The organism is Pseudomonas sp. ACN8 (genome assembly GCF_002303925.1).
In the GTDB taxonomy this organism is placed as follows: Bacteria; Pseudomonadota; Gammaproteobacteria; order Pseudomonadales; family Pseudomonadaceae; genus Aquipseudomonas.
In genome coordinates this window covers 57672-101571 of sequence record NZ_MRCS01000021.1, presented here as the reverse complement: position 1 = coordinate 101571, position 43900 = coordinate 57672, and the positions used below count along the sequence as shown (strand labels likewise).

Here is a 43900-nt window from a genome sequence, read left to right as displayed (position 1 = left end):
TGCTGTGCCAGCGCCCGAACGCGCTGGAGGCCTGTGGCGAATGCAAATCATGCCTGCTGCTCAAGGCTGGCAGCCACCCCGACAACTACATCCTGGAGCCGGAAGAAGCCGACAAGGCGATCAAGGTCGACCAGGTGCGCGACCTGGTCGGTTTCGTGGTGCAGACCGCGCAGTTGGGCGGGCGTAAAGTGGTGCTGATCGAGCCGGTCGAGTCGATGAACATCAACGCCGCCAATGCCCTGCTCAAAAGTCTTGAAGAGCCGTCCGGCGATACCGTTCTATTGCTGGTCAGCCATCAGCCGAGCCGCTTGTTGCCAACCATCAAGAGTCGCTGCGTGCAGCAGGCCTGTCCACTGCCGGGCGAGGCCATGAGCTTGAAGTGGCTGGCCCAGGCGTTGCCGGAGTGCTCCGAAGACGAACGCGTCGAACTGCTGACCCTGGCCGCCGGTTCGCCGCTGGCGGCGGTCAACCTCCAGGGCCAGGGCGTACGTGAACAGCGCGCGCAAGTGGTGGAAGGGGTGAAAAAACTCCTCAAGCAACAGCAGTCGCCAACGCAACTGGCCGAGGAATGGAAAAACATTCCGATGTTGCGCCTGTTCGACTGGTTCTGCGATTGGTCGAGCCTGATCCTGCGCTACCAGTTGACCCAGGACGAAGCCGGCCTTGGCCTGACCGACATGCGCAAGGTCGTGCAATACCTTGCGCAGAAGAGCGCCCAGGGCAAAGTCCTCGATATCCAGGACTGGATCCTCGCCCAGCGACAGAAAGTCCTGAGCAAGGCCAACCTCAACCCGGCCTTGCTGCTGGAGGCATTGCTGGTGCAATGGGCGTCGTTGCCTGCCCAACGATGACCGTCTGCACCTAAACTCTGAGTATTGGTACATCCGACCGTCCCACCCATTCGATACAAGTTGCAGCCCTTTATGCTCGTAGATTCCCATTGTCACCTTGATCGCCTCGACCTGACCGCTCACGACGGCTCCCTGGATGCTGCCCTGGATGCGGCCCGGCAACGTGGGGTAGGGCACTTTCTGTGTATCGGTGTCAGCGCGGACAATGCGGCCGACGTCAAAGCCCTGGCCGAACGTTATGACGACGTCGACTGCTCGGTGGGCGTGCACCCTCTGGATGTGCAGCCAGGTGCCGCACCGGCGCTGGACTGGCTGTTGCACGAACTCAATCACCCGCGTGTGGTGGCCATCGGCGAAACAGGTCTGGACTATCACTACGAGCCGGAAGCGGCAGAGTTGCAGCAGGAGTCGTTCCGCCTGCACCTGCAGGCAGCGCAACAGACCGGCAAACCGGTGATCATCCATACCCGCGGCGCCCGCGCCGATACCTTGGGCTTGCTGCGTGAGGCGGCGTTGCCCCAGGCGGGCGTATTGCATTGCTTTACCGAAGACTGGGAGATGGCGAAGGCTGCGCTGGACATGGGCTATTACATTTCCCTGTCCGGGATTGTCACTTTTCGCAATGCCGATGCGTTGCGCGATGTGGCCAGCAAGGTGCCGGCCGACCGGTTGCTGGTGGAAACCGACTCGCCGTACCTGGCACCGATTCCCTATCGCGGCAAGCCAAACCTGCCGCAGTACGTGCGTGAAGTTGCGGAATTTCTGGCAATGTTGCGTGGTGAGCCCTACGAGCGGTTTGCCGAGCAAACCACGGCGAATTTCAAGCGCCTGTTCCCGCTGGCGCATGTGAAATCAGTTTAGGGTTCGAAGCCGCTTTCGCGAGCAGGCTCGTTCCCACAAGGTTAAATCGCAGGCAAAAAAAACCCGGGTTCTGGGGGGTGAATCCGGGTTAAGACCATTAGGAGTAAAACAATGGCACGCGGTCCGTTGGTACCAATATCGGCGTGACACTTGGGGGAGATGCCCCGCCGACAGTTCAAGTATTGATCAGGATTGCGCCTCGTCCAGTTTAGCGGCCCGGGTTTTTAAACAAATTTGGAATACGTGCGCTTCGGAAGAGTTCTCATCACCCTGTAAACGTACGCGGAATGACCAGAAAGCGCAGATATGGTCGGATGATCCGTGCATTTTTGCGTAAGTTAGGCATAATACGCGGCTTCGAATTTTGACCCCTGCAGACCTTTTCTTATGCATAAAGAACCTCGTAAGGTCCGTGAATTCCGTCGCCGCGAGCAGGAAATTCTCGATACCGCGCTCAAGCTGTTCCTCGAACAAGGTGAAGACAGTGTCACCGTCGAGATGATTGCTGATGCCGTCGGTATCGGTAAAGGCACGATCTACAAGCACTTCAAATCCAAGGCGGAAATCTATTTGCGCCTGATGCTCGACTACGAGCGCGATTTGAACGAGCTGTTGCATTCGGCCGATGTCGACAAGGACAAGGAAGCTCTGTCCCGGGCCTACTTCGAATTCCGCATGCGCGATCCACAGCGCTACCGCCTGTTCGACCGCCTTGAAGAAAAAGTGGTCAAGGGCAACCAGGTGCCGGAGATGATCGAGGAACTGCACAAGATCCGTGCCTCGAACTTCGAACGCCTGACCCTGCTGATCAAGGGCCGGATCAGCGAAGGCAAGCTGGAAGACGTGCCACCTTACTTCCACTACTGCGCATCCTGGGCCCTGGTGCACGGTGCCGTCGCGCTGTATCACTCGCCGTTCTGGAGCAATGTGCTGGAAGACCAGGAAGGTTTCTTCCAGTTCCTGATGGACATCGGCGTGCGCATGGGCAACAAGCGCAAACGCGACACCGACACTTCCGGCAGCTGAGCCATTCAGTTGCCTTATTGCGCCATGATTTTGCTACTTGGCGCAGTACCGCAGGAATATACTCAGGTAGAGGACTTGCTAAAACTTGATTTCTGAGTCAAGTTTTAGCGGCCCGATATTCTTCCGCCGGAGTGACCATGATCGTTGACCGTCAAGGCAGGCGTTTTCGCAACTTGCGAATCAGTCTGACCTCAGCCTGCAATTACGCTTGTACCTACTGCGTGCCCAACGGCAAGCGGCTGGTGGCTGCGCAGGATGAATTGTCGGCCGAAGCCATGGCGCGTGGCGTGGCTTACCTGATTGAAGCGGCGGGTATCGAGCGTCTGCGCATTACCGGCGGCGAGCCGCTGGTCAGCCCGAAACTCGAAGCGTTCATGACGGCGGTCGGGCGGATGGGCCTGGAAGACATCAGCCTGACCACCAATGGTCAGTTGCTGGCGAAGAAACTGCCACTTCTGGTGAACGCCGGCATTCGGCGCCTCAACGTTTCCCTCGATACCCTCGACGCCAGTGCGTTCCGCGGCATTGCCCGGGGTGGCGACCTGGCCACCGTGCTCGACGGCATGAGCGAGGCCAGTGCGGCCGGCATGAAGATCAAGGTCAACATGGTGCCGTTGCGCGGACAGAACCTCGATCAAGTGATGCCGCTGCTCGATTACTGCCTGGAACGTGGATATGAACTGCGCTTCATCGAGCTGATGCGCATGGGCCACCTGGCAAACGACTCCAATGCCTTTCTGCAGCAGTTCGTCAGCCTTCAGCAATTGCTGAGCCTGATCGGCGAGCGCTACGAATATCTGCAAGCCGATGCACCTGTCGATGCGACGGCGGTGCGTTATGAAATTCCGGGGCAAGGCCATTTCGGCGTGATCGCCAATGAAAGTGTGCCGTTCTGCCGGACCTGCTCGCGACTTCGTTTGTCTTCCACCGGATGGCTGCATGGCTGCCTGTCGTCGAGCAATCGCCATTACATCGGCGACCTGCTGGACAAGCCGCGCCATCAGGCGCTGCCGGCCTTGCAACGCCTTCTGGTGAAAGCCCTGGGTGACAAGCAGGAAGTGGCGTTCTCTGGTGGCGCGACCGTGATGAAAATCATCGGTGGCTGATCATTCCTCATCGCGAGCAGGCTCGCTCCCACATTGAAATGCAACCCTCTGTGGGAGCGAGCCTGCTCGCGATGCGATCTGAGTGTTGGTGAGCGGGAGCTGGCGCAAAAGCTGCATCCTACGGCCATTCGCCGGTTTTCCGACACCGGCCTCTGGAGGATAGGATGCGTAGCCTGGTTTTGCTGCTGGCCGTATTGGCAATTGGTGGCTGCATGAACGTCAGCGATATGGCCGAAGGGACTCGTTACCATATGAGCGATGCGGGGTTGCTCGACCACAGTGAGAGCCGTCGCGTAAACAACCTGCGCATTCAGCCGGACTCGTTCGTCTACATCGCCCAAGGCGCTTTCATGCCGCCGGGCAGCGCCGTTTACCCACGGCCCAACGTGATTGCCGAAGTCGCGTTCGATGGCTTCATCGAATACTTCCCGATGGTCCGCCGTGCCCGTACGCCGGAAGGCCTCGACCAGGCCATGGGCGAAGCCCGTGCCGCCGGTGCGCACTATCTGCTCTATACCCGGTTTGCCAAGTCTGACGACCGTATCGGCAACTCGGACGAGTGGCTGGACCAGGAAGCCCTGGATCGTCTCGGTATCGACAGCGGTATGATTCAGATCATGTTGATCGAGACCAGCACCCAGTATTTGATTGATACTGCAACCATCAAGAGTCGTGGCGGTTTACTGACGTTCCACGATAAAAAACCCGAAGACCTGATGGGCCCGCCGCTGCAACAATATGCGCGCAGCCTGCTGGGGCTCAGCGACCAGTAATCCGGAGGAGAACGCCATGAGTGGCCCGCAAAAAGCCAACGACCTGCTGGGGCAAATCCCCAAGACCAAAGGCTTGCCGCCGGTGCACCTGTGGAATCCCGATTTCTGCGGCGACATCGATATGCGCATCGCCCGGGACGGTACCTGGTATTACCTGGGCACGCCGATCGGGCGCAAGCCGATGGTCAAACTGTTCTCCACCATCATCCGCCGCGATGGCGATGATTATTTCCTGATCACTCCGGTGGAAAAGGTCGGCATCAAGGTCGACGATGCGCCGTTCGTGGCGATTGCCGTCGATGTGGAAGGCGAGGGCGAGGCGCAGGTGTTGCGCTTTACCACCAACGTCGATGAAACCACCGAGGCCGGCGCCGATCATCCCATGCGTGTGGTCATCGACCCGGTAACGCAAGAGCCGGCCCCTTACGTGCATGTGCGCAGCAATCTTGAAGCCTTGATCCATCGCAACGTGTTCTATCAGTTGGTGGAGCTGGCGGTGAGTCGCGAGATCGACGGCCAGCGCTGGCTCGGTGTATGGAGTGGCGGCGAGTTCTTCCCCATCGGTCTCGAACCCTGACGCATAAACCCTGTAGGAGCGAGCCTGCTCGCGATGACGGAGTGTCAGTCGACGACATCTGTGCCTGAACCGCAATCGCGAGCAGGCTCGCTCCTACAGTGGTTTCGGAAATTCTCGAAAGAACCAGATTGACATCCAATCGTATGATGATTAGCGTGGGCCTCCATTGCTAACGGCTTTGAGGTGTCCATGTCCAGCAGCTTTCATGCATCGACGGTTGACTGGCTGGGCTGTTGGCTCGCCACGGGGCAGGTCAAGCCGGGTGAGTCACTCAAGGTCGAAGCCGACCTCGGCGAACAACTCGGCGTGAGCCGCACGGTCATCCGTGAAGCCATCAAGACCCTGGTGGCCAAAGGCATGCTCGAGGTCGGGCCGAAAGTCGGCACGCGGGTGTTGCCGGTACGGCGCTGGAATCTCTTCGATCCACAAGTCGTCGGCTGGTTGTCGCGCAGCGGCTTGCCGGAAAACTTCGTCGACGATCTGCTCGACCTGCGCCGCACCATCGAGCCGATGGCCGTGCGCTGGGCCTGCGAGCGCGCAACCGGCGAACAGGTGAACGCGATCCTGTTGGCCTGTAACGCGCTGGAACGGGCGGTGGACAGCGGCATCGATTACAACCGCGCCGACCAGCTCTTCCACGAATGCATCCTCGCCGCCAGCCACAACCAATTCATCGAACAAATGGTTCCCGCCCTCGGCGCTTTGCTGGCGGTGGCCTTTGAAGTGTCCGCCGCCGACCCGGATGAACTGCGTCGCACCCTGCCGATTCACCGGGACCTGGCTGAGGCGATCGCGGCCCGTGATACCGCCCGGGGTGTCTGGGCCTGCATGACTCTGATCGATAACGCGGACCTGGCGATCAAGCGCTACTACCCGCAAGTCATGGCCGATAAAAAGGCCAGCTGACAACGAAAATCCCCATATAAAAACAAGAACAATGCAGGAGGTTTCATGGCGTGGACTGCGGTGACCGAACATCGGGCTCAACTGGGCGAAGGCCCGTTCTGGGATGCGCCCACCCAAGCCCTGTACTGGGTGGATATCGCCGGTAAACAGGCGCTGCGATTGATCGGCGCCAACGTGCAAATCTGGCAGATGCCGGAGCACGTATCGGCGTTCATTCCATGCGAAAGCGGCGATGCCCTGGTGACATTGAGCAGCGGCGTGTATCGCCTCGATCTTGATTCACCCGGCCTGGAACCGCGCCTGACGTTGTTCTGCGTGGCCGATCCGCAACCGGGCAACCGCCCCAACGAAGCCCGCTGCGACACCCAGGGCCGGCTTTGGCTCGGCACCATGCAAAACAACATCGGAGAACAGGGCGAAGACCTGCCCCTCGTCCGTCGTTGCGGTGGGCTGTTTCGCATCGATCGCGCCGGGCGGGTTGCGCCGTTGCTGCGTAACCTGGGCATTCCCAACACGCTGCTGTGGAGCGATGACGCCACCACGGTGTACTTCGGCGACAGCCTCGACGGCACCTTGTATCGACATTTCATCCGTACCGACGGAGCCCTCGATGCGCCACAGGTCTGGTTTGGTCCGCACGGGCGTGGCGGCCCGGACGGCTCGGCGATGGATACCGAAGGTTTTATCTGGAATGCCCGTTGGGACGGCAGCTGCCTGCTCAGGTTGAGCCCGGACGGCAAAGTCGATCGGATCATCGAGCTGCCGGTCAGTCGTCCCACCAGCTGTGTGTTTGGCGGTGCAGACCTGAAAACCCTGTACATCACCAGCGCGGCAAGTCCGCTGGGCCATCCATTGGATGGTGCTGTGTTGTCGATTGCAGTGGATGTGCCTGGAAAGCATTGCACGCGTTTTGCTGGGTGAATCCCAAAATATGGGATGTAAATATATATATTGAGATTTGCCGCGAGCCGGGTTTATAGTCGGCCTCACGAGTTACATGCACTCACACTTAAAAAAACAAAACAGGTGAAGTGATGCAGCGAAGTTCCCCCGTGCTCCCTTGCGGAGCCAGTGCCTCAGAGCGTTTCCGAGCTGAAACGTTTTCGCACTCACTTGTTTCCTACCCAGCGCCTTTTGACCGGACATCGACAGATGCCCGGTTTTCGTCGTGTCTTCGAACAGGAGTCTTGATCCATGGCTGAACCACTGTCATTGCCACCGGTGCCCGAACCGCCCAAGGGCGAACGCCTGAAAAACAAGGTCGTATTGCTGACCGGTGCCGCCCAGGGGATTGGTGAAGCGATTGTGGCGACCTTCGCGTCCCAGCAGGCCAGGCTGATCATCAGCGACATTCAGGCCGAGAAAGTCGAGAAGGTCGCGGCGCACTGGCGGGACCAGGGCGCCGATGTGGTGGCGATCAAGGCCGACGTGTCGCGTCAACAGGATCTGCACGCCATGGCCCGGCTGGCGATCGACCTGCACGGCCGGATCGATGTGCTGGTCAACTGCGCCGGGGTCAACGTATTCCGCGATCCGCTGGAAATGACCGAGGAAGACTGGCGTCGCTGCTTTGCCATCGACCTCGATGGCGCCTGGTACGGTTGCAAGGCGGTGCTGCCGCAGATGATCGAGCAGGGCATCGGCAGCATCATCAACATTGCCTCCACCCATTCCTCCCACATCATTCCCGGCTGCTTTCCATACCCGGTGGCCAAGCATGGCTTGCTCGGTCTGACCCGTGCCCTGGGCATCGAATATGCGTCCAAGGGAATCCGCGTCAATGCCATCGCGCCGGGCTACATCGAAACCCAGATCAACATCGATTACTGGAACGGTTTCGCCGACCCCCACGCCGAACGGCAGCGCGCGTTTGACCTGCACCCGCCGCGTCGCATCGGGCAGCCGATCGAAGTGGCGATGACCGCCGTGTTCCTGGCCAGTGATGAAGCGCCGTTCATCAATGCCTCGTGCATCACTATCGATGGCGGGCGCTCGGTGATGTACCACGACTGAGTGATCGGGCTTTCAGGCGTGTTGCTACGTCTGAAATACAATCATCATATGATATGACTATTGGCAGTATGTTTCACCGCGTCATGGCTTCAACGAACGCTCAAGAAAAATAACAAGGAGTCAGCTTATGAATCGTCGTCATGCTATTCGTTCCCTGTGCTGTGCCGCGTTGGCGGTCTCGGCGTTCAGCCTGAGCAACACGCTGCTGGCAGCCGAGGAAGTGAAGATCGGTTTCCTGGTCAAGCAGGCTGAAGAGCCCTGGTTTCAGACCGAGTGGGCCTTTGCCGAAAAGGCCGGGAAAGAGAAGGGCTTCACCCTGATCAAGATTGCCGTGCCTGATGGTGAGAAAACCCTTTCTGCCATCGACAGCCTTGCGGCCAACGGCGCCAAGGGGTTCGTGATCTGCCCGCCGGACGTCTCCCTGGGACCGGCGATCATGGCCAAGGCCAAACTCAACGGGTTGAAAGTGATTGCTGTCGATGACCGCTTCGTCGATGCCAGCGGCAAGTTCATGGAAGACGTACCGTACCTTGGTATGGCTGCATTCGAAGTCGGCCAGAAACAAGGCAATGCCATGGCGACCGAAGCGAAGAAACGCGGTTGGGACTGGAAAGACACCTACGCGGTGATCAACACCTACAACGAACTCGACACCGGTAAGAAGCGCACCGATGGCTCAGTCAAAGCGCTGGAAGATGCCGGCATGCCGAAAGACCATATCCTGTTCGCGGCCCTCAAGACCCTCGACGTGCCGGGCAGCATGGATGCCACCAACTCGGCCCTGGTGAAACTGCCGGGGGCGGCGAAGAACCTGATCATTGGCGGCATGAACGACAACACCGTGCTTGGCGGTGTGCGCGCCACCGAGAGCGCCGGTTTCGCGGCGGCCAACGTGATCGGCATCGGCATCAACGGTACCGACGCCATCGGCGAGCTGAAGAAACCCGACAGCGGCTTCTACGGTTCGATGCTGCCGAGCCCGCACATCGAGGGCTACAACACCGCCAGCATGATGTACGAGTGGGTCACCACCGGCAAAGAACCGGCGAAGTACACTGCCATGGACGACGTGACGCTGATCACCCGCGACAACTTCAAGCAAGAGCTGGAAAAGATCGGCCTGTGGAACTGACGGCCGTTTGATTTCAGCGGCGGCCTCGGTGGCGGGGCTGCCTGATCGGTGTGAAGAGGTGGTTATGCACGCGCAAACAATCCAACACGAACACAGCCTCACCGGCAGCTTGCGCTTCAACGGGATCGGCAAGACCTTTCCCGGGGTAAAGGCGCTGGACAACATCAGCTTCGTCGCCCATCCGGGGCAGGTTCACGCCTTGATGGGCGAGAACGGGGCCGGCAAGTCGACGCTGCTGAAAATCCTCGGCGGGGCCTACACGCCTTGCAGTGGCGCCTTGCAGATCGGCGAGCGGACGATGGACTTCAAGTCCACCGCCGACAGCATCGGCAGTGGCGTCGCGGTGATCCACCAGGAGCTGCATCTGGTGCCGGAAATGACCGTGGCCGAGAACCTGTTTCTCGGGCATCTGCCCGCCAGTTTCGGCCTGATCAACCGCGGTGCCCTGCGTCAGCAGGCACTGGCCTGTCTCAAAGGCCTGGCCGATGAAATCGACCCGCAGGAGAAAGTCGGGCGCCTGTCCCTCGGCCAGCGGCAACTGGTGGAAATCGCCAAGGCGTTGTCCCGTGGCGCCCATGTGATTGCCTTCGACGAACCCACCAGCAGCCTTTCGGCGCGGGAGATCGACCGCTTGATGGCGATTATCGGCCGGCTGCGGGACGAGGGCAGAGTGGTGCTCTATGTCTCCCACCGCATGGAAGAAGTGTTCCGCATCTGCAACGCGGTGACGGTGTTCAAGGACGGGCGTTACGTGCGCACCTTCGACGACATGAGCCAGTTGACCCACGATCAACTGGTCACCTGCATGGTCGGGCGCGACATCCAGGACATCTACGATTACCGCCCGCGCCAGCGTGGCGCGGTGGCGCTCAAGGTCGACGGCCTGCTCGGGCCGGGGTTGCGCGAGCCGGTGAGCTTCGAGGTGCACAAAGGCGAAATCCTCGGGCTGTTCGGACTGGTCGGTGCCGGTCGCACCGAGCTGTTGCGCCTGCTCAGCGGCCTGGCGCGTAACAGTGCCGGACAGCTGAAACTTCGTGGCCATGAACTGAAGCTGCGCTCACCCCGGGACGCGATTGCCGCCGGGATCCTGTTGTGCCCCGAGGACCGCAAGAAGGAAGGCATCCTGCCGCTGGCCAGCGTTGCCGAGAATATCAACATCAGTGCGCGCGGCGCCCACTCCACCTTCGGTTGCCTGTTGCGCGGCCTGTGGGAGAAGGACAACGCCGAGCAGCAGATCAAGACGCTGAAAGTGAAGACGCCCAACGCGGCGCAGAAAATCATGTACCTGTCCGGCGGCAATCAGCAGAAGGCCATTCTCGGCCGCTGGCTGTCGATGCCGATGAAAGTGCTGCTGCTCGACGAGCCCACCCGCGGCATCGACATCGGTGCCAAGGCCGAGATCTACCAGATCATCCATAACCTGGCCGCCGAGGGGATCGCGGTGATTGTGGTGTCCAGCGACTTGATGGAAGTCATGGGCATTTCCGACCGCATCCTGGTGCTGTGCGAAGGCGCCCTGCGTGGCGAGCTGAGCCGCGAACAGGCCAACGAATCCAACCTGCTGCAACTGGCTTTGCCGCGCCAACGCGCCGACGGCGTGGCGAACTGAGAGGTGACTATGATGACAACCCAAAACAACACCCTGCCAACCACACGCAAACCGCTGGACCTGCGACGCTTCCTCGATGACTGGGTGATGCTGCTGGCGGCGGTCGGCATCTTTGTCGCCTGCACCTTGCTGATCGATAACTTCCTGTCACCGCTGAACATGCGTGGCCTGGGCCTGGCGATTTCCACCACCGGGATCGCGGCGTGCACCATGTTGTATTGCCTGGCGTCGGGGCATTTCGACTTGTCGGTGGGCTCGGTGATTGCCTGCGCCGGGGTAGTCGCGGCGGTGGTGATGCGCGACACCGACAGCGTGTTCCTCGGAGTCTGTGCGGCGCTGGTAATGGGCCTGATCGTCGGGCTGATCAACGGGATAGTGATCGCCAAGCTGCGGGTCAATGCACTGATCACCACGCTGGCGACCATGCAGATCGTGCGCGGCCTGGCCTACATCTTCGCCAACGGTAAAGCGGTGGGAGTGTCCCAGGAATCGTTCTTCGTGTTCGGTAACGGCCAGCTGTTTGGTGTGCCGGTGCCGATCCTGATCACCATCGTCTGCTTCCTGTTCTTCGGCTGGCTGCTGAATTACACCACCTACGGGCGCAACACCATGGCCATCGGCGGCAACCAGGAAGCGGCACTGCTGGCTGGTGTGAATGTCGATCGGACCAAGATCATCATCTTCGCCGTGCACGGTGTGATCGGTGCATTGGCCGGGGTGATCCTGGCATCACGCATGACCTCCGGCCAGCCCATGATCGGCCAGGGTTTCGAGCTGACCGTGATCTCGGCCTGTGTGTTGGGCGGGGTATCGTTGAGCGGCGGGATTGGCATGATCCGGCATGTGATCGCCGGGGTGTTGATTCTGGCGATCATCGAGAATGCGATGAACCTGAAGAACATCGATACGTTTTATCAGTATGTGATCCGGGGTTCGATTCTGCTTCTGGCCGTCGTGATTGACCGTCTGAAGCAGCGCTGACACCCATTACACTTGTGGAAGCGAGCAAGCTCGCTCCCACAATTGACCGGGTTGGTCAGGCGAACGCGGTCCCCTGTGGGAGCGAGCCTGCTCGTGATTGGGCCTCAACGTTCAATACATAAGCAGGCCCTAGCTCGCCTTGCGCAACGCCTCGATCAGCTCTTGCTTGCGCATCGAGGACCGCCCGGGAATATCCTTTGCCCTGGCTTCCTTCCTCAAGCTATCGACTGTTTGAGTCTCTCGCGAAGCCTTGCTGCTACGTGAGTTTCCTTTACGGCTTGCCACCGCCCGACGCGCCGATTCCTTGCGATCTGCCGATTTTGCACTGGCGGGTTTCTTGCGCCCCGAACCGCCGGCCCGTTCGCCGCCACCGGACTGTTTGTTCACCGTCGCCCAGGCGCGGGCTTCGGCTTCGTCCTTTGAGACGCCTTTGTTTTCGTAACTGTCTTCGATGTGTTGCGCCTTGCGCTTTTGCTCGGCGGTGTATTTGGTTTTGCTTCCACGAGGCATGGGATTTCTCCTGGCTTCATTATTGGCTCATGTTGCTTTCCTCGTCCTCGGTGGTGCTTGAACCGACGCCGCCACTGCCGGGCGTTTTTTTGTCCGGCAGGTTCGTCCCATCCTGACGTCCCGCGTCATTGCCTTTAACCCGTGGGTCGGTGCCGGTGGCGGGCGGCAGGTTATGGTCGATCGTCGTGCCATCGGTGTTCATACCGGGGGCACTCTGGATGGCGGGGGCCCTGGGTTTTTCCACCGGATTGGTCGGGCCGGTGCTCGAACCGATGGTCCCGGCGAAGGAGGCTGCGGACAAAAGCCCAGTGAGAACGAGGGCGGTCAACCTGGACAGAATCATGGGGTGTCTCCAACGAGTAGAGTCCTTACCTGATTAGTCCGCCCTCGATCCGTATGGGTGCAGTGTTGGCGACGAACGGCTCAGGCCTGCTCCAGTGCCCTGATCGCCGTGGCTCTACGCCAGATCAACCGGCCCACGGTGATCAGCCAGTTGAGCGAGGCAACTACCAGCACCGTGAGCAACAGCGTGGCCATGCCTTGCTCGACGATGATTTTCCCGGCCAGCAATGGAAAGCCGAATACGCCGATGAAGTACGACAGACTGAACAGCAGCAAGGATTGTGCGGTAGTGCCGTTCGGCGCTTCATTGGCGGCCAGGCCGTTGATCACCGAGTACGTCAGGCCGTAACCGATCCCGAGCACCGCCGCCGCGAGCACGTAGCTGAAGCTGCTGTCGACGACAAAACCGAACATCACGATCGACGCCAGCATCAGCCCCGAAAGCAGGCACGACGCACGGAACGGATCGCGCTTGACCACGAAACCGGCAACCAGCATGCGGCCGCTGATCGCCGCGCCCATGAAACCGAGGAAGAACAGCGAATAGTCGAGTGAGTGCGCCGCCGCGTAACTGGTTTGAAAACTCGACAGGCCACCGAATACGCAGCCGCCGAGACCGACCATGATGATCGGGAACACCGCCCTGGACGACAGCACCTGACCCGCTGCACGCCAGGAAATCCGCGACACACTGCCGGATTGCGCGGGCGCTTGTTTCAGTTGTCGATCCAGGCGCCAGAACAGCAATACGCCGATCAGGCTGGCCAGCGCCGCCAGGTAAAGCGCCGCCGTCACCGGATAACCGAGCGCACTCGCCGCGCGGCCGAGCAACGGGCCGCTGCCGATCCCGGTCATCATGCTGCCCGACAGCAAGGCGAAGTATTTGGCGCGCTGCGCGGGTGTCACAAGACTTGCCACGATGATCGGCCCCAGGGTGTAGAACACGCCCCAGCCCAGGCCCAGCAGCAGCCCGAAAAACAATAGCAGGTGACCGAAGCCCGGGGTCAGGGCGAAGCCCAGGCTGGCCACCACCAGCAATACACCGAACAGCGCCACCGAGCGGGCGGCACCGAGCAGGTCGGACAAATGACCGGAAACAATCACCGCCGCAAAGGTGCTGAGCATCGCCGCCGAAATCACACTACCGGCATCGTGTTCGTTACCGCCGCGCGAGCCGATCAGTAATGAGAGCAAAAACGTCGAACCGTAGGACAACGACAACAGGTAACTGGCGAGGCAAAACAGGCCGAACAGCTTGCTTGAAACTGGAGGTGTTGCGGTAGACATGACGCAGTTCCTTGACCGGCTAAATGAGCTGTGCGGCTATCTAACCACGCAGTGACCGAATGTCAGGTCCGAGGTTATCGATTCCAGGGTTAGTGTTGGCCGGAGTAAAGCTCCCTCGCCACAGGCTACGCGCCGACTTAGTATGGTGTTTTCAACTTTTGACAAGGCACGTCCATGACGATCGAAATCCGCCCGGCGACCCCCAGTGACGCACCGCAAATCCTCGCGTTCATCACTGAACTGGCCGACTACGAACGTGCCCGCCATGAAGTCATCGCCAGTGTTGCCGATATCGAGCGCAGCCTGTTCAGCGAAGGTGCCACCGCCCATGGCCTGATCTGCCTGCGCGACGGTGCGCCCATCGGTTTCGCGGTGTTCTTCTTCAGCTATTCCACCTGGCTTGGCAGCAACTGCCTGTACCTCGAAGACCTCTACATCACCCCGCAACAGCGCGGCGGCGGTGCGGGCAAGACCCTGCTGCGGCACCTGGCGAAAATCGCCTGCGCCAATGATTGCGGGCGGTTCGAGTGGAGCGTGCTGGAGTGGAATACGCCGGCCATCGACTTCTACAAATCCCTCGGGGCGCAGCCGCAGGAAGAGTGGGTTCGGTATCGGATGGATGGAGCGGTGTTGCGGGATTTCGCAGCGGGTAACTGATCGCCTTTAAAAGATCGCAGTCTTCGGACTGCGATCTTTTTTTGTCTCGTCTCACAATATGGGATTGATATTTATATATTGAGATTTTACAGCGCCAGGGTTTATAGTCGCGATCACTCACTGCCAAAAACCAAAACAGGTGAAGCGATGCAGGCGCAATTGATCGCGCTCGACTGGGGGACAACCTCATTACGTGCTTACAAACTGGCTGAAGGCGGGCAAGTGCTCGAACAGCGTTCGCTGTCGTCGGGGATCATGCAGCTGCCGAAAGCGCCGCGAATCATTGGCGGCCGGGAATGCACCGATGGTTTCGAACTGGCCTTCGATGAGGCTTGCGGCGACTGGCTCAATGCCCAGCCGAATTTGCCGGTGATTGCCTGCGGCATGGTCGGCAGCGCCCAGGGCTGGAGCGAAGCGGCCTACCGCGACACGCCGGCGAACGTCGCCACGCTCGGTACTTCCTTGCAAACCGTGCGCAGCCTGCGCGGCGTCGATGTGCACATCGTGCCCGGCGTCATCGAGCGCTCGCCTTTGCCGAACGTGATGCGCGGCGAAGAAACCCAGGTGCTCGGCGTGCTGCAAAACCTGGCGAGCGAGGCGGGCGCTGATCTGCTGATCGGCCTGCCGGGCAGCCATTCGAAATGGGTGGAAGTGGCCGACGGCTGCATCATGCATTTCGACACTTTCATGACCGGCGAAGTCTTCGCTGTGCTCAGTCAACACAGCATTCTCGGACGCACCCAGCAACGTGGCGCGTCTTTCGATGGCGATGCGTTTGATCGCGGCGTGAAGGTCGCGTTGTCGGCGGACGCTGAAATCGGTCCGCTTTCGACCCTGTTCAGCGCCCGCAGTCTCGGGCTGACCGGCGAGTTGAGCGCCACCGCCCAGGCGGACTATCTGTCCGGCCTGCTGATCGGCCACGAGCTGGTGGCGCTGGCCAGCGTGCAGCGGCGCCGACGCAACAGCGTGCATCTGCCTTCGATCATCCTCATCGGCAACACCCAACTCTGTGCCCGCTACTGCCGTGCGCTCGACGCCTGCGGTTTTGCCCGGGTGACCCTGGCCGAACAGGCCACCGAAAGCGGGTTGTGGCAACTGGCGCTGGCTGCCGGCCTGGTCACGCGCACCGCATCCCGTTAAACCTGACTGGAGTCCTGACATGCTCAAACAAGCCCTGGCGCAAAACGGACTGATCGCGATCCTGCGCGGCCTGCGCCCACAGGAAGCGGCGGCCATCGGCGAAGTCCTGTACGCCGCCGGATTTCGCGTCATCGAAGTGCCGCTCAATTCCCCTGAGCCGTACGAAAGTATCCGCATCCTGCGCAGTACCTTGCCCGCCGATTGCCTGATCGGTGCCGGCACAGTGTTGACGCCGAAGCAGGTTGAGCAAGTGAAAGCCGCGGGCGGCCAGGTGATCGTCATGCCCCATGGCGATCCGAAGGTCTTGCGCGCGGCGAAAGCGGCGGGGCTGTACCTGTCGCCGGGTGTCGCCACGCCGACCGAAGCCTTCGCGGCACTGGCTGAAGGCGCCGATGTGCTGAAGCTGTTCCCGGCCGAGCAGATGGGCCCGGCGGTCGTCAAAGCCTGGCTCGCCGTGCTGCCGGCGGGAACGATTCTGGCGCCGGTCGGCGGCATCACGCCGGACAACATGCAAGTGTTCATCGACGCCGGCGTCAAAGGTTTCGGCCTCGGTTCCGGTCTGTTCAAACCGGGCATGACGCCTGCGCAAGTGGCAGCCAATGCCAAGGCCTACGTCGCTGCCTGGAAAGCCCTTCGATAAGACTTCTTTGAGCGCCGAGCGCGCTGCATCTAATAAGAGAGCCAAAAGATGAAAATTACCAAACTGACCACCTTCATCGTTCCGCCGCGCTGGTGCTTCCTCAAGGTCGAAACCGACGAGGGCGTGACCGGTTGGGGCGAGCCTGTGGTTGAAGGTCGCGCCCACACCGTTGCCGCGGCCGTTGAAGAGTTGTCCGATTACCTGATCGGCAAAGACCCACGCAACATCGAAGACATCTGGACCGTGCTGTACCGAGGTGGCTTCTACCGTGGCGGCGCAATCCACATGAGCGCCCTGGCCGGTATCGACCAGGCCTTGTGGGACATCAAGGGCAAGGCGCTGGGCGTATCGGTCAGCGATCTGTTGGGTGGTCAGGTGCGGGACAAGATCCGTGTGTATTCGTGGATCGGCGGCGACCGTCCGGCGGACACCGCGCGTGCGGCCAAAGAAGCGGTCGAGCGTGGTTTCACCGCAGTGAAAATGAACGGCACCGAAGAGCTGCAATTTCTCGACACTTTCGACAAGGTCGACCAGGCCCTGGCCAATGTCGCTGCCGTGCGCGATGCCGTCGGCCCGAACGTCGGCATCGGCGTGGACTTCCACGGCCGGGTGCACAAGCCCATGGCCAAGGTACTGATGAAGGAGCTCGATCCGTACAAGCTGATGTTCATCGAAGAGCCGGTGCTCAGCGAAAACTACGAAGCGCTGAAGGAACTTGCGCCGTTGACCAGCACGCCGATTGCCCTGGGTGAGCGCCTGTTCTCGCGCTGGGATTTCAAGCGTGTGCTCAGCGAGGGCTACGTCGACATCATCCAGCCGGATGCCTCCCACGCCGGCGGCATCACCGAAACCCGCAAGATCGCCAACATGGCCGAAGCCTACGACGTGGCGCTGGCGCTGCATTGTCCGCTGGGTCCGATTGCCCTGGCGGCATGCCTGCAACTGGACGCGGCCTGCTACAACGCGTTCATCCAGGAACAGAGCCTGGGCATCCATTACAACGAGAGCAACGACCTGCTCGATTATGTGAAAGATCCGCGGGTGTTCGACTACGACAAAGGCTTCGTGAAAATCCCCAACGGCCCGGGCCTGGGCATCGAGATCAACGAGGAATACGTGATCGAACGCGCCGCCATCGGCCACCGCTGGCGCAACCCGATCTGGCGCCATGCCGATGGCAGTTTTGCCGAGTGGTGAGTGCTTCCTGACTCACCACAAACCCCTGTGGGAGCCAGCCTGCTGGCGATTTGGTCGGCACATCCAGCATTTATGGTGGCTGACACTCCGCTATCGCCAGCAGGCTGGCTCCCACAGTTGATCTCCATGACTCCGGAGATCTGCATTTCACATCGACCTCAATAACCATAAGAAGAGGCACCCCTCATGCAACCGCAAACCCTCACCGGGCAGGCGTCGTTGGTGACGCCCAGCCGTAAGCGTTTTTTCATCATGGTGCTGTTGTTCATCACCGTGGTGATCAACTACCTGGACCGCAGTAACCTGTCGATTGCCGCCCCGGCATTGACCAGTGACTTGGGCATCGACCCGATCCACGTCGGTCTGATTTTCTCCGCGTTCGGCTGGACCTACGCTGCCATGCAAATCCCCGGTGGCTGGCTGGTGGATCGCGTGCCGCCACGGATTCTGTACAGCGTCGCCTTGCTGCTGTGGTCGGTGGCCACGGTGATGCTCGGCTTCGCCGCCAGCTTCATCGCGCTGTTCGTGTTGCGTATGGCTGTCGGTGCGCTGGAAGCGCCGGCGTATCCGATCAACAGCCGCGTGGTCACCACCTGGTTTCCCGAGCGCGAGCGCGCTACGGCGATTGGTTTTTACACCTCCGGGCAATTCGTCGGCCTGGCCTTCCTGACACCGGTACTGGCGTGGCTTCAGCACGAATTCGGCTGGCACATGGTGTTCGTCGCCACCGGCGCGGTGGGCATTGTGTGGGCGGTGATCTGGTACGCGGTGTATCGCGAGCCGCGGGATTTCAAAGGCGCCAATGACGCGGAAATCGATTTGATCCGCGAGGGCGGCGGGTTGGTGGATATCCAGGCCGAACAGGCCAAAGTCAAAGCCAAATTCAGCTGGACTGACCTGGGCATTGTCCTGACCAAGCGCAAACTCTGGGGCATCTACCTCGGGCAGTTCTGCCTCAATTCGACGCTTTGGTTTTTCCTGACCTGGTTCCCGACCTACCTGGTGAAATACCGCGGCATGGACTTCATCAAGTCCGGTCTGTTGGCGTCGCTGCCGTTTCTCGCCGCGTTCATCGGTGTGCTGTGTTCCGGTTTCTTCTCGGACTTTTTGATCCGTCGCGGCTGCACGGTGGGTTTCGCCCGCAAGTTGCCGATCATCAGCGGTTTGCTGATTTCCACCTCGATCATCGGCGCCAACTTTGTCGAGTCGACGCCGTTGGTGATTGCCTTCCTTGCGCTGGCATTCTTCGGCAATGGCCTGGCTTCGATCACCTGGTCGCTGGTATCGACGCTCGCCCCGGCGCGCCTGCTCGGGCTGACCGGCGGGGTGTTCAACTTCATCGGTAACCTGTCGGCGATCGCCACACCAATCGTGATCGGTTTCCTCGCGACGGGAGATTCTTTTGCCCCGGCGATCACCTACATCTCGGTGCTGGCATTGATTGGTGCACTGTCCTACATCCTGCTGGTGGGCAAGGTCGAGCGTATCAAGTTGTAGTCGTGGCACGCGGGTGACCATAATGCCGCCCGTTCACTCGCTCAACGGTAAAGGCTGGATATGCAGGAAGACGCCCCAAAAATCGCCAAGGACGCCGCACCGACCGGCACCCAGACTCTGCTTCGCGGTCTGGGTGTGGTTCATGCCGTGGCCAGCGGCGCCCGCGATCTCAAGGAAATCGCCCGGCTGATCGGCACCACGCGCAGCACCACCCATCGTCTGGCCAGTTGCCTGGTGGACGAGCGTTATCTGCGGGTGGTGCCGCAAGTCGGTTATCTGCTGGGGCCGAAACTGATCGAGTTGGGCTTTCAGGCCCGTGAAGAGCTGCCGTTGGTGACCCTGGCCGGGCCGTATCTGGATGAGTTGTCGGCATTGACCGGCGACACCATTCACCTGGCGATTCGTGAAGGCGACGAAGTGCTGTACCTGCACAAGAATCCGGGGCGCAATGGCCCGGAAATGCGTTCGCGGGTCGGCCATCGCATGCCGTTGGCGCGCACCGGGATCGGCAAGGCGCTGATGCTCGATGATTCACCGCAAGAGTGGCAGCGCCTGTACGAAGTCAGCCTGCCGGTGGGTGGGAAAAACCAGTTCTGGCCGCAGCACCCGGAGCAGTCCTGGGAGCAGTTCGAGCAGCGCATGGTCGAGTACGTGGCCGGCGGTTATGCCTTCGACCTGGAAGACAACGAACCGTCGATCCGCTGCGTAGCGGCGCCGATCCGCGATGCCAGCAAGCGCATCGTCGCCGGCATCAGCATCGCCAGTACGGTGCCTTACATGCCGCTGGAAAAAATGGCCGAGCTGATTCCCCTGATCAAAGGCGTCACTATTCGGTTGTCGGCCGAACTTGGCCTCAAGGTTTAAATACAAAACACTGTAGGAGCGAGCCTGCTCGCGATTGCGGTTTTACATTCAATACATTTGTTGACTGATACGCCGCCATCGCGAGCAGGCTCGCTCCTACAGTGGGCGGTGTTGTGGCTTGAATCGCACGCAACAAAAAGGCCCCCTTTTCGGGAGCCTTGATGTTCGCGGTTCGGCTTACATGTTCGGGTAAGTCGGGCCGCCAGCGCCTTCCGGTGTCACCCAGGTGATGTTCTGTGCAGGATCCTTGATGTCGCAGGTCTTGCAGTGAACGCAGTTCTGGGCGTTGATCTGGAAGCGCTTCTCGCCGTCTTCCTTGGTGATCACTTCGTACACGCCGGCCGGGCAGTAACGCTGTGCCGGCTCATCGTACAGCGGCAGGTTCTTGCTGATCGGGATGCTTGGGTCGGTCAGCTTCAGGTGGCACGGCTGTTCTTCTTCATGGTTGGTACCGGAGATGAACACCGAGCTCAATTTGTCGAAGCTGAGCTTGCCGTCCGGTTTCGGGTATTCGATCTTCTTGCAGTCGGCCGCGAGCTTGAGGCAAGCGTAATCCGGCTTGGTGTCGTGCAGGGTGAACGGCAGTTTGCCGCCGAAGATGTTCTGGTCGAGCCAGTTGAAACCACCACCGACGATGGCGCCGAACTTGTGGATCGCCGGGCCGAAGTTGCGGCTGGCGAACAGTTCTTCGTAGAGCCAGCTCTTCTTGAACGCGTCGACGTAAGTGGTCAGCTCTTCGGTGCCGTCCTTCTCGGCGAACAGCGCCTCGGCCACGGATTCAGCGGCGAGCATGCCGGACTTCATCGCGGTGTGGCTGCCTTTGATCTTGGCGAAGTTCAGGGTGCCGAGGTCGCAACCGATCAGCGCGCCGCCCTTGAAGACCATTTTCGGCAGCGAGTTCAGGCCGCCCTTGCTGATCGCGCGGGCACCGTAGCTGATGCGCTTGCCGCCTTCCAGGTACTGAGCAAGCACCGGGTGATGCTTGAGGCGCTGGAACTCGTCGAACGGCGACAGGTAGGTGTTGCTGTAGGACAGGTCGACGATCAGGCCAACCACCACCTGGTTGTTTTCCAGGTGATAGAGGAACGAGCCACCGGTGTTTTCGGTGCCCATGATGTCCATCGGCCAACCGGCGGTGTGCACCACCAGGCCTGGCTGGTGCTTGGCCGGGTCGACTTCCCAGATTTCTTTCAGGCCGATGCCGTAGTGCTGGGCATCAGCGTCAGTGTCCAGGTTGAAGCGCTTGATCAACTGCTTGCCGATGTGGCCGCGGCAACCTTCGGCGAACAGCGTGTACTTGCCACGCAGTTCCATGCCCGGGGTGTACAGGCCTTCCTTCGGATTGCCTTCCCGGTCGACACCCAGGTCGCCGGTGATGATCCCGCGTACCACGCCGTTCTCGTCGATCAGCGCTTCCTGTGCGGCGAAGCCCGGGTAGATTTCCACGCCCAGGTTCTCGGCCTGCTGGGCCAGCCAGCGGCACAGGTTGCCCAGGGAAATGATGTAGTTGCCTTCGTTGTGCATGGTCTTGGGCACAAAGAAGTCTGGAACTTTCTGCGCGCTTTCAGCGTTCTTCAGCACGAAGATGTCGTCGCGGGTGACGGGCGTGTTCAGCGGCGCGCCGAGTTCTTTCCAGTTCGGGAACAGTTCGTTCAGGGCCCGTGGTTCGAACACGGCACCGGACAGGATGTGAGCACCGACTTCGGAGCCTTTTTCGACCACGCAGACGCTGATTTCCTTACCGGCTTCGGCGGCCTTCTGCTTCAGACGGCAGGCGGCAGACAGGCCAGCGGGGCCGGCACCGACGATGACCACGTCGAATTCCATGTATTCGCGTTCCACAGGCTATCTCCTACTCAAGGCTCAACAGTTTTTTTTCTAATTTTGAGGTTTGGTGTCGCATCCATGAATCCCGGCGCAACGCCGGAAGAGGACAATCGATTGGCCACCTTTCCCTTTGGGTGGCGCATTATATCTACACCACTCTCAGCGTCCAATACAAACGTTTGTTTGAATTGGCTCAAAGCCAGAGAAATCAAAGTCACGCGCCTTATGAACGGCCATTTTGGCGTATTGACCGGAATAGGCGTTCCGGTCAAGATACGGGCGGTTTTGCGCTCGCCGTAGGCTGACTGTTGGTTTCAAGAGCACCTCTAAAGACAGGGCGATGGCAGTAGAGAGTGATGCGCTGCGCGGGTTTGATGTGCAGTTTACACGCCGCGATGTTGAATGACTCGTCAGTCACCACTGACGAACGGTCATCCAGATCATGAGCGATGGTCACTTGACACCTTGGCCGGCGTTTTTGGAGGTGCCCTTGCGCCCGATGAGCATCAACCGCCAGGTTCGCCTAGGCGACTTTCTTTTCACCGGAGAGTAACGAGGAATCCATGAAGGTTCTTGTAGCTGTCAAACGCGTTGTGGATTACAACGTCAAGGTTCGCGTCAAGGCGGACAATTCCGGCGTCGATCTTGCCAACGTCAAGATGTCGATGAACCCGTTCTGCGAAATCGCCGTGGAAGAAGCCGTACGCCTGAAAGAGAAGGGTGTTGCGACTGAAATCGTCGTCGTCTCCGTAGGCCCGTCCACCGCTCAAGAGCAACTGCGCACCGCGCTGGCTCTGGGTGCCGACCGCGCCATCCTCGTCGAGTCCGCCGAAGACCTGACTTCCCTGGCTGTCGCCAAACTGTTGAAGGCTGTTGTCGACAAGGAACAGCCTCAGCTGGTGATCCTTGGCAAACAGGCCATCGATAGCGACAACAACCAGACTGGCCAGATGCTCGCTGCATTGAGCGGCTACGGTCAGGGCACGTTCGCGTCCAAAGTCGAAATCAGCGGCGACAGCGTAGCTGTAACCCGTGAAATCGACGGCGGCGCGCAGACGGTTTCCCTGAAACTGCCGGCGATCGTCACCACCGACCTGCGTTTGAACGAGCCGCGCTACGCGTCTCTGCCAAACATCATGAAAGCCAAGAAGAAGCCTCTCGAAGTGCTGACTCCGGACGCTTTGGGCGTTTCCACCGCCTCCACCAACAAGACCGTGAAAGTCGAAGCGCCAGCTGCACGCAGCGCGGGTATCAAGGTCAAGTCGGTGGCTGAACTGGTCGAGAAACTGAAAAACGAAGCGAAGGTAATCTAAATGACTATCTTGGTTATTGCTGAACACGACAACAAAGTGCTGGCCCCGGCCACGCTGAATACCGTGGCTGCCGCCGTTAAAATCGGTGGTGACATCCACGTTCTGGTTGCAGGTCAGGGCGCTGGCGCTGTGGCTGAAGCCGCGGCGAAAATCGCTGGCGTGGCTAAAGTGCTGGTGGCCGACAACGCCGCCTACACTCACCAACTGCCGGAAAACGTCGCTCCGCTGGTCGCTGAGCTGGGCAAGGGCTACAGCCACATCCTGGCTGCCGCCACTTCCAACGGCAAAAACATCCTGCCGCGCGTTGCCGCTGCACTGGACGTTGACCAGATCTCCGAGATCATCTCGGTCGAAAGCGCTGACACCTTCAAGCGTCCGATCTACGCCGGTAACGCCATCGCTACCGTTCAATCGAACGCTGCAGTGAAAGTGATCACCGTGCGTGCCACCGGTTTCGACCCGGTTGTCGCTGAAGGTGGTTCCGCTGCCGTTGAAGCCGTTGCTGCTGCCCACGACGCTGGCATCTCCAGCTTCGTTGGCGAAGAACTGGCCAAGTCCGATCGTCCGGAACTGACCGCTGCCAAGATCGTCGTTTCCGGCGGCCGTGGCATGCAGAACGGCGACAACTTCAAACACCTGTACGCCCTGGCCGACAAGCTGGGCGCTGCCGTCGGAGCATCGCGCGCCGCGGTCGACGCAGGTTTCGTACCCAACGACATGCAGGTCGGTCAGACCGGCAAGATCGTTGCTCCACAGCTGTACATTGCCGTCGGTATCTCCGGCGCGATCCAGCACCTGGCCGGCATGAAAGACTCCAAAGTGATCGTTGCGATCAACAAGGACGAAGAAGCGCCGATCTTCCAGGTGGCCGATTACGGCCTGGTGGCGGACCTGTTCGAAGCCATCCCTGAGCTGGAGAAGCTGGTCTAATCCGGCTGCTTCACTTATAAAGAGCCCGGCCTTTTGGTCGGGCTTTTTTTTTGCCTTTTTCCCCTGTAGGAGCGAGCCTGCTCGCGATGGACGTCAACGATGACGCGGGGATCCTGGATACACGCGGTGCATTTGAGACCATCGCGAGCAAGCTCGCTCCTACAGAGGGCATAACCGGGTTTGAGTGGAGTGAATTGCCATGGATCTGCGACTTGCGTGGAGCTTACTGGGATTGGCGTTATTGCCGACGCTGTCTGTCGCCGCAGGCAAATGCGAACGCCTGGTGGTCACCGGCAGCCCGGACGCGCCGCCGTACCTGTGGCAAGACCCGCAAAATCCCAAACACCTGATCGGTGCCAGCGCCGATTTGCTGCGGCAAGTGGCGGGGGAGTTGGGGCTCAAGGTCGAACTGCTTTATGCCGGCAAGCGCGCCCAGGCCCTGGACGAAGTGCGCAGCGGGCGCATGGACATGCTGGTGGACGCGACGTTGACCGTCAGCGAGCTGGAAACCCTGGACTACATCCATCCACCCTTGCTGGAAAACGACTATCTGGTCTGGACTCGCAAGGACTCGACGCTGGTCTACAAAGAAGCACCAGATCTGCACGGCCATCCTGGCGCCGTGTCGGAAAAGGCCCGATTGACCGCGCAATTCAGTGCCTTTGCCGGACAGCAACTGACCCTCACGCGCACGTCCAACCTGACCCAGGCCTTTCAGAAACTGCTGTTGCGCGAGGTCGAATATGTACTGGCAGGGCGTTACTCGGGCATGGCGACTGCGCAGACACTGGGCATGGCCGCTGATCTGATCGCGCGTGCGCAACCGGTCGACAAGCCTGGCCTGTATCTGGCGATTTCCCATGACTCGGCCTGCAACGATCCGTGGTTGCGCGGACAGTTGGCCAAAAAGATGACAGAATTGCCCGCGTCCGGACTGACGGAGACCGTGCTGATGCGCAATATCGAGCGCTGGAAAGCACAACGCTCACAACCACAGCCAAGCCCCCCGCAACAACCCGTCAGTACCCCAAAACAGTAAGGATATTTAGTGAGTATTCGACTTCTTTTCGCTGCCGTGGCCTTTGCCGCCCTGGCGGGTTGTGCAACCGATCCTGCGCCGAATGAACAGTTTCGCCTGACCGAACAGGCACTCGAACAGGCCAAAGCCGTGGGCGCCACGGCAGACGATGTGCCGGAAATGAAGCTGGCCGAAGACAAGTTCAACCGTGCCAAGGGCAACATGACCGATCAATCCTTCAAAAACGCACGCATGCGGGCCGAACAGGCCGAACTCGATGCGCGCCTGGCTGAAGCCAAGGTGTTGACGGCCAAGAGCGAGGAACAGTTGAATGTGCTCAACACCCGCATCGCCCGCCTGCGCAAGCAACTGGGAGATGCCCAATGAGCCTCAAGAGCAAAGCCCTCGGCGGTTTGATTCTGGCAGGCTGCGCGAGCCTCTTTGGCTGCGCCAGCCAGCATAGCGAGTCCGCGTTGCAGCAGGCCGGTGCCGACTTTCAGAAGGTCAAGGAAGACTCCAATGTACTGCGAATCGCCCCCAAGGACGTGATTCGCGCCGGTGAATCCCTGGCCCGTGCCGATCGCCTGTCCAGCTATTGGGGCAGCGGTTCGGACGTGGTGCATTACGCCTACCTGAGCCAGCGCTATAGCGCCATTGCCCGGGAACACACCAATCAGGTGCTCAACGAAGAGCAGGCGGCGAAGCTCGAACTGGAACGGCAGCGTCTGCAACTGGCACTGCGTGAATCCAAACTGTTCAGCGTGCAGCAGCAAGGCAAATGGCTCGAGGAGCAGATCCTGGCATTGACCACCAGCCAGACCGACCGTGGGCTGGTGATGACATTGGGCGACATGCTGTTCGACACGGGCGAAGCGGAATTGAAACCGTCGGCCAACCGTGTGGTGTTGAAGATCGTGCAGTTCCTGCAACTCAACCCCAAGCGGGTGGTGCGGATCGAAGGTTATACGGACAGTACCGGGGGCAAGCAGGAAAACCTCAAGCTGTCCCGCGACCGCGCACAATCGGTGGCTGACGTGCTGATCGACCTGGGTATCGACGACAAGCGCATCCAGGTCGAGGGTTATGGCGACGAGTATCCGGTGGACGCGAATGCGTCGGAACGGGGCCGGGCGCAGAATCGTCGGGTGGAAATTGTGTTTTCCGACGAGAAGGGCCAGCTCGGCGCCGCCCGCTAGGGGTTGCGTCGCTGGAAAGCCCGGCCTGCCATGCAGCGCCGGGTTTTTTTACGCCTGCCGATTACCGCACAAAACAGTACAGATTTTGCTGACACTGCACTGTACGGTCGACTATTGTGGCAACTGTTCCCGTACACTTCTAAACTGTTCCGGTATTGTTTCACACAAGAATAAAATGCCCGTGAAATCGAGTGCTGCGTCATGACCAACCTTTTGCTCTATCAACGTATTGCTCAACAACTGGCCGAAGACATCCGTCGTGGGGTCTATCAGCCGGGAGAGCGCGTGCCTTCGGTGCGCAAGATGAGCTCGCAGCTCAATGTCAGCCATGCGACGGTGTTGCAGGCGTATGCCAATCTCGAGGATCAGGGTCTGATCCGCGCCCGGCCGCAGTCGGGTTACTACGTGCACCAGACGCCGGCACTCACCGCGCCGACGCCGGACATCGCCCGGGTTGAACGCCCCGGCCTGGTCACCCGCAGCAGCATTATTCAGCAAGTCCTGGTCGAATCCCGTCGTGAAGGGGTGTTCCCGCTGGGCGCTGCGGTGCCGAGTGTCGACTATTTGCCGGTGCGGGCACTGCATCAGCAATTGGCCAAGGTCACCCGTTTCCATAGTCCGCGGGCCTTCAGCTACATGTTCAGCCCCGGTTTCGAGCCGTTGCGCCGACAGGTGGCGATCCGCATGCGCGATGCCGGCGTGGTGGTCGATCCGTCGGAAGTGGTGATCACCCACGGTTGTGTCGATGCGCTGCAGATGTCCTTGCGTGTGCTGACCCGTCCGGGTGATCTGATCGCGGCCGAGTCGCCGACCTATTACGGCTTGCTGCAACTGGCCGATCTGTTGGGCCTCAAGGTCATCGAGATCCCCAGCGATCCAGCCACGGGCATGAGCCTGGAAGCCCTGCAGCTGGCGGCCAACCAATGGTCGATCAAGGCGTTGGTGCTGACCACCCGACTGAGCAATCCATTGGGCGGTACCATGCCGGAGGAGCGGCAGAAACAATTGCTGCGCCTGGCGTCGGACTTCGATATCCAGATTGTCGAAGACGATATCTACGGCGAGCTGATGTTCGAGCAGGGGCGCACCAAGTCCCTCAAGGCCTATGATCGACTGGACCGGGTGATCTATTGCTCGAGTTTCTCCAAGACCCTGTCGCCTGGCGTGCGGATCGGCTGGATGATTGCCGGCAAGTACCAGCAGGAAATCCAGCGCTTGCAGACCTTCAGCACGCATTCCGCGTGCAGCGTGACCCAGATGGGCATTGCCGCGTACCTTGAAAATGGCGGGTACGACCGGCATTTGCGCTTCATCCGTCAGGAGTACCGGAAAAACCTCAGTGCCTTCCAGTTGGCCGTGCAGCAGTATTTCCCGGAAGGCACGCAGATGACCCGGCCTACCGGCGGCTTCATTCTGTGGGTCAGTTTGCCGGGGCGGGTCAACACGCAAGAGTTGCACGTGCGGGCATTGCAGCAGGGCATCAGTATCGCGCCGGGACTGATCTTCAGTAATACCGAGCAATTCAATCACTGCATCCGGCTCAACTGCGGCATCCCGTGGAACCGTGAAGCTGAGCGCGCATTGATGACCCTGGGCATGCTTGCCACCCAACTCTGCCAGGAGATGGCTGGCGGTTTGTAACGGGCTGCGACTGTGCTTGTCTTGTGGGCTGCAACAGGCGAGCATAGGCATCTCTGCCGTTTGCACCCACCGTTGGATCCATGAAACCGACTTTTCCTGCCGCCTGGCTTTTGCTCTGCCTGATTGCGAGTATTCAGCCGGCATTCGCCGTGGCCGCTACCGAGCAGGATCAGACAACCGGCAGTTTCCACGTCGCACCGATAGAAACCGCGCCTGCGAAAAAAGCCTCGGCGGGCAGTAAGCAGGCTGCGCCCGTGAAAAAGCGTCCGCCCATTGCCTCCAAATCGAAACCGGCCAGCGAGGTGGTAAAGACCGAGCTTCCATCTGCCAAACTGGATCTGAGCTTGCCCAAGGATATGGTTCAAGAGCTCAAGCCGGTCGGAACGGTGCCGTTGGTCAGGCGCGAACCGTTGTTACCCCAGATGTTCGGTGACAAAAGCGCCAACAGCGACTTCCAGCTCAACGGCCGCCTGCTCAGCAATGAAATGCAGCTGCAACTGCGAAATGAAGAGCGCCACGAGGTCGAAGGCGCGGCACTGGATTTCGAGTTCAAGCAGTAACCCCCGTCAGGATCCGCGAGCCGCAGGCCAGACGCTTTGTCGGAGACTGGCCGGTCATGCCCGTTTGCGTTGAAAAACCCGCTCACAGGTAATTTAAAACAACTGTTTAAGCGGGTACTCTGTGCCCCGTCCATTAACACATTGCTCGTCGCGAGGAGCTTGTCGTCATGAAATGCCGTGAGGGCTGTGGCGCTTGTTGCATTGCCCCTTCCATCAGTTCGCCGATTCCCGGTATGCCCAATGGCAAAGCCGCGGGGCAACGTTGCCTGCAACTTTCCTCCGATAACCTGTGCCGTATTTTCGGCCAGCCGGAGCGGCCGGCGGTGTGTTCTGCCTTCGAGGCCGACCCTGAAGTGTGTGGAAGCAGCAGCGAAGAAGCCATCCGGTTGATTGGCTGGTGGGAGCAAATGACGGCGGCGTGATGTGTGGGCTTGCACTTGCGATCACCTCCGAAAAACCTGGAAGTGATCGCAGGTGCAAGCCCAACGAACGGAACTTCAACAATAAGGAATAAGACTATGGGTTCGCTGCATCGTATGGCTGTGCTGTGTGGTTTGACGGTTGCGCTGGCTACCTCGACCGCCCAGGCCGAAGACTGGAAAGTCAAAAAGGACGAAGACGGCATCAGGATTTCCCTGAGTGAAGTGGCCGGCTCCGACTACAAGGCCTACCAGGGCGTCACGCTGATGAAGACCACCATGGCCAAGCTGCGCGCGTTGCAGGAAGACGTGCCTGGAGCCTGCGCCTGGATTCACGAATGCAAAACCCAGAAGCTGCTCAAGCACGAAGGTGACCAGAGCTGGACCTACACTCAGTTCAACACCCCTTGGCCGGTTACTCCCCGTGATTCGGTGTTGCACATCACCACTCTCGAAGGGGCCGATGGCAGCCTGACCCGCAAGCTCGAAGGCGTGCCGAAATACCTGCCTGAAGAAAAAGGCTTCGTCCGGGTCGCCAAGGTCGACGGTTTCTGGAAGTTCGTACCCAAAGGCGACCAGATCGAAGTGACCTATCAGGTGCACACCGAGCCGGGTGGCAGCGTGCCGTCGATGGTGGCCAACAAGTTCGTGGTGGATGCCCCGTTCAATACCTTGAAAGCCCTCAAGGAACGCGCCGAGAAGTAACTGTGTCGCTCTTTTGAGATGACTTCGTAACGCCCCGACTTGATCGGGGCGTTTGCGTTTTTGACCGGTGCGCAGGCTTTAATTTGTTTCCGGATATGCGTTGCACGAAATTTTCACCCAGCCTCCAAGACAATTCGCCGGCTCTCCCGCAACACGTTGCGTATGCCTGAGTGCAGGATGAAAGAGTCGGGATGAGGGTAGTTATCAATGGCAATGCTGCCGTTGATCGTGCAACATTTGCGCACCGCGCAAACCCCAAGGCCTTGTACGGGCCGAAAAGAGGGCAGGGCGCAGCTGTATTTTTGAAACTTCAACTTTCCAATGGGTCCTAAAACGACATGGCAATCCCGGACGCCCTGAGTCAGCAGCGAGCTTCTAGTCGCCTGCTGCAACCGACCGTCAAATCACATCTGGCCTACACGCTGTTGTGTGCCCTGGTCATGATGGTCATGTTCAGCCTGCTGCGCGTCGCGCTGCTGGCTTACAACCGCTCGATGATCCTCGACACGCCGGCCTCGACCTTCCTCGAGGCATTCGCCAATGGTCTGCGTTTCGACCTGCGCCTGGTGGTCTATCTCAGTATTCCGTTGCTGCTGGCCCTGTTCAGCGCCCGGGCCATGGCCGCACGCGGGCTGTTCCGTCTCTGGCTGACGGTGGTCTCCAGCATTGCGCTGTTCCTGGGCCTGATGGAGATGGACTTCTATCGTGAGTTCCACCAGCGCCTGAACGGCCTGGTCTTCCAGTACGTCAAGGAAGATCCGAAAACCGTGGCAAGCATGCTCTGGTATGGTTTTCCGGTGGTCCGTTACCTGCTGGCGTGGGCCCTGGGTACCGTGATCCTGAGCATGGCATTCAAGGGCGCCGACCGAGCGACCCGCCCTCGTGGTCCGTTCAGTGGCGGCAGCATCGGCACACGCAAGGTTGCGCCGTGGTACGCGCGTATCGCGGTATTCATGGTGTGCCTGCTGGTTTGCGTGGTCGCTGCCCGTGGCACCCTGCGCCAGGGCCCGCCGCTGCGTTGGGGTGATGTCTATACCACCGATTCGAATTTCGCTAACCAGTTGGGCCTCAACGGTACGCTGTCGCTGGTAGCCGCAGCCAAGAGCCGCATGTCCGAAGATCGCGACAATATCTGGAAGGCGACCTTGCCACAGCCACAAGCCCAGCAAGTGGTGCGTGACATGCTGGTGCTGCCGGCCGAGAAACTGGTCGATGCCGGCACTGCGGCGGTACGTCGCGATTACACCCCGCCAGCCGACAAGACCCTGCCGATCAAGAACGTCGTCGTGATCCTGATGGAAAGCATGGCTGGTCACTCGGTGGGTGCGCTGGGTGGGCCGGGCAACATCACGCCGTACCTCGACAAACTGTCGAAGGAAGGCTTGCTGTTCGACCGCTTCTTCTCCAATGGCACCCATACCCACCAGGGCATGTTCGCCACCATGGCCTGCTTCCCGAACCTGCCGGGTTTCGAATACCTGATGCAGACCCCGGAAGGCAGCCACAAGCTGTCCGGTCTGCCGCAGTTGCTCAGCGCCCGTGACTTCGACGACGTGTATGTCTACAACGGCGATTTCGCCTGGGACAACCAGTCGGGTTTCTTCAGCAACCAGGGCATGACCAACTTCATCGGCCGTAACGATTTCGTGAATCCGGTGTTCTCTGATCCGACCTGGGGCGTGTCCGACCAGGACATGTTCGACCGTGGCCTGGTCGAGCTCAAGGCACGGGAAAACGGCAAGCCGTTCTATGCCTTGCTGCAAACCCTGTCCAACCACACGCCTTACGCCTTGCCGACGCCATTGCCGGTCGAGCGCGTGACCGATCGTGGCAGCCTGAACGAACACCTGACCGCCATGCGTTACTCGGATTGGGCACTGGGCCAGTTCTTTGAAAAGGCCCGCAAAGAGCCGTACTTCAAGGAAACCCTGTTTGTCGTCGTCGGTGACCACGGTTTCGGCAACGAACAGCAGATCACCGAAATGGACCTGGGCCGCTTCAACGTGCCGATGCTGATGATTGCGCCGGGCATCCAGGAAAAGTTCGGCCAGCGTGACCACACCGTGGGCACTCAGATCGACATCGTACCGACCATCATGGGCCGCATCGGTGGCGAAGTGCGTCATCAGTGCTGGGGACGCGACCTGCTCAACCTGCCGGAAGGCGACGCCGGTATTGGTGTGATCAAGCCGTCGGGCAGCGAGCAGACCACGGCCATCCTCACCGCAGACCAGATTCTGGTCCTGCCGAAGGACAAGGACATGGCGCCGAAGTTGTATCAGTATGAATTGGGTGCCAAGCCTCGCGCCGAAGTCATTGCAGATGCGCCGCGTACCGCCGAGTTGAAACTCAAGCTCGAAGCGTTCCTGCAAACAGCGACCAAGAGCCTGCTGGACAACACCGCCGGTGTTGTTGATGGCAAGCCGGACTAAGTTGTGACGCAATGGAAAAGAGGCCCTTCACGGGCCTCTTTTTTTGCCTGGCGGATATTTATATTCGGCCGAGCAAGAGCAGGATCAACAACACCACCAATACGACGCCGATGATACCGGACGGGCCGTAACCCCAACTTCTGGAGTGCGGGAAGACCGGTAAACCACCGATCAGTAACAGGATCAGAATGATGATCAGTATTGTGCCCATGTCTATTTCCTTGTCGAAAGTGCAGTGGATTGACCCTGCCAATCAAGGTCAGCGTGAATGAAGTAAATTCGAGCTGCTTAAAAAATCCGACTCTTGTGCTTGCAGGAAAATTCCAAGTTTTTTGAAGTAATTCGAGCGAGTTCTTATTTCTATTTTTGTTGCCTTAGTTACTTCAGGCGCTCCCGCGGTTTGCTCGGGCCATTCAGCAATCTGATGGAGCGTGGGTCGGGCATTTTCCTTCGCTACACTCGGTGCATCTTCCGAGAACAACAAGGCTGTCTGCTATGCAAAATCGCATGATGATCACTGGTGCAGGCTCTGGCCTGGGTCGCGAAATCGCGCTGCGCTGGGCGCGCGAAGGCTGGCAACTGGCCTTGTCGGACGTCAGCGAGCCCGGCTTGCAGGAAACCCTCAAGCTGGTCCGCGAAGCGGGCGGCGACGGTTTTATCCAGCGCTGTGACGTGCGCGATTACAGCCAGTTGACAGCGTTCGCCCAGGCTTGCGAAGTCAAACTCGGCGGTATCGATGTCATCGTCAATAACGCAGGTGTCGCGTCTGGCGGATTTTTCAGTGAGTTGTCCCTGGAGGACTGGGACTGGCAGATCGCGATCAACCTGATGGGCGTGGTCAAGGGCTGCAAGGCGTTCCTGCCACTGCTGGAAAAAAGCAAAGGCAAGATCATCAACATCGCGTCCATGGCCGCGCTGATGCAAGGCCCGGCGATGAGCAACTACAACGTGGCCAAGGCGGGCGTGGTGGCGTTGTCCGAAAGCTTGCTGATCGAGCTGGCGCATCAGGAAGTCGGTGTGCACGTGGTGTGCCCGTCGTTCTTCCAGACCAACCTGCTGGACTCCTTCCGTGGCCCGACCCCGGCCATGAAAGCCCAGGTCGGCAAGTTGCTGGAAAGCTCGCCGATCAGCGCCGCCGACATCGCCGACTACATCTATCGGCAGGTCGCGGCAGGCGAGTTCATGATCCTGCCCCACGAACAGGGGCGCATGGCCTGGGCGATCAAGCAGAAGAACCCGCAATTGCTCTACAACGAAATGACCGCCATGGCCGACAAAATGCGCGCCAAGGCCGGGCAATCCGCAAGCTGATCTTGCCCGCGGGCGACGCTGTGGTTAGGGTGGCCGCCATCGGCCATCCTCGCGAGACGCTCGCATGCTCAATTACCTGTGGTTTTTCCTCGCCGCGCTGTTCGAAATTGCCGGTTGCTTTGCCTTCTGGATGTGGCTGCGCCAGGGTAGAAGCATGTGGTGGGTGGTGCCGGCGCTTCTGAGCCTGACCCTGTTCGCCCTGCTGCTGACCCGGATCGAAGCCACCTACGCCGGCCGCGCCTACGCCGCTTACGGTGGTATCTACATCATCGCCTCAATCGGCTGGTTGGCCGTGGTCGAGCGGATTCGTCCGCTGGGTTCGGACTGGCTCGGCGTGGCGCTGTGTGTGATCGGCGCTAGCATCATTCTGTTCGGACCGCGATTCTCCGCGTCCTGACAGATTGGCCCTACATTTGGCCGGCCTGTCAGACCTTTCCGTAAGTGGTGTGCGTCAAGGGTTGTCAGTCCGGTCTGGTTTGCTGTCGGAGCATTGTAGGCGTACGGCGGGGAGGGCATCTTCAAGGGCCAGAAATCCCTGAAGGACATTCCTCATGCTCGTACTCACTCGCGTTGTGGGCGAAAACATTTCCATCGGTGACAACATTACCGTGCGCGTTCTCGCGATCAACGGAAACAACATTCGTTTTGGCGTCGAAGCGCCTCAGGAAGTGAATGTGCACCGCTGCGAAATCTACGAACGCATCCAGAACAAACTGGCGAAGACCAAAGGGCGCTGAAGACTTCAGTCAAACAGGTGCTTGGGCACGTCGTGCTTGAGCATCAGTTGGCATTGCTCGCTTTCCGGGTCGAAGACAATCAGTGCCTGGCCCTTGGTCAGCGCTTGGCGCACGCGCAGTACGCGGGTTTCCAGGGGGGTGTCGTCACCATTGTCCGTGCCGTCGCGGGTCACGAAATCCTCGATCAGGCGAGTGAGGGTGTCGACTTGAAGTTGGTCGTGGGGGATCAGCATAGGCACCTCGGTTGGATCAATGGCGCGATGCTACGGCGATTGGGCGTGGACGGCCAGCCCGGGATTTGTGTTGTCTGGTCTGACGCTATCGCGAGCAGGCTCGCTCCCACAGTAGACCGAGTTCTTCCATGGGAATGCGGTCGAATGTGTGCGAGCCTGCTCGCGATGGCGGCATGGCTGGCGATGAAGATCCTGGATCAGCTCTCCGTCCGCTGCCCCACCAGACTGTCCACCGACGGCACCCGCGTATCGCTTTCCATCTGGGTGTCATGTTCAAGCTGATGGCTGAAACGGTCCAGTGAGCCCTTGGCCGGTTGTGCATCGCTGGCAAACACGGGCGGGCTGAGGATGTACGCACCGAGCAGGCGGCTCAGGGCGGCGAGACTGTCGATGTGGGTGCGTTCGTAACCGTGGGTGGCGTCGCAGCCGAAGGCGAGCAGGGCGGTGCGAATGTCGTGGCCGGCGGTCACCGCTGAATGGGCGTCGCTGAAGTAGTAGCGGAACAGGTCCCGGCGTGCCGGCAACTCGTTGTCGCTGGCCAGGCGCAGGAGGTGGCGCGACAGGTGATAGTCATAGGGCCCGCCGGAATCCTGCATGGCGATGCTCACCGCGTGCTCGCTGGAGTGTTGGCCAGGCGCGACTGGTGCGATGTCGATGCCGACGAATTCGCTGACGTCCCAGGGTAGTGCCGCCGCCGCGCCGCTGCCGGTTTCCTCGGTGATGGTGAACAGCGGATGGCAGTCGATCATCAGCTCTTCACCGCTGTCGACGATGGCCTTGAGCGCCGCCAGAAGTGCGGCCACCCCAGCCTTGTCGTCGAGGTGACGAGCGCTGATGTGGCCGCTTTCGGTGAACTCCGGCAGCGGGTCGAAGGCGACGAAATCGCCGACGCTGATGCCCAGCGACTCGCAGTCGGCACGGGTGGCGCAGTAGGCGTCCAGGCGCAACTCGATGTGATCCCAACTGATCGGCATCTCATCCACGGCGGTATTGAACGCGTGCCCGGAAGCCATCAGCGGCAAGACGCTGCCACGGATCACGCCATGGTCGGTAAACAGGCTGACCCGGCTGCCCTCGGCAAAGCGGCTGGACCAGCAGCCGACGGGCGCGAGGGTCAGGCGGCCGTTGTCCTTCACTGCACGCACCGCCGCGCCGATGGTGTCCAGGTGGGCGGAAACGGCGCGGTCGGGGCTGTTCTTCTTGCCCTTGAGCGTGGCGCGGATGGTGCCGCGACGGGTCAGCTCGAAGGGAATGCCCAGTTCTTCAAGGCGTTCGGCGACGTAACGCACGATGGTGTCGGTGAACCCGGTGGGGCTGGGAATGGCGAGCATCTCCAGCAGCACTTTTTGCAGATAGCCGAGGTCCGGCTCGGGGATTTTGCTGGTCATGGAGACTCCTGATTGGTTATCGCCTGTACGGCCGCCTTCGCGAGCAGGCTCGCTCCTATAGGGGGAACGCGATCAAATGTGGGAGCGAGCCTGCTCGCGAAAGGGCCAGTCCAGACAACACATGGCTAAGAGACCACCGGCTGACTGTACGGAAACAACAGATCCACAAACCGCTCCGCCGTCGGCTGCGGTTCATGGTTGGCCAGCCCGGCCCGTTCGTTGGCTTCGATAAATACATAGTCCGGCTGGTCAGCGGCGGACACCATCAGGTCGAGGCCGACCATGGGAATGTCCAGTGTCCGCGCGGCCCGTACCGCCGCATCCACCAGCGTCGGGTGCAGGATCGCCGTGACGTCTTCAAGCACGCCGCCGGTATGAAGATTCGCCGTGCGCCGTACGAACAGGTGCTCACCGGCCGGCAGAATGCTGCTGTAGTCGTAACCGGCGGCACGCAAGGTGCGCTGGGTTTCCCGGTCCTGCGGGATCTTGCTTTCGCCACCGGTGGCCGCTTGTCGCCGCCGGCTCTGGGCTTCGATCAATGCACCGATGGAGTGCTGGCCGTCGCCCACCACTTCGGCCGGCCGGCGAATGGCGGCGGCGACCACTTCAAAACCGATCACCACAATGCGCAGGTCCAGGCCTTCGTGGAAACTTTCCAGCAACACGCGGCTGTCGAAGTGGCGAGCGGCTTCTATGGCTTGCTGCACTTCCTCGATGGTGCGCAAATCCACCGCCACCCCTTGGCCTTGTTCACCATCGAGTGGCTTGACCACCACGCGTTGGTGTTCATCGAGGAACGCCAGGTTGTCATCGGCGTTACCCGCCAGTTGCTGCGCCGGCAAGTTCAACCCGGCGGCCTTGAGCACTTTGTGGGTCAGGCTTTTGTCCTGGCACAGGGTCATGCTGACGGCACTGGTCAGGTCGCTCAGGGATTCACGGCAACGTACCCGGCGCCCGCCATGGCTGAGGGTGAACATCCCGGCGTCGGCGTCATCGACGTGCACATCGATGCCACGACGGTGTGCTTCCTCGACAATGATCCGCGCGTAGGGATTGAACGCGGCTTCCGGGCCGGGCCCGAGAAACAGCGGTTGATTGATGCCGTTCTTGCGCTTGATGGCGAAGGTCGTCAGGTTGCGAAAACCGAGCTTGGCGTAAAGGCTTTTCGCCTGGCGGTTGTCGTGCAGCACCGACAGGTCGAGGCAGGCGAGCCCGCGACTCATGAAGTGTTCGATCAAATGCCGCACCAGCACTTCACCGACACCTGGTCGCGCACAATGCGGGTCGACCGCCAGGCACCACAGGCTGCTGCCGTTTTCCGGGTCGTTGAAGGCCTTGTGGTGGTTGAGGCCCATGACGCTGCCGATGACCGCGCCGCTGTCCTCGTCTTCGGCCAGCCAGTACACCGGGCCGCCCAGATGGCGCGGCGTCAGCAGGGTGGCATCGATCGGCAACATGCCACGGGCCTGATACAGCTGATTGATCGCCTGCCAGTCGGCATCGCTTTGCGCACGTCTAATGCGAAAACCGCGAAACACCCGGGTCGCCTGACGGTAGTCGCTGAACCACAGGCGCAAGGTATCGGACGGGTCGAGGAACAACTGCGTCGGCTCCAGCCCCAGCACTTGCTGGGGCGCGGCGACGTACAGGGCAATGTCCCGCTCGCCGGGCTGCTCGTTGAGCAACTCCCCGGCCAGGCTCGCGGCATCGGCAAAGGTGTGGCCGATCAGCAGGCGCCCCCAGCCGCAATGCACGGCAATCGGCGCCCCGCCGCGTTCACAGCGATCCTCGGCAAGACGTGCCTGCAAGCGTTCGTAGGAGGGTGACTGGCCGCGCAACAGGCGTTGGCTGAAAGCCGTGGCGTGAGATTTCATCGGTCAGATTCCTTGTTCGCTGAGCCACAGGTTCAGGGCTGCCAGTTGCCACAGCTTCGAGCCGCGCAATGGCGTCAATTGACCCTGTGGGTCGGTCAGCAGTCGATCGAGCATCGCCGGGTGGAACAGGCCGCGATCCTGACTCGGATCGAGCAGCAGCTCGCGCACCCATTCCAGCGTATCGCCCTGCAAATGCTTGAGGCCCGGCACCGGGAAGTAACCTTTCTTGCGGTCGATCACTTCACTGGGAATCACTTGTCGCGCCGCTTCCTTCAGGACTTGCTTACCGCCGTCCGGCAGTTTGAAACGCCCCGGAATCCGTGCCGACAGCTCCACCAGGCGGTAGTCGAGAAACGGCGTGCGCGCTTCCAGGCCCCAGGCCATGGTCATGTTGTCGACCCGTTTGACCGGGTCGTCCACCAGCATCACCGTGCTGTCCAGACGCAAGGCCTTGTCCACCGCCGCATCGGCACCGGGCTGAGCGAAATGGGCTTTGACGAAGTCGCCGGCGGCGTCATTCGCGGTCAGCCATTTCGGTTGCACGGTGGCGGCGTAGTCGTCGTAACTGCGGTCGAAAAACGCTTCGCGGTAAGCGGCATAGGGATCACTCGCGCCGTCCACTTGCGGATACCAGTGGTAACCGGCGAACAGCTCATCGGCGCCCTGGCCGCTCTGGACGACTTTGCAGTGTTTGGCTACTTCCCGGGACAACAGATAGAAGGCGATGCAGTCATGGCTGACCATCGGCTCACTCATGGCGCGGAAGGCGGCGGGCAGTTGTTCGATGATTTCCTTTTCGTCGATGCGCAGTTGATGGTGCTGCGTGCCGTAGTGTTTGGCGATCAGGTCGGAATACTGGAACTCGTCGCCGCGTTCGCCGCCGGCATCCTGGAAGCCGATGGAGAAGGTCGACAGATTGTCCACGCCGACTTCCCGCAACAGGCCCACCAGCAGGCTGGAATCGACACCACCGGACAGCAGCACGCCGACATCCACCGCCGCACGCTGTCGAATCGCTACCGCTTCGCGGGTGCTGTCGAGTACACGGTCGCGCCAGTCTTCGAGGCTCAAGTCCGTCTCATCGGCGTTAGGGCCGTAGGGCAGGGTCCACCAGGTTTTCTGTTCGGTGCGGCCATCGGCTTCGATGCGCATCCAGGTGGCCGGCGGCAGTTTTTCAATGCCCGCCAGCAAGGTGCGCGGTGCCGGGACCACGGCGTGGAAATTCAGGTAGTGATTGAGCGCCACGGGATCGAGGAGCGGGTTGATGTCGCCACCCTTGAGCAATGCCGGCAGGGCCGAGGCGAAGCGCAGGCGCTGGCCGGTGCGCGACAGGTACAGCGGTTTTACGCCGAGTCGGTCGCGGGCGATGAACAGGCGTTGGGCATCGCGCTCCCAAATGGCAAAGGCAAACATGCCGTTGAGTTTCGGCAGCAGCGCTTCGCCCCAGGCGTGATAGCCCTTGAGCAACACTTCGGTGTCGCCACCGGAATAGAAGGCGTAACCCAGGTTTTCAAGTTCCGTGCGCAGTTCCGGAAAGTTGTAGATCGCCCCGTTGAAGGCCAGGGACAAGCCCAGTTGCGGGTCGATCATCGGCTGCGCCGAGCCGTCTGACAGGTCCATGATTTTCAGGCGCCGATGGCCCAGGGCAACAGGTCCCTGGCTATGAAATCCCCAGGCGTCGGGGCCGCGAGGGGCCAGGTGATGGGTGATTCGTTCAATGGCTGCAAGGTCTGCAGGTTGATGATCAAAACGTAACTCGCCAGCTAATCCGCACATAAATTCCTTACCGGTTTTTCCGTTGGGGAGGGTCGATCGATACCGCGTCGAAACAGCGGGTACTCAGAAAGTGACCCTCCTCGGTAAGGGGAGTTTTAGATCGATGAGTTATATGCGCGAATGACCACGGCCGAATCGCCCCATGAGGGCGACTTCGACTGCTGTATCGACTACTTGCCCCGGATCAGGCGCCGCAAGGCAAACCGGTTGGGGTGACAGGCTTCGGCCACGCTCCTGGGCAATGGCAGGGGTTCGTTGTCCAGCCAGGCTGCCAGCAGTTCTCCGGACAGCGGTGCGGTGATCAGGCCGCGCGAGCCGTGACCGCTGTTGATGTACAAACCGTCAAGCCATGGGCATTCGACGTCCGGCACCTGCCGGGCGTCCTTGCTGAGTGCTGCATACACCTGAGTGAACGCCTGGGTGTCGGCCAACGGACCGACGATTGGCAAGTAGTCGGGGCTGGTGCAGCGAAAGGCAACGCGACCCTGGAGACTTTCAGGTGCAAGTTCATCGGCCTGTAAACGCTCGACCAGATCGTGGGAAATCTCTTCGAGCATGGCCAGGTTGCCCAGGTGTTCCGCCGTAGTCGGCGCCAGGTCATCGCTCTTGAAATCGAAACTGGCTCCCAGGGTGTGTTCGCCCAAACGGGCAGGGGCGACATAGCCTTCGGCGCACACCACGGTGCTCAGGGCCTGGCTTTGCGGGGTTTGCACCAGTCGGGTGATTTGCCCGCGAATGCGTTTGAGCGGCAACTCGGCGCTCTCGGGGAAACGCCGGATTTCGGCGGCACCGGCGAGCACCACCACGGGGGCGTCGGCAAGCAAGCGCTCGCCGTCCCAGGCTTGCCAACGGCCTTCAACTTTGCGCAGCTCCAGCGCATCGTGATGGGTGAGCAGTTGAATCTGTGGATGCGCAGCCTGCCACTGGCACAACGCCGGTGGATGAACCCAGCCGCCTTCGGGATAGAACAGGCCACCCTGTGCCAGCCCGATGCCGGCCACGGCCTGTGCCTCGGGTTGATCCAGCAGGTGCAGCAAGTCCGCTGGAAACGCCGCTGCCAACTGCGCTTGACGCTCGGCTTCCTTGGCGTTGAACGCCAACTGCAACACGCCGCAATCGTCCCAGTCGCGGCCCCGTTGCAAGTGTTCGAGCAGGCGTCGGGTGTAGCCGAATCCGCTGACGATCATTTGCGACAGCGCCGTGCCGTGGGCGGATAACTTCAGGTAGAGCACGCCCTGCGGGTTGCCCGAGGCTTCCTGGGCGATGGCGTCGTGGCGCTCCAGCAAAGTCACTTGCCAACCCCGCGCGGCGAGGCTGGCGGCGCTGGCACATCCGGCCAGGCCGGCACCGATCACCAGAGCCTGGCGTTCGCCGGTCAGCGGGGCCGGCCGGGCGAACCAGGGTTTATCCAGGGCCGGGGTCGGTGTTTCCTGGGGCCAGCCGAGGAACTCGCCGCGCAGGATTTCCCATTTGTGGCCAATGCCGGGGGTGCGTTTCATCTTGAAGCCGGCGGCGTTGAGCAGGCGCCGCACCCAGCCGGTGCTGGTGAACGTGCTGATGGAGGCACCGGGGGCGGCCAGGCGCGCCAGTTCGGCAAACAGCTCGGCGGTCCACATGTCGGGGTTTTTCGCCGGGGCGAAACCGTCGAGGAACCAGGCGTCGATTCGGGCATCGAGTTGCGGCAGTTGCTCCAGTGCATCGCCGATCAGCAGGGTCAGCGTCACGCGGCCGTGGTCCAGCGTCAGGCGCTGAAAGCCCTGATGGATGGCCACGTATTGCTCAAGCAGTTGATCGGCAAACACCTTGAGTTCCGGCCACAGCGCCAGGGCCCGCTGCAAGTCGTCGGGGCTCAACGGGTATTTCTCGACGCTGACAAAATGCAACCGCGCACCGGTCGCGGCGTGTTGATCGAACACCTGCCAGGCGCACAAAAAATTCAGCCCGGTGCCGAACCCGGTTTCACCGATGACCAGCCGCCCGCCCTCGGGCAGGGCAGCAAAACGCTCCACCAGACGGTTCTGCTCAATAAAGACATAGCGGGTTTCGTCCAGCCCCGACTGGTCGGAGAAATACACATCGTCGAATACCCGCGAATACGGGCGACCTTGGTCGTCCCAGTCGAGCTGGGCGTGGGGCAATACAGGTTTCATGGCAGGCTCGGCAACGGCAAGGCCGCCATTCTAGCCGATCGACGGCGTGGTGCTTGATCCGTGGCAAGGTATGCATTGGCCGAGACCGGGAGAATCTCTGCTGGCCTTCAGTTCAATCCGCTAGTCTTGCTCACATCTGGAAGGGAGCCGCTCATGTTTGAATCCGCCGAAATCGATCACGCCATCGACAAAGAAACCTACGACGCCGAAATCCCGGCCCTGCGCGAAGCGTTGCTCGAAGCGCAATTCGAATTGCAGCAGCAACGCCGCTTTCCGGTGATCATTTTGATCAATGGCATCGAAGGTGCCGGCAAGGGTGAGACGATCAAGGTGCTCAACGAGTGGATGGACCCGCGCTTGATCGAGGTGCGTACCTTCGATCAGCAAACCGATGAAGAACTGGCGCGGCCGCCGGCCTGGCGGTACTGGCGGATGCTCCCGGCCAAGGGGCGCATGGGGATTTTCTTCGGCAACTGGTACAGCCAGATGCTGCAGGGGCGGGTCCATGGCGAGTTCAAGGATCCGCGACTGGACCAGGCGATCAATGGCGCCGAGCGCCTGGAAAAGATGCTCTGCGATGAAGGTGCGCTGATCTTCAAGTTCTGGTTTCACCTCTCGAAAAAGCAAATGAAGGCACGCCTCAAGGCATTGGCCGACGACCCGCTGCACAGCTGGCGCATCAGCCCGCTGGACTGGCAGCAGTCGCAAACCTACGACCGGTTCGTGAAGTATGGTGAACGGGCGCTGCGTCGAACCAGCCGTGACTATGCACCCTGGCATGTGATCGCCGGGGCGGATGCCCATTATCGCAGCCTGGCCGTGGGTCGGATTCTGCTGGCGGGCCTGCAAGGGGCATTGAAGCGACCGAAGATCCATCCGGAAAAGGTCAGCGCCGCGCCAGTGTTCCCCAGTGTCGATCAAGTGAACCTGATCGACAGTCTGGACCTGACCCTGCACCTGGACAAGGATGATTACGAAGAACAACTGATCACCGAGCAGGCGCGGTTTTCCGGGTTGATGCGTGACAAACGCATGCGCCGCCACGCACTGGTGGCGGTGTTCGAGGGCAATGACGCGGCTGGCAAAGGTGGGGCGATCCGCCGGGTAGCGGCAGCGCTGGATCCGCGTCAGTACAGCATCGTACCGATTGCCGCGCCAACCGAAGAAGAACGGGCGCAGCCGTATCTATGGCGTTTCTGGCGGCACCTGCCGGCCCGGGGCAAGTTCACGGTGTTCGACCGCTCGTGGTATGGCCGGGTGTTGGTGGAGCGCATCGAAGGCTTTTGCAGCCCGGCGGACTGGCTGCGTGCCTATGGTGAAATCAACGATTTCGAAGAACAGCTCGCCGACGCCGGTGTGATCGTGGTCAAGTTCTGGCTGTCGATCGACAAGCAGACGCAATTGGAGCGCTTCGAGGAGCGCGAGAAGATTCCCTTCAAGCGCTTCAAGATCACTGAAGATGACTGGCGTAACCGTGAAAAATGGGATGACTATCGTGCGGCGGTCGGTGACATGGTCGACCGTACCAGTACCGAGATTGCGCCATGGACCCTGGTGGAAGCCAATGACAAGCGCTGGGCACGGGTCAAGGTGCTACGCACCATCAACCGGGCGCTGGAAGAGGCTTTCGAGAAATCCGACCGGCATGAACGCAAGCGCAAGGACAAGAATTGAGGCCATGGTTACGCATACGCGAGGTGAATGATCGTCGCGGTCGGTGAAGCGCTGGACTTATGCTCGGTCCACTCTCAACCGATAACAACAATGAGGTATGCCATGCGTGAAGTGGTGATCGTCGACAGCGTACGGACCGGCCTGGCCAAATCCTTTCGCGGTAAATTCAACATGACCCGCCCGGATGACATGGCGGCCCACTGTGTCGATGCACTGTTGGCGCGCACCGGTATCGATCCGGCGAGCGTCGAGGACTGCATCGTGGGTGCCGGCTCCAACGAAGGTGCCCAGGGTTTCAATATCGGTCGCAATGTCGCGGTGCTCTCGCGCCTGGGTATCGGCACGGCCGGCATGACCCTCAACCGGTTCTGTTCTTCGGGCTTGCAGGCGATCGCCATCGCCGCCAACCAGATCGCTTCGGGTTGCAGCGACATCATCGTCGCCGGCGGCGTCGAGTCCATCAGCCTGACCATGAAGAGCGTCAACACCGACAACCTGATCAACCCGCTGCTCAAGGAGCAGGTGCCGGGCATCTATTTTCCGATGGGCCAGACGGCTGAAATCGTCGCGCGTCGGTACGGCGTCAGCCGTGAAGAGCAGGACCTGTACGCGCTGCAAAGCCAGCAACGTACCGCAGCGGCGCAGGCCGCCGGGTTGTTCAGCGATGAAATCGTGCCGATGGCGGTGAAGTATCGCGTCGAAGACAAGGCCACAGGTCAGGCACAGATCCTCGACGGCATCGTCGAC

General features: G+C 60.5%; 43 protein-coding genes (1 of these 43 running past the window's edge). 33 read left to right on the top strand and 10 right to left on the bottom strand.

Going from position 1 to position 43900, the window contains the following annotated elements; all coding sequences use genetic code 11:
- The 12 genes from BSF44_RS14120 to araH form a co-directional block, all read left to right on the top strand.
- The coding region (locus BSF44_RS14120) for a DNA polymerase III subunit delta' (RefSeq protein ID WP_095944010.1) at window positions 1–851 on the top strand (851 nt) is incomplete at its 5' end.
- A 72-nt stretch (window positions 852–923) separates the two neighbouring features.
- On the top strand, window positions 924–1712 hold the full coding sequence (locus tag BSF44_RS14115) for a TatD family hydrolase (protein ID WP_095944009.1): 789 nt from the start codon (window positions 924–926) through the stop codon (window positions 1710–1712).
- A 387-nt stretch (window positions 1713–2099) separates the two neighbouring features.
- Window positions 2100–2738, top strand: coding sequence for a TetR/AcrR family transcriptional regulator (locus BSF44_RS14110; RefSeq protein ID WP_008050425.1), 639 nt, complete (start codon window positions 2100–2102; stop codon window positions 2736–2738).
- Window positions 2739–2875: 137 nt separating this feature from the next.
- Complete coding sequence (locus BSF44_RS14105) at window positions 2876–3844, top strand: GTP 3',8-cyclase MoaA (protein ID WP_095944008.1); 969 nt, start codon at window positions 2876–2878, stop codon at window positions 3842–3844.
- Window positions 3845–4008: 164 nt separating this feature from the next.
- Complete coding sequence (locus BSF44_RS14100) at window positions 4009–4617, top strand: DUF4823 domain-containing protein (RefSeq protein ID WP_095944007.1); 609 nt, start codon at window positions 4009–4011, stop codon at window positions 4615–4617.
- 16 nt (window positions 4618–4633) lie between these two features.
- On the top strand, window positions 4634–5194 hold the full coding sequence (locus BSF44_RS14095) for a DUF1285 domain-containing protein (protein ID WP_008050421.1): 561 nt from the start codon (window positions 4634–4636) through the stop codon (window positions 5192–5194).
- A 189-nt stretch (window positions 5195–5383) separates the two neighbouring features.
- Window positions 5384–6100, top strand: a complete 717-nt coding sequence (locus BSF44_RS14090; protein ID WP_046037461.1) for a FadR/GntR family transcriptional regulator — start codon at window positions 5384–5386, stop codon at window positions 6098–6100.
- Between the two features lie 45 nt (window positions 6101–6145).
- Complete coding sequence (locus BSF44_RS14085; protein WP_095944006.1) at window positions 6146–7021, top strand: SMP-30/gluconolactonase/LRE family protein; 876 nt, start codon at window positions 6146–6148, stop codon at window positions 7019–7021.
- A gap of 273 nt (window positions 7022–7294) precedes the next feature.
- Window positions 7295–8113: an SDR family oxidoreductase gene (locus tag BSF44_RS14080; RefSeq protein WP_095944005.1), complete on the top strand. Its 819-nt coding sequence runs from the start codon at window positions 7295–7297 to the stop codon at window positions 8111–8113.
- Window positions 8114–8240: 127 nt separating this feature from the next.
- Window positions 8241–9245, top strand: coding sequence for a substrate-binding domain-containing protein (locus BSF44_RS14075; protein WP_095944004.1), 1005 nt, complete (start codon window positions 8241–8243; stop codon window positions 9243–9245).
- Between the two features lie 64 nt (window positions 9246–9309).
- Complete coding sequence (gene araG / locus BSF44_RS14070; RefSeq protein WP_095944003.1) at window positions 9310–10854, top strand: L-arabinose ABC transporter ATP-binding protein AraG; 1545 nt, start codon at window positions 9310–9312, stop codon at window positions 10852–10854.
- A gap of 12 nt (window positions 10855–10866) precedes the next feature.
- Entirely contained in the window at window positions 10867–11835 is a 969-nt protein-coding gene (gene araH, locus BSF44_RS14065) for an L-arabinose ABC transporter permease AraH (protein ID WP_095944016.1), read from the top strand.
- Between the two features lie 129 nt (window positions 11836–11964).
- Here the strand turns inward: araH and BSF44_RS14060 are convergent, their stop codons facing one another.
- The 3 genes from BSF44_RS14060 to BSF44_RS14050 all read right to left on the bottom strand — a co-directional run bounded on the left by BSF44_RS14060 (window position 11965) and on the right by BSF44_RS14050 (window position 13974).
- The gene (locus tag BSF44_RS14060) at window positions 11965–12345 is read right to left on the bottom strand and encodes a Rho termination factor N-terminal domain-containing protein (RefSeq protein ID WP_095944002.1); all 381 of its coding nucleotides are present in this window, start codon (window positions 12343–12345) and stop codon (window positions 11965–11967) included.
- Between the two features lie 19 nt (window positions 12346–12364).
- Window positions 12365–12688, bottom strand: coding sequence for a hypothetical protein (locus BSF44_RS14055; protein WP_095944001.1), 324 nt, complete (start codon window positions 12686–12688; stop codon window positions 12365–12367).
- 80 nt (window positions 12689–12768) lie between these two features.
- Window positions 12769–13974, bottom strand: coding sequence for an MFS transporter (locus BSF44_RS14050; protein WP_095944000.1), 1206 nt, complete (start codon window positions 13972–13974; stop codon window positions 12769–12771).
- Between the two features lie 174 nt (window positions 13975–14148).
- On the opposite strand from BSF44_RS14050, the gene BSF44_RS14045 reads away from it, so the two are divergent.
- The 6 genes from BSF44_RS14045 to BSF44_RS14020 all read left to right on the top strand — a co-directional run bounded on the left by BSF44_RS14045 (window position 14149) and on the right by BSF44_RS14020 (window position 19969).
- Entirely contained in the window at window positions 14149–14631 is a 483-nt protein-coding gene (locus BSF44_RS14045) for a GNAT family N-acetyltransferase (RefSeq protein WP_095943999.1), read from the top strand.
- A gap of 147 nt (window positions 14632–14778) precedes the next feature.
- Window positions 14779–15771: a 2-dehydro-3-deoxygalactonokinase gene (locus BSF44_RS14040; protein ID WP_095943998.1), complete on the top strand. Its 993-nt coding sequence runs from the start codon at window positions 14779–14781 to the stop codon at window positions 15769–15771.
- A 19-nt stretch (window positions 15772–15790) separates the two neighbouring features.
- Window positions 15791–16411: a 2-dehydro-3-deoxy-6-phosphogalactonate aldolase gene (locus BSF44_RS14035; protein WP_095943997.1), complete on the top strand. Its 621-nt coding sequence runs from the start codon at window positions 15791–15793 to the stop codon at window positions 16409–16411.
- Between the two features lie 48 nt (window positions 16412–16459).
- Complete coding sequence (dgoD, locus tag BSF44_RS14030; protein ID WP_008047041.1) at window positions 16460–17608, top strand: galactonate dehydratase; 1149 nt, start codon at window positions 16460–16462, stop codon at window positions 17606–17608.
- Between the two features lie 186 nt (window positions 17609–17794).
- Window positions 17795–19105 carry an MFS transporter gene (locus BSF44_RS14025; RefSeq protein ID WP_095943996.1) on the top strand — a complete coding sequence of 437 codons (1311 nt, stop codon included), beginning with the start codon at window positions 17795–17797 and terminating at the stop codon, window positions 19103–19105.
- 60 nt (window positions 19106–19165) lie between these two features.
- On the top strand, window positions 19166–19969 hold the full coding sequence (locus BSF44_RS14020; RefSeq protein ID WP_095943995.1) for an IclR family transcriptional regulator: 804 nt from the start codon (window positions 19166–19168) through the stop codon (window positions 19967–19969).
- 177 nt (window positions 19970–20146) lie between these two features.
- Here the strand turns inward: BSF44_RS14020 and BSF44_RS14015 are convergent, their stop codons facing one another.
- Window positions 20147–21811, bottom strand: coding sequence for an electron transfer flavoprotein-ubiquinone oxidoreductase (locus tag BSF44_RS14015; protein WP_095943994.1), 1665 nt, complete (start codon window positions 21809–21811; stop codon window positions 20147–20149).
- A 548-nt stretch (window positions 21812–22359) separates the two neighbouring features.
- Here BSF44_RS14015 and BSF44_RS14010 point away from each other — a divergent pair.
- The 10 genes from BSF44_RS14010 (at window position 22360) to BSF44_RS13965 (ending at window position 32010) form a co-directional block, all read left to right on the top strand.
- On the top strand, window positions 22360–23109 hold the full coding sequence (locus BSF44_RS14010; RefSeq protein WP_007987229.1) for an electron transfer flavoprotein subunit beta/FixA family protein: 750 nt from the start codon (window positions 22360–22362) through the stop codon (window positions 23107–23109).
- Window positions 23110–24039, top strand: coding sequence for an electron transfer flavoprotein subunit alpha/FixB family protein (locus BSF44_RS14005; protein WP_095943993.1), 930 nt, complete (start codon window positions 23110–23112; stop codon window positions 24037–24039).
- A gap of 199 nt (window positions 24040–24238) precedes the next feature.
- A complete protein-coding gene (locus BSF44_RS14000) occupies window positions 24239–25078 on the top strand; it encodes an ABC transporter substrate-binding protein (RefSeq protein ID WP_095943992.1) in 840 nt (279 codons plus the stop codon).
- A gap of 9 nt (window positions 25079–25087) precedes the next feature.
- Window positions 25088–25444, top strand: a complete 357-nt coding sequence (locus tag BSF44_RS13995; protein ID WP_095943991.1) for a DUF4398 domain-containing protein — start codon at window positions 25088–25090, stop codon at window positions 25442–25444.
- The gene (locus BSF44_RS13990; RefSeq protein WP_095943990.1) at window positions 25441–26253 is read left to right on the top strand and encodes an OmpA family protein; all 813 of its coding nucleotides are present in this window, start codon (window positions 25441–25443) and stop codon (window positions 26251–26253) included. Before BSF44_RS13995 ends, BSF44_RS13990 begins: the two co-directional genes overlap by 4 nt.
- A 201-nt stretch (window positions 26254–26454) precedes the next feature.
- On the top strand, window positions 26455–27894 hold the full coding sequence (locus tag BSF44_RS13985) for a PLP-dependent aminotransferase family protein (protein WP_008050371.1): 1440 nt from the start codon (window positions 26455–26457) through the stop codon (window positions 27892–27894).
- An 80-nt stretch (window positions 27895–27974) separates the two neighbouring features.
- The gene (locus BSF44_RS13980; protein ID WP_095943989.1) at window positions 27975–28454 is read left to right on the top strand and encodes a translation initiation factor 2; all 480 of its coding nucleotides are present in this window, start codon (window positions 27975–27977) and stop codon (window positions 28452–28454) included.
- 167 nt (window positions 28455–28621) lie between these two features.
- Window positions 28622–28876, top strand: coding sequence for a YkgJ family cysteine cluster protein (locus BSF44_RS13975; protein ID WP_095943988.1), 255 nt, complete (start codon window positions 28622–28624; stop codon window positions 28874–28876).
- A gap of 96 nt (window positions 28877–28972) precedes the next feature.
- On the top strand, window positions 28973–29578 hold the full coding sequence (locus BSF44_RS13970) for an START domain-containing protein (protein ID WP_095943987.1): 606 nt from the start codon (window positions 28973–28975) through the stop codon (window positions 29576–29578).
- A gap of 338 nt (window positions 29579–29916) precedes the next feature.
- A complete protein-coding gene (locus BSF44_RS13965; RefSeq protein ID WP_095943986.1) occupies window positions 29917–32010 on the top strand; it encodes an LTA synthase family protein in 2094 nt (697 codons plus the stop codon).
- A 58-nt stretch (window positions 32011–32068) separates the two neighbouring features.
- Here BSF44_RS13965 and BSF44_RS13960 read toward each other — a convergent pair whose 3' ends face one another.
- On the bottom strand, window positions 32069–32227 hold the full coding sequence (locus BSF44_RS13960) for a DUF3309 family protein (protein ID WP_172435350.1): 159 nt from the start codon (window positions 32225–32227) through the stop codon (window positions 32069–32071).
- Window positions 32228–32505: 278 nt separating this feature from the next.
- On the opposite strand from BSF44_RS13960, the gene BSF44_RS13955 reads away from it, so the two are divergent.
- The 3 genes from BSF44_RS13955 (at window position 32506) to csrA (ending at window position 34058) form a co-directional block, all read left to right on the top strand.
- Window positions 32506–33321 carry an SDR family oxidoreductase gene (locus BSF44_RS13955; RefSeq protein WP_095943985.1) on the top strand — a complete coding sequence of 272 codons (816 nt, stop codon included), beginning with the start codon at window positions 32506–32508 and terminating at the stop codon, window positions 33319–33321.
- A 64-nt stretch (window positions 33322–33385) separates the two neighbouring features.
- Complete coding sequence (locus tag BSF44_RS13950; protein WP_095943984.1) at window positions 33386–33718, top strand: YnfA family protein; 333 nt, start codon at window positions 33386–33388, stop codon at window positions 33716–33718.
- 154 nt (window positions 33719–33872) lie between these two features.
- Window positions 33873–34058, top strand: a complete 186-nt coding sequence (gene csrA / locus BSF44_RS13945; protein ID WP_095943983.1) for a carbon storage regulator CsrA — start codon at window positions 33873–33875, stop codon at window positions 34056–34058.
- 5 nt (window positions 34059–34063) lie between these two features.
- Here the strand turns inward: csrA and BSF44_RS13940 are convergent, their stop codons facing one another.
- The 5 genes from BSF44_RS13940 to mnmC all read right to left on the bottom strand — a co-directional run bounded on the left by BSF44_RS13940 (window position 34064) and on the right by mnmC (window position 41479).
- Window positions 34064–34291 (bottom strand): YheU family protein, encoded by a 228-nt coding sequence (locus tag BSF44_RS13940; protein WP_056727184.1) that lies wholly within the window; start codon window positions 34289–34291, stop codon window positions 34064–34066.
- A 197-nt stretch (window positions 34292–34488) separates the two neighbouring features.
- Entirely contained in the window at window positions 34489–35679 is a 1191-nt protein-coding gene (locus tag BSF44_RS13935; RefSeq protein ID WP_095943982.1) for an osmoprotectant NAGGN system M42 family peptidase, read from the bottom strand.
- A 125-nt stretch (window positions 35680–35804) separates the two neighbouring features.
- Window positions 35805–37553, bottom strand: a complete 1749-nt coding sequence (ngg, locus tag BSF44_RS13930) for an N-acetylglutaminylglutamine synthetase (RefSeq protein ID WP_095943981.1) — start codon at window positions 37551–37553, stop codon at window positions 35805–35807.
- A gap of 3 nt (window positions 37554–37556) precedes the next feature.
- Window positions 37557–39329, bottom strand: a complete 1773-nt coding sequence (locus tag BSF44_RS13925) for an N-acetylglutaminylglutamine amidotransferase (RefSeq protein WP_095943980.1) — start codon at window positions 39327–39329, stop codon at window positions 37557–37559.
- 170 nt (window positions 39330–39499) lie between these two features.
- Window positions 39500–41479 carry a bifunctional tRNA (5-methylaminomethyl-2-thiouridine)(34)-methyltransferase MnmD/FAD-dependent 5-carboxymethylaminomethyl-2-thiouridine(34) oxidoreductase MnmC gene (mnmC, locus tag BSF44_RS13920; protein ID WP_095943979.1) on the bottom strand — a complete coding sequence of 660 codons (1980 nt, stop codon included), beginning with the start codon at window positions 41477–41479 and terminating at the stop codon, window positions 39500–39502.
- 153 nt (window positions 41480–41632) lie between these two features.
- Between mnmC and pap the strand changes: the two genes are divergently transcribed.
- Window positions 41633–43153, top strand: coding sequence for a polyphosphate:AMP phosphotransferase (gene pap / locus BSF44_RS13915; RefSeq protein WP_095943978.1), 1521 nt, complete (start codon window positions 41633–41635; stop codon window positions 43151–43153).
- Window positions 43154–43255: 102 nt separating this feature from the next.
- On the top strand, window positions 43256–43900 hold the 5' portion of the coding sequence (locus BSF44_RS13910) for a thiolase family protein (RefSeq protein ID WP_095943977.1). It continues 540 nt past the right edge of the window; only the first 645 of its 1185 coding nucleotides appear in the window; it begins with the start codon at window positions 43256–43258; the stop codon falls past the right edge of the window.

Bases quoted from the DNA above. Each gene is read 5' to 3' on its own strand.
- BSF44_RS14115 (WP_095944009.1), top strand. From the start codon at position 924: ATGCTCGTAGATTCCCATTGTCACCTTGATCGCCTCGACCTGACCGCT.
- BSF44_RS14110 (WP_008050425.1), top strand. From the start codon at position 2,100: ATGCATAAAGAACCTCGTAAGGTCCGTGAATTCCGTCGCCGCGAGCAG.
- BSF44_RS14105 (WP_095944008.1), top strand. From the start codon at position 2,876: ATGATCGTTGACCGTCAAGGCAGGCGTTTTCGCAACTTGCGAATCAGT.
- BSF44_RS14100 (WP_095944007.1), top strand. From the start codon at position 4,009: ATGCGTAGCCTGGTTTTGCTGCTGGCCGTATTGGCAATTGGTGGCTGC.
- BSF44_RS14095 (WP_008050421.1), top strand. From the start codon at position 4,634: ATGAGTGGCCCGCAAAAAGCCAACGACCTGCTGGGGCAAATCCCCAAG.
- BSF44_RS14090 (WP_046037461.1), top strand. From the start codon at position 5,384: ATGTCCAGCAGCTTTCATGCATCGACGGTTGACTGGCTGGGCTGTTGG.
- BSF44_RS14085 (WP_095944006.1), top strand. From the start codon at position 6,146: ATGGCGTGGACTGCGGTGACCGAACATCGGGCTCAACTGGGCGAAGGC.
- BSF44_RS14080 (WP_095944005.1), top strand. From the start codon at position 7,295: ATGGCTGAACCACTGTCATTGCCACCGGTGCCCGAACCGCCCAAGGGC.
- BSF44_RS14075 (WP_095944004.1), top strand. From the start codon at position 8,241: ATGAATCGTCGTCATGCTATTCGTTCCCTGTGCTGTGCCGCGTTGGCG.
- araG (WP_095944003.1), top strand. From the start codon at position 9,310: ATGCACGCGCAAACAATCCAACACGAACACAGCCTCACCGGCAGCTTG.
- araH (WP_095944016.1), top strand. From the start codon at position 10,867: ATGACAACCCAAAACAACACCCTGCCAACCACACGCAAACCGCTGGAC.
- BSF44_RS14060 (WP_095944002.1), bottom strand. From the start codon at position 12,345: ATGCCTCGTGGAAGCAAAACCAAATACACCGCCGAGCAAAAGCGCAAG.
- BSF44_RS14055 (WP_095944001.1), bottom strand. From the start codon at position 12,688: ATGATTCTGTCCAGGTTGACCGCCCTCGTTCTCACTGGGCTTTTGTCC.
- BSF44_RS14050 (WP_095944000.1), bottom strand. From the start codon at position 13,974: ATGTCTACCGCAACACCTCCAGTTTCAAGCAAGCTGTTCGGCCTGTTT.
- BSF44_RS14045 (WP_095943999.1), top strand. From the start codon at position 14,149: ATGACGATCGAAATCCGCCCGGCGACCCCCAGTGACGCACCGCAAATC.
- BSF44_RS14040 (WP_095943998.1), top strand. From the start codon at position 14,779: ATGCAGGCGCAATTGATCGCGCTCGACTGGGGGACAACCTCATTACGT.
- BSF44_RS14035 (WP_095943997.1), top strand. From the start codon at position 15,791: ATGCTCAAACAAGCCCTGGCGCAAAACGGACTGATCGCGATCCTGCGC.
- dgoD (WP_008047041.1), top strand. From the start codon at position 16,460: ATGAAAATTACCAAACTGACCACCTTCATCGTTCCGCCGCGCTGGTGC.
- BSF44_RS14025 (WP_095943996.1), top strand. From the start codon at position 17,795: ATGCAACCGCAAACCCTCACCGGGCAGGCGTCGTTGGTGACGCCCAGC.
- BSF44_RS14020 (WP_095943995.1), top strand. From the start codon at position 19,166: ATGCAGGAAGACGCCCCAAAAATCGCCAAGGACGCCGCACCGACCGGC.
- BSF44_RS14010 (WP_007987229.1), top strand. From the start codon at position 22,360: ATGAAGGTTCTTGTAGCTGTCAAACGCGTTGTGGATTACAACGTCAAG.
- BSF44_RS14005 (WP_095943993.1), top strand. From the start codon at position 23,110: ATGACTATCTTGGTTATTGCTGAACACGACAACAAAGTGCTGGCCCCG.
- BSF44_RS14000 (WP_095943992.1), top strand. From the start codon at position 24,239: ATGGATCTGCGACTTGCGTGGAGCTTACTGGGATTGGCGTTATTGCCG.
- BSF44_RS13990 (WP_095943990.1), top strand. From the start codon at position 25,441: ATGAGCCTCAAGAGCAAAGCCCTCGGCGGTTTGATTCTGGCAGGCTGC.
- BSF44_RS13985 (WP_008050371.1), top strand. From the start codon at position 26,455: ATGACCAACCTTTTGCTCTATCAACGTATTGCTCAACAACTGGCCGAA.
- BSF44_RS13980 (WP_095943989.1), top strand. From the start codon at position 27,975: ATGAAACCGACTTTTCCTGCCGCCTGGCTTTTGCTCTGCCTGATTGCG.
- BSF44_RS13975 (WP_095943988.1), top strand. From the start codon at position 28,622: ATGAAATGCCGTGAGGGCTGTGGCGCTTGTTGCATTGCCCCTTCCATC.
- BSF44_RS13970 (WP_095943987.1), top strand. From the start codon at position 28,973: ATGGGTTCGCTGCATCGTATGGCTGTGCTGTGTGGTTTGACGGTTGCG.
- BSF44_RS13965 (WP_095943986.1), top strand. From the start codon at position 29,917: ATGGCAATCCCGGACGCCCTGAGTCAGCAGCGAGCTTCTAGTCGCCTG.
- BSF44_RS13955 (WP_095943985.1), top strand. From the start codon at position 32,506: ATGCAAAATCGCATGATGATCACTGGTGCAGGCTCTGGCCTGGGTCGC.
- BSF44_RS13950 (WP_095943984.1), top strand. From the start codon at position 33,386: ATGCTCAATTACCTGTGGTTTTTCCTCGCCGCGCTGTTCGAAATTGCC.
- csrA (WP_095943983.1), top strand. From the start codon at position 33,873: ATGCTCGTACTCACTCGCGTTGTGGGCGAAAACATTTCCATCGGTGAC.
- BSF44_RS13940 (WP_056727184.1), bottom strand. From the start codon at position 34,291: ATGCTGATCCCCCACGACCAACTTCAAGTCGACACCCTCACTCGCCTG.
- BSF44_RS13935 (WP_095943982.1), bottom strand. From the start codon at position 35,679: ATGACCAGCAAAATCCCCGAGCCGGACCTCGGCTATCTGCAAAAAGTG.
- ngg (WP_095943981.1), bottom strand. From the start codon at position 37,553: ATGAAATCTCACGCCACGGCTTTCAGCCAACGCCTGTTGCGCGGCCAG.
- BSF44_RS13925 (WP_095943980.1), bottom strand. From the start codon at position 39,329: ATGTGCGGATTAGCTGGCGAGTTACGTTTTGATCATCAACCTGCAGAC.
- mnmC (WP_095943979.1), bottom strand. From the start codon at position 41,479: ATGAAACCTGTATTGCCCCACGCCCAGCTCGACTGGGACGACCAAGGT.
- pap (WP_095943978.1), top strand. From the start codon at position 41,633: ATGTTTGAATCCGCCGAAATCGATCACGCCATCGACAAAGAAACCTAC.